Source organism: Hyphomonas sp. NPDC076881 (assembly GCF_050269995.1).
In the GTDB taxonomy this organism is placed as follows: domain Bacteria; phylum Pseudomonadota; class Alphaproteobacteria; order Caulobacterales; family Hyphomonadaceae; genus Hyphomonas.
The window spans coordinates 273,915-327,657 of sequence record NZ_JBNNJJ010000002.1 but is presented as its reverse complement, the minus strand read 5'-3'; the positions used below and the strand labels follow the sequence as shown (position 1 = coordinate 327,657).

60 protein-coding genes and 1 pseudogene (2 of these 61 only partly in view) are annotated in these 53,743 nt (G+C 64.1%); 41 read left to right on the top strand and 20 right to left on the bottom strand.

The genetic code is table 11. From position 1 onward, the window contains the following. A protein-coding gene (locus tag ACQKI2_RS03605) for a TonB-dependent receptor plug domain-containing protein (protein WP_427378356.1) crosses the window boundary here: on the bottom strand, positions 1–1,436 show its 5' portion. 997 nt of this gene lie to the left of the window's left edge; 1,436 of the gene's 2,433 nt are visible here — the first part of the coding sequence; the start codon lies at positions 1,434–1,436; the stop codon falls past the left edge of the window. Between the two features lie 225 nt (positions 1,437–1,661). Further along, positions 1,662–2,135 (bottom strand): MarR family winged helix-turn-helix transcriptional regulator, encoded by a 474-nt coding sequence (locus tag ACQKI2_RS03600; protein ID WP_427378355.1) that lies wholly within the window; start codon positions 2,133–2,135, stop codon positions 1,662–1,664. 253 nt (positions 2,136–2,388) lie between these two features. On the opposite strand from ACQKI2_RS03600, the gene ACQKI2_RS03595 reads away from it, so the two are divergent. Further along, a complete protein-coding gene (locus tag ACQKI2_RS03595; protein WP_427378354.1) occupies positions 2,389–3,219 on the top strand; it encodes an alpha/beta fold hydrolase in 831 nt (276 codons plus the stop codon). Positions 3,220–3,290: 71 nt separating this feature from the next. On the opposite strand, the gene ACQKI2_RS03590 is transcribed toward ACQKI2_RS03595, so the two are convergent. Continuing rightward, positions 3,291–3,488: a DUF1674 domain-containing protein gene (locus ACQKI2_RS03590; RefSeq protein ID WP_427378353.1), complete on the bottom strand. Its 198-nt coding sequence runs from the start codon at positions 3,486–3,488 to the stop codon at positions 3,291–3,293. Between the two features lie 103 nt (positions 3,489–3,591). Between ACQKI2_RS03590 and htpX the strand changes: the two genes are divergently transcribed. The 8 genes from htpX (at position 3,592) to ACQKI2_RS03550 (ending at position 11,992) form a co-directional block, all read left to right on the top strand. Continuing rightward, positions 3,592–4,485, top strand: a complete 894-nt coding sequence (htpX, locus tag ACQKI2_RS03585; RefSeq protein ID WP_427378352.1) for a zinc metalloprotease HtpX — start codon at positions 3,592–3,594, stop codon at positions 4,483–4,485. Positions 4,486–4,565: 80 nt separating this feature from the next. Beyond that, positions 4,566–5,837 carry an RsmB/NOP family class I SAM-dependent RNA methyltransferase gene (locus ACQKI2_RS03580; protein WP_427378351.1) on the top strand — a complete coding sequence of 424 codons (1,272 nt, stop codon included), beginning with the start codon at positions 4,566–4,568 and terminating at the stop codon, positions 5,835–5,837. A 170-nt stretch (positions 5,838–6,007) separates the two neighbouring features. Then, positions 6,008–6,457, top strand: a complete 450-nt coding sequence (locus ACQKI2_RS03575; protein ID WP_427378350.1) for a glycine zipper 2TM domain-containing protein — start codon at positions 6,008–6,010, stop codon at positions 6,455–6,457. Positions 6,458–6,602: 145 nt separating this feature from the next. Next, complete coding sequence (gene rpe / locus ACQKI2_RS03570) at positions 6,603–7,271, top strand: ribulose-phosphate 3-epimerase (RefSeq protein WP_114106868.1); 669 nt, start codon at positions 6,603–6,605, stop codon at positions 7,269–7,271. 29 nt (positions 7,272–7,300) lie between these two features. Next, positions 7,301–9,049 carry a heparinase II/III family protein gene (locus tag ACQKI2_RS03565; RefSeq protein ID WP_427378349.1) on the top strand — a complete coding sequence of 583 codons (1,749 nt, stop codon included), beginning with the start codon at positions 7,301–7,303 and terminating at the stop codon, positions 9,047–9,049. A 63-nt stretch (positions 9,050–9,112) separates the two neighbouring features. After that, the gene (gene purH / locus ACQKI2_RS03560) at positions 9,113–10,699 is read left to right on the top strand and encodes a bifunctional phosphoribosylaminoimidazolecarboxamide formyltransferase/IMP cyclohydrolase (protein WP_427378348.1); all 1,587 of its coding nucleotides are present in this window, start codon (positions 9,113–9,115) and stop codon (positions 10,697–10,699) included. Positions 10,700–10,780: 81 nt separating this feature from the next. Beyond that, positions 10,781–11,305, top strand: coding sequence for a DarT ssDNA thymidine ADP-ribosyltransferase family protein (locus ACQKI2_RS03555; RefSeq protein WP_427378347.1), 525 nt, complete (start codon positions 10,781–10,783; stop codon positions 11,303–11,305). Next, complete coding sequence (locus tag ACQKI2_RS03550; RefSeq protein ID WP_427378346.1) at positions 11,306–11,992, top strand: DarT1-associated NADAR antitoxin family protein; 687 nt, start codon at positions 11,306–11,308, stop codon at positions 11,990–11,992. It begins immediately after the preceding gene. Positions 11,993–13,056: 1,064 nt separating this feature from the next. On the opposite strand, the gene ACQKI2_RS03545 is transcribed toward ACQKI2_RS03550, so the two are convergent. The 3 genes and pseudogenes from ACQKI2_RS03545 to ACQKI2_RS03535 all read right to left on the bottom strand — a co-directional run. Next, positions 13,057–13,590: a phosphoribosyltransferase gene (locus tag ACQKI2_RS03545; protein ID WP_427378345.1), complete on the bottom strand. Its 534-nt coding sequence runs from the start codon at positions 13,588–13,590 to the stop codon at positions 13,057–13,059. Next, a complete protein-coding gene (locus ACQKI2_RS03540; RefSeq protein ID WP_427378364.1) occupies positions 13,590–14,225 on the bottom strand; it encodes an FxLYD domain-containing protein in 636 nt (211 codons plus the stop codon). Before ACQKI2_RS03540 ends, ACQKI2_RS03545 begins: the two co-directional genes overlap by 1 nt. A gap of 12 nt (positions 14,226–14,237) precedes the next feature. Then, a pseudogene (locus ACQKI2_RS03535) lies at positions 14,238–14,333 on the bottom strand (MJ0042-type zinc finger domain-containing protein); the annotation flags it as partial. 66 nt (positions 14,334–14,399) lie between these two features. On the opposite strand from ACQKI2_RS03535, the gene ftsE reads away from it, so the two are divergent. From ftsE to ACQKI2_RS03510, 5 genes are all read left to right on the top strand, one after another. Then, on the top strand, positions 14,400–15,161 hold the full coding sequence (gene ftsE / locus ACQKI2_RS03530) for a cell division ATP-binding protein FtsE (RefSeq protein WP_427378344.1): 762 nt from the start codon (positions 14,400–14,402) through the stop codon (positions 15,159–15,161). Continuing rightward, positions 15,158–16,030 carry a cell division protein FtsX gene (locus ACQKI2_RS03525; protein ID WP_427378343.1) on the top strand — a complete coding sequence of 291 codons (873 nt, stop codon included), beginning with the start codon at positions 15,158–15,160 and terminating at the stop codon, positions 16,028–16,030. The genes ftsE and ACQKI2_RS03525 overlap by 4 nt, the downstream gene beginning before the upstream one ends. 45 nt (positions 16,031–16,075) lie before the next feature. Beyond that, complete coding sequence (locus tag ACQKI2_RS03520; RefSeq protein ID WP_427378342.1) at positions 16,076–16,816, top strand: lysophospholipid acyltransferase family protein; 741 nt, start codon at positions 16,076–16,078, stop codon at positions 16,814–16,816. Beyond that, positions 16,813–17,454, top strand: a complete 642-nt coding sequence (locus ACQKI2_RS03515; RefSeq protein ID WP_427378341.1) for a DNA-3-methyladenine glycosylase family protein — start codon at positions 16,813–16,815, stop codon at positions 17,452–17,454. Before ACQKI2_RS03520 ends, ACQKI2_RS03515 begins: the two co-directional genes overlap by 4 nt. A gap of 154 nt (positions 17,455–17,608) precedes the next feature. After that, positions 17,609–18,172, top strand: a complete 564-nt coding sequence (locus ACQKI2_RS03510; RefSeq protein WP_427378340.1) for an HNH endonuclease — start codon at positions 17,609–17,611, stop codon at positions 18,170–18,172. Here ACQKI2_RS03510 and ACQKI2_RS03505 read toward each other — a convergent pair. Then, complete coding sequence (locus tag ACQKI2_RS03505; RefSeq protein ID WP_427378339.1) at positions 18,145–19,995, bottom strand: ArnT family glycosyltransferase; 1,851 nt, start codon at positions 19,993–19,995, stop codon at positions 18,145–18,147. The two genes, ACQKI2_RS03510 and ACQKI2_RS03505, sit on opposite strands and share 28 nt — an antisense overlap. Before the next feature lie 161 nt (positions 19,996–20,156). Between ACQKI2_RS03505 and ACQKI2_RS03500 the strand changes: the two genes are divergently transcribed. Then, positions 20,157–20,903: a glycosyltransferase family 2 protein gene (locus ACQKI2_RS03500; protein WP_427378338.1), complete on the top strand. Its 747-nt coding sequence runs from the start codon at positions 20,157–20,159 to the stop codon at positions 20,901–20,903. A gap of 7 nt (positions 20,904–20,910) precedes the next feature. Here the strand turns inward: ACQKI2_RS03500 and ACQKI2_RS03495 are convergent, their stop codons facing one another. Next, on the bottom strand, positions 20,911–21,537 hold the full coding sequence (locus ACQKI2_RS03495; RefSeq protein WP_427378337.1) for an SCO family protein: 627 nt from the start codon (positions 21,535–21,537) through the stop codon (positions 20,911–20,913). Positions 21,538–21,598: 61 nt separating this feature from the next. On the opposite strand from ACQKI2_RS03495, the gene ACQKI2_RS03490 reads away from it, so the two are divergent. Both ACQKI2_RS03490 and ACQKI2_RS03485 read left to right on the top strand, forming a co-directional pair. Continuing rightward, positions 21,599–22,966, top strand: coding sequence for an ActS/PrrB/RegB family redox-sensitive histidine kinase (locus ACQKI2_RS03490; protein ID WP_427378336.1), 1,368 nt, complete (start codon positions 21,599–21,601; stop codon positions 22,964–22,966). Between the two features lie 59 nt (positions 22,967–23,025). Beyond that, complete coding sequence (locus ACQKI2_RS03485; protein WP_051612705.1) at positions 23,026–23,598, top strand: ActR/PrrA/RegA family redox response regulator transcription factor; 573 nt, start codon at positions 23,026–23,028, stop codon at positions 23,596–23,598. A gap of 4 nt (positions 23,599–23,602) precedes the next feature. On the opposite strand, the gene ACQKI2_RS03480 is transcribed toward ACQKI2_RS03485, so the two are convergent. Beyond that, a complete protein-coding gene (locus tag ACQKI2_RS03480) occupies positions 23,603–24,544 on the bottom strand; it encodes a prephenate/arogenate dehydrogenase family protein (RefSeq protein ID WP_427378335.1) in 942 nt (313 codons plus the stop codon). A 123-nt stretch (positions 24,545–24,667) separates the two neighbouring features. On the opposite strand from ACQKI2_RS03480, the gene ACQKI2_RS03475 reads away from it, so the two are divergent. Together ACQKI2_RS03475 and ACQKI2_RS03470 are read left to right on the top strand one after the other, a co-directional pair. Continuing rightward, a complete protein-coding gene (locus ACQKI2_RS03475; RefSeq protein WP_427378334.1) occupies positions 24,668–25,051 on the top strand; it encodes a DUF983 domain-containing protein in 384 nt (127 codons plus the stop codon). Positions 25,052–25,271: 220 nt separating this feature from the next. Further along, positions 25,272–25,742 (top strand): hypothetical protein, encoded by a 471-nt coding sequence (locus ACQKI2_RS03470; RefSeq protein WP_427378333.1) that lies wholly within the window; start codon positions 25,272–25,274, stop codon positions 25,740–25,742. A gap of 22 nt (positions 25,743–25,764) precedes the next feature. Here ACQKI2_RS03470 and phaR read toward each other — a convergent pair whose 3' ends face one another. Beyond that, entirely contained in the window at positions 25,765–26,361 is a 597-nt protein-coding gene (gene phaR / locus ACQKI2_RS03465) for a polyhydroxyalkanoate synthesis repressor PhaR (protein WP_427378332.1), read from the bottom strand. A 157-nt stretch (positions 26,362–26,518) separates the two neighbouring features. Between phaR and phbB the strand changes: the two genes are divergently transcribed. Next, complete coding sequence (gene phbB / locus ACQKI2_RS03460; protein WP_427378331.1) at positions 26,519–27,244, top strand: acetoacetyl-CoA reductase; 726 nt, start codon at positions 26,519–26,521, stop codon at positions 27,242–27,244. Positions 27,245–27,368: 124 nt separating this feature from the next. Here the strand turns inward: phbB and ACQKI2_RS03455 are convergent, their stop codons facing one another. Together ACQKI2_RS03455 and gloB are read right to left on the bottom strand one after the other, a co-directional pair. Further along, positions 27,369–27,818 carry a cupin domain-containing protein gene (locus ACQKI2_RS03455; protein ID WP_427378330.1) on the bottom strand — a complete coding sequence of 150 codons (450 nt, stop codon included), beginning with the start codon at positions 27,816–27,818 and terminating at the stop codon, positions 27,369–27,371. After that, complete coding sequence (gloB, locus tag ACQKI2_RS03450; protein WP_427378329.1) at positions 27,818–28,588, bottom strand: hydroxyacylglutathione hydrolase; 771 nt, start codon at positions 28,586–28,588, stop codon at positions 27,818–27,820. The genes ACQKI2_RS03455 and gloB overlap by 1 nt, the downstream gene beginning before the upstream one ends. Positions 28,589–28,644: 56 nt before the next feature. Between gloB and ACQKI2_RS03445 the strand changes: the two genes are divergently transcribed. Continuing rightward, complete coding sequence (locus ACQKI2_RS03445) at positions 28,645–29,388, top strand: class I SAM-dependent methyltransferase (protein ID WP_427378328.1); 744 nt, start codon at positions 28,645–28,647, stop codon at positions 29,386–29,388. A 63-nt stretch (positions 29,389–29,451) separates the two neighbouring features. Beyond that, positions 29,452–29,796 carry a P-II family nitrogen regulator gene (locus ACQKI2_RS03440; RefSeq protein ID WP_035601180.1) on the top strand — a complete coding sequence of 115 codons (345 nt, stop codon included), beginning with the start codon at positions 29,452–29,454 and terminating at the stop codon, positions 29,794–29,796. 62 nt (positions 29,797–29,858) lie between these two features. On the opposite strand, the gene ACQKI2_RS03435 is transcribed toward ACQKI2_RS03440, so the two are convergent. From ACQKI2_RS03435 to ACQKI2_RS03420, 4 genes are read right to left on the bottom strand one after another with little or no spacing between them, the layout of a single operon-like run. Then, the gene (locus tag ACQKI2_RS03435) at positions 29,859–31,013 is read right to left on the bottom strand and encodes a M23 family metallopeptidase (protein WP_427378327.1); all 1,155 of its coding nucleotides are present in this window, start codon (positions 31,011–31,013) and stop codon (positions 29,859–29,861) included. Further along, positions 31,013–31,678, bottom strand: coding sequence for a hypothetical protein (locus tag ACQKI2_RS03430; RefSeq protein WP_427378326.1), 666 nt, complete (start codon positions 31,676–31,678; stop codon positions 31,013–31,015). The genes ACQKI2_RS03435 and ACQKI2_RS03430 overlap by 1 nt, the downstream gene beginning before the upstream one ends. After that, positions 31,675–32,340: a hypothetical protein gene (locus tag ACQKI2_RS03425; protein ID WP_427378325.1), complete on the bottom strand. Its 666-nt coding sequence runs from the start codon at positions 32,338–32,340 to the stop codon at positions 31,675–31,677. The genes ACQKI2_RS03430 and ACQKI2_RS03425 overlap by 4 nt, the downstream gene beginning before the upstream one ends. Further along, on the bottom strand, positions 32,341–34,644 hold the full coding sequence (locus ACQKI2_RS03420; protein ID WP_427378324.1) for a S8 family serine peptidase: 2,304 nt from the start codon (positions 34,642–34,644) through the stop codon (positions 32,341–32,343). Positions 34,645–34,813: 169 nt separating this feature from the next. Here ACQKI2_RS03420 and ACQKI2_RS03415 point away from each other — a divergent pair, with 169 nt between their 5' ends. From ACQKI2_RS03415 to ACQKI2_RS03380, 8 genes are all read left to right on the top strand, one after another. Next, on the top strand, positions 34,814–35,329 hold the full coding sequence (locus ACQKI2_RS03415) for a pentapeptide repeat-containing protein (protein ID WP_427378323.1): 516 nt from the start codon (positions 34,814–34,816) through the stop codon (positions 35,327–35,329). Between the two features lie 36 nt (positions 35,330–35,365). Further along, positions 35,366–38,194 (top strand): helicase-related protein, encoded by a 2,829-nt coding sequence (locus tag ACQKI2_RS03410; RefSeq protein WP_427378322.1) that lies wholly within the window; start codon positions 35,366–35,368, stop codon positions 38,192–38,194. 12 nt (positions 38,195–38,206) lie between these two features. Next, positions 38,207–38,494 (top strand): RNA-binding S4 domain-containing protein, encoded by a 288-nt coding sequence (locus ACQKI2_RS03405; protein ID WP_427378321.1) that lies wholly within the window; start codon positions 38,207–38,209, stop codon positions 38,492–38,494. Then, the gene (locus tag ACQKI2_RS03400; protein WP_427378320.1) at positions 38,491–38,937 is read left to right on the top strand and encodes a TerB family tellurite resistance protein; all 447 of its coding nucleotides are present in this window, start codon (positions 38,491–38,493) and stop codon (positions 38,935–38,937) included. The genes ACQKI2_RS03405 and ACQKI2_RS03400 overlap by 4 nt, the downstream gene beginning before the upstream one ends. A gap of 98 nt (positions 38,938–39,035) precedes the next feature. Then, positions 39,036–39,377 carry a ferredoxin FdxA gene (gene fdxA / locus ACQKI2_RS03395; RefSeq protein ID WP_035601166.1) on the top strand — a complete coding sequence of 114 codons (342 nt, stop codon included), beginning with the start codon at positions 39,036–39,038 and terminating at the stop codon, positions 39,375–39,377. Positions 39,378–39,659: 282 nt separating this feature from the next. Next, positions 39,660–40,184 carry a CarD family transcriptional regulator gene (locus ACQKI2_RS03390; protein ID WP_011648387.1) on the top strand — a complete coding sequence of 175 codons (525 nt, stop codon included), beginning with the start codon at positions 39,660–39,662 and terminating at the stop codon, positions 40,182–40,184. 104 nt (positions 40,185–40,288) lie between these two features. Continuing rightward, complete coding sequence (locus ACQKI2_RS03385; RefSeq protein ID WP_427378319.1) at positions 40,289–40,732, top strand: GFA family protein; 444 nt, start codon at positions 40,289–40,291, stop codon at positions 40,730–40,732. A gap of 220 nt (positions 40,733–40,952) precedes the next feature. Continuing rightward, positions 40,953–41,222, top strand: coding sequence for a hypothetical protein (locus ACQKI2_RS03380; protein WP_427378318.1), 270 nt, complete (start codon positions 40,953–40,955; stop codon positions 41,220–41,222). 6 nt (positions 41,223–41,228) lie between these two features. Here the strand turns inward: ACQKI2_RS03380 and ACQKI2_RS03375 are convergent, their stop codons facing one another. Together ACQKI2_RS03375 and ACQKI2_RS03370 are read right to left on the bottom strand one after the other, a co-directional pair. Further along, entirely contained in the window at positions 41,229–42,407 is a 1,179-nt protein-coding gene (locus ACQKI2_RS03375) for an alpha/beta fold hydrolase (protein ID WP_427378317.1), read from the bottom strand. Positions 42,408–42,502: 95 nt separating this feature from the next. Then, positions 42,503–42,919, bottom strand: coding sequence for a VOC family protein (locus ACQKI2_RS03370; RefSeq protein WP_427378316.1), 417 nt, complete (start codon positions 42,917–42,919; stop codon positions 42,503–42,505). Between the two features lie 81 nt (positions 42,920–43,000). Between ACQKI2_RS03370 and soxR the strand changes: the two genes are divergently transcribed. Beyond that, a complete protein-coding gene (soxR, locus tag ACQKI2_RS03365; RefSeq protein WP_427378315.1) occupies positions 43,001–43,453 on the top strand; it encodes a redox-sensitive transcriptional activator SoxR in 453 nt (150 codons plus the stop codon). A 35-nt stretch (positions 43,454–43,488) separates the two neighbouring features. Here soxR and ACQKI2_RS03360 read toward each other — a convergent pair whose 3' ends face one another. Beyond that, positions 43,489–45,057 (bottom strand): long-chain-fatty-acid--CoA ligase, encoded by a 1,569-nt coding sequence (locus ACQKI2_RS03360; protein WP_427378314.1) that lies wholly within the window; start codon positions 45,055–45,057, stop codon positions 43,489–43,491. Between the two features lie 114 nt (positions 45,058–45,171). Between ACQKI2_RS03360 and ACQKI2_RS03355 the strand changes: the two genes are divergently transcribed. The 5 genes from ACQKI2_RS03355 (at position 45,172) to ACQKI2_RS03335 (ending at position 49,824) form a co-directional block, all read left to right on the top strand. After that, on the top strand, positions 45,172–46,098 hold the full coding sequence (locus ACQKI2_RS03355; RefSeq protein WP_427378313.1) for a DUF2785 domain-containing protein: 927 nt from the start codon (positions 45,172–45,174) through the stop codon (positions 46,096–46,098). 44 nt (positions 46,099–46,142) lie between these two features. After that, positions 46,143–47,429, top strand: coding sequence for a glutamate-5-semialdehyde dehydrogenase (locus tag ACQKI2_RS03350; RefSeq protein ID WP_427378312.1), 1,287 nt, complete (start codon positions 46,143–46,145; stop codon positions 47,427–47,429). Further along, on the top strand, positions 47,426–48,013 hold the full coding sequence (locus tag ACQKI2_RS03345) for a nicotinate-nucleotide adenylyltransferase (RefSeq protein WP_427378311.1): 588 nt from the start codon (positions 47,426–47,428) through the stop codon (positions 48,011–48,013). Before ACQKI2_RS03350 ends, ACQKI2_RS03345 begins: the two co-directional genes overlap by 4 nt. Beyond that, complete coding sequence (locus ACQKI2_RS03340) at positions 48,010–48,750, top strand: HesA/MoeB/ThiF family protein (protein WP_427378310.1); 741 nt, start codon at positions 48,010–48,012, stop codon at positions 48,748–48,750. Before ACQKI2_RS03345 ends, ACQKI2_RS03340 begins: the two co-directional genes overlap by 4 nt. 75 nt (positions 48,751–48,825) lie before the next feature. After that, positions 48,826–49,824: an alpha/beta fold hydrolase gene (locus ACQKI2_RS03335; protein ID WP_427378309.1), complete on the top strand. Its 999-nt coding sequence runs from the start codon at positions 48,826–48,828 to the stop codon at positions 49,822–49,824. 19 nt (positions 49,825–49,843) lie between these two features. Here the strand turns inward: ACQKI2_RS03335 and ACQKI2_RS03330 are convergent, their stop codons facing one another. Next, on the bottom strand, positions 49,844–50,830 hold the full coding sequence (locus ACQKI2_RS03330) for a 2-hydroxyacid dehydrogenase (protein ID WP_427378308.1): 987 nt from the start codon (positions 50,828–50,830) through the stop codon (positions 49,844–49,846). A gap of 137 nt (positions 50,831–50,967) precedes the next feature. On the opposite strand from ACQKI2_RS03330, the gene ACQKI2_RS03325 reads away from it, so the two are divergent. The 5 genes from ACQKI2_RS03325 to ACQKI2_RS03305 all read left to right on the top strand — a co-directional run. Then, positions 50,968–51,486, top strand: a complete 519-nt coding sequence (locus ACQKI2_RS03325) for an SH3 domain-containing protein (protein WP_427378307.1) — start codon at positions 50,968–50,970, stop codon at positions 51,484–51,486. A gap of 56 nt (positions 51,487–51,542) precedes the next feature. After that, positions 51,543–52,097 carry a bifunctional 3-hydroxydecanoyl-ACP dehydratase/trans-2-decenoyl-ACP isomerase gene (fabA, locus tag ACQKI2_RS03320; protein WP_427378306.1) on the top strand — a complete coding sequence of 185 codons (555 nt, stop codon included), beginning with the start codon at positions 51,543–51,545 and terminating at the stop codon, positions 52,095–52,097. A gap of 69 nt (positions 52,098–52,166) precedes the next feature. Then, positions 52,167–52,985 (top strand): enoyl-ACP reductase FabI, encoded by an 819-nt coding sequence (locus ACQKI2_RS03315; protein WP_427378305.1) that lies wholly within the window; start codon positions 52,167–52,169, stop codon positions 52,983–52,985. A gap of 248 nt (positions 52,986–53,233) precedes the next feature. Continuing rightward, complete coding sequence (locus ACQKI2_RS03310) at positions 53,234–53,491, top strand: YjhX family toxin (RefSeq protein ID WP_035601130.1); 258 nt, start codon at positions 53,234–53,236, stop codon at positions 53,489–53,491. A 54-nt stretch (positions 53,492–53,545) separates the two neighbouring features. Beyond that, positions 53,546–53,743 carry the beginning of a GFA family protein gene (locus tag ACQKI2_RS03305; protein WP_427378304.1) on the top strand. Its footprint extends 252 nt past the window's final position, so only the first 198 of its 450 coding nucleotides appear in the window; the start codon lies at positions 53,546–53,548; its stop codon lies beyond the right edge, outside the window.

Below are 53,743 nucleotides of genomic sequence, written 5' to 3'. Positions count from 1 at the left end.
AGGAATGAGCGAGAATACGTGCCGCGCAGCGCGACCGAGCGATCAATCTCCCAACGCAGACCCACTTTCGGTGCCAGCGCCGAATCGAACTCTATATCCTCGTAACGGAGGGCAGCCGACATCATCAAGCTCCGGGTCAGCGGCACACCCATCTCGGGACTGACGACCGGCACGCTCAGTTCACCGAATACCGAACTTGCCCGTCTTTCCCCACCGGCCTTGTGGAAGAAGATCGCTGCGTCGGTTTCAAGCGTTTCCTCACGATATTGCGCTCCGCCGGCAATCATGAGAGGGCCTGCCGGGAGAGACATGAGCGCCGTCTGTGCGGTCACTTCGGCAACGAGCAACGTATTCTCGTGATTGTAGCTGGAGACGTAGCCGCTCCCATAGGTCAGGACACTTCCCGAATCGGTGGCGCCATAGTCGAGGTAGACATCCATTGCGGTTTCATCCTCGCCATCCCAATGCAGATTGGCGTTGACCGAATAGCCCGTCGCCAGGCTTTCATAATCACGGTTGCTATTGGGGGTATTGGGATAATCCAGGCGCGCATACCGGTCGCGCCGGAAATATGATCCGTCAACGGAAAGGTCGAATATGCCGATCTTCTGCTGGATTCCGGCATAGTAGCTGCCCAGGTCTTCCTGCGGAAGCTGGCTGATCTGAAGCGGCGTGGTCCCGGAGATCACGGGGTCGGTGACGAACTCGTCGCGGCGCTGGTAACTCGCCATACCGTACAGGCTCCCGCTTTCCCAGCTCTTGCCCGCCAGTGCGCTTGCATCCCAGCTCTTCGCGCCGGTTTCAGTCATGACACCGCCGCGCATGCGCACTTCGATTCCATCGGTGGCCTTGCGCGTCACGATGTTTACAACCCCGGCAACCGCATCAGCGCCGTAGGTCGCGGAGGCGCCATCGGAAATGATGTCGATACGATCGATCAGCGCGGAAGGGATCACCGAAATGGTCGGCGATTCGATCATGCCGACCGACGCCATCCGCCGCCCGTTCACCAGGGTCAGCGTCGCGTCGGAAGCGAGGCCACGCAAGGCAAAGGCAGCAAAAGCGTCGTACTGATTGTAGGAGGTTGCTGTGCTCAATGTAGAGCCGATACTTGTCGCCGCCGTACCGAAATCGCTTAGGTCAGATGCGAAGTTCTGCGGGATGGTGAGGATGTATTCCGACATCGCGTTTGCGCCTGATCGCACGATGTCGGTTTTTCCATGAGTGAATACGGGGCTCGCGACATACTCCCGCGGAAGACCGCGGATCAGCGACCCGGTGACAACAACCGTTTCCTGTCTCGATTCCGTCTCTGTCTCGGCGCCCTGATCAGCCGAAGCGGCCACGTCAGGCGCTTCCTGCGCCCAGGATTGGGCAAATGCCGGACACACGAAAATTCCACCGGCCAAAGCGGCCGCTACCCATAAACGGTTCATTACATCCTCTCGGTATATTATAACATTACAATTCGGATAATCTCGGATGTCAAGGCACCGGCCGCGCCCATCTCGGAACAAATTGTGCTGGTTGCCGAGAGCCGGCTGAGGAGCCGCAGCCCCCCATTTCTCACTGGCGCAGGATCAATTTCGAGGGGTGGACGGCGGCCCGCGCACCCTGTTTCACGGCTCTCCAGTGCCGCGAGGCCGGGGGTTGAGGGGTCCTCAGCCCTCCCCGGCTGTTCCCGGCGCGGTGAGATTGTCGTGCAGGGCGCGGATGCGGGCGTTGAGGTCGCGCAGGTCATCTGCGGACATTCCGGCCTTTGCCATCAGGTTTGCGCCGACACAGCCTGCCTCCAGCCGCAGGGCGCGGCCCTGATCGGTGAGGCCGATCAGCACCTGACGCTCATCCTGGGGGTTGCGCACGCGGGTGAGATGGCCGGCCGCTTCCAGGCGCTTCAGCAGCGGGGTGAGCGTGCTGGGTTCCAGTTCCAGCTGGCCGGAAAGCTCGCTGACGGATTGAGTGTCCCGGTCCCAGAGCAGGTTGAGCACTAGATATTGCGGGTAGGTGATGCCCAGCCCGTCCAGCACCACCTTGTGGACCCGCTGGATGGCGAGATTGGTGGCGTAGATCGTGCGGCAGATATGCTCGCTCAGCGGCGGGGGCAGCGGGGGATTGGGCGCGGTGAGCCTGGGCATGTGGTATTCCTTTATGGCGCGGGGGCGAAAGAGACCCTTATCGCGAAATTACCTATCGCGATAAAATAATACTTGACGCCGAAAAGGCAATCTCTTACCTGATGTTTATCGCGATAAGGGTTATCGCAAAAACCAATCGGAGCCCACCATGATCAAGTCCCTGCTTTCTGCCGTTGCCCTTTCTGCCCTGGCCGCTGGCCAGGTTTCTGCCGCCGGCCCTGCCCCCACCCCCCCTGCCCAAGGAGAAATTCAGATGTCCATGATCACCGCCAAAGATGGCACCCAGCTGTTCTACAAAGACTGGGGCCCGAAAGACGCCCAGCCCATCGTGTTCCACCATGGCTGGCCGCTGACCGCCGATGACTGGGACGCCCAGATGCTGTTCTTCCTGTCGGAAGGCTACCGCGTCGTTGCCTTTGACCGCCGCGGCCAGGGCCGCTCTACCCAGACAGATGTGGGCCATGACATGGATACGTTCGCGTCCGACACGGCCGATCTCGTTGCCGCGCTGGACCTGAAGAACGCCGTGCATATCGGCCACTCCACCGGCGGGGGCGTTGTTGCCCGCTATGTGGCGCAGGCTGAGCCGGGGCGCGTGTCCAAGGCCGTCCTGATCGGCGCGATCACGCCGGTACTCGGCCAGATCGAGAGCAACCCGGCCGGCGTGCCGCTGGAAGTGTTTGAAGGCTTCAAGGTGGCTCTGGCGAAGAACCGCGCCGAGTTCTACCGCGAAATCCCCTCGGGGCCCTTCTATGGCTTCAACCGGGAAGGCGCCGTGGTCAGCGAAGGCCTGATCCAGAACTGGTGGCGCCAGGGCATGATTGGCAGCGCCAAGGCCCAGCTCGACACGATCACCGCCTTTGCCGAAACGGACTTCACTGAGGATCTGAAGGCGATCACCCTGCCGGTGCTGGTGATGCATGGCGGGGACGACCAGATCGTTCCGGTGGACGAAACCGCCCGCCGTGCCGCCGCCCTGCTGCCGAACGGCACGCTGAAGGTCTATGACGGCCTCTCGCACGGCCTGTTTGCGACGCATCCGGACGTGATCAACGCCGACCTTCTGGCCTTCATCAAAGGCTAGAGGCGCGCGCCAGACAAAAGGCCCAGGCCGCCCGTCAAAGGTGGCCTGGGCTTTTTTCGCCGCATTAAACTTCAGAAATCGTAGGCGATGCCTTTCCGCTCCCAGTCTCCGAAGCGGGTGGGCTCAATGTTCTTCGGGCCGCCGATTTCGTCGCTGGGCAGGGCCGCCTCAGCCCGTTTGCGGGCGTCGGCCTCTTCCAGCGCGCGGCGGGCCGCTTCTGGCAAGGCGGCGCGGCGGGCGATCTCTTCTTCTGACAGTTTACCGGTCATTAAAATCTTTCCGTGTCATTCACCCTTTCCCATATAGGGCTGCAGACACGAATTGCGCAAAGCCGCGCAGGCTTCGTTCTTGTTGATGAGGAGACCCCCACCGATGGGCACGGCCAAGACCTTCATTCTACTCGCCGCCATGACGGCCATTTTCATGGCGATCGGCTTTCTGGTGGGCGGCACGGGCGGCATGATTGTCGCGTTCGTCGTGGCTGCCGGCATGAACGTGTTTGCCTGGTGGAATTCCGACAAGATGGTGCTGCGGATGCAGGGCGCCCAGGAAGTGCTGCCCGATACACGCAATCCGATGCTGCGCGCCTTTGGCGAGGACGTGGCGCGCCTAGCGGAGAATGCCGGCCTGCCCGCCCCCCGCATCTACATCATCGACACGCCTCAGCCCAACGCCTTCGCCACGGGCCGCAACCCGAAAAACGCCGCCGTGGCGGCCACAACCGGCCTCCTTAACATGCTCAACCGCGAGGAAGTGGCCGGCGTGATGGCACATGAGTTGGCCCACGTTCAGAACCGCGACACGCTGACGATGACGGTGACGGCCACGCTGGCCGGTGCCATCGGCATGCTGGCAAACTTTGCCCTCTTCTTCGGGCGCGAGCGCACCGGGCTGATCGGCGCCATCGCCATCATGATCTTTGCACCGATGGCCGCCGCGCTGGTGCAGATGGCGATCAGCCGGTCGCGCGAATATGAGGCCGACGCGCGCGGCGCAGAAATCTGCGGCAACCCGCTCTGGCTTGCCTCGGCGCTGGAAAAGATCGAGCGCGGCGCGCGGGCCCAGATCAATCCCTATGCGGAACGTAATCCCGCCATGGCGCACATGTATATCTCCAACCCCTTGAACGGGCGCGGGGCAGACAACCTTTTCTCCACCCACCCGGCGACCGCCAACCGCGTCGAAGCCCTCCGCCGCCTGGCCGGCGAAATGGGCATCTCCGCCGCCCCTGCCCCAGCGGCGCGGTCCAGCGGGCCGTGGGGGTAAGTGAAAGCAGGCAATGGCTGGCGCTGCCCGCCTCCCCCGGTTACGGGGGAGGATGACAACCTCTATTGGAGAGCCCTGATTTGAGCGGCGCGCATATCCGGCTGGCGGCGGGCCGGCTTCTCAATCTTGTGCTCGACAAGCGGCGCACGCTGGATGACGCGATGGCGGCAGACGATGCGTTCAATGCGCTTGACGGGTCTGACCGCGCCTTTGCGCGCGCCATTGCCTCCAGCGCGCTGCGGCATCTCGGCTGGATCGACCGGGGCGTCTCCCCGTTTCTCTCCCGCCCCCTGAGCGCAACCGGCGCCGAGATCCGCGCGCTGATCCGCGCCGGGGCGGCGCAGCTCTGGTTCATGGATGTGCCGCCCCATGCGGCAGTGTCCGAGACGGTTGAGGCCGCGCGGCTCTGGTCTCCGGCCCGTTCGGGCGGAGGGTTTGTCAACGCCGCCCTGCGCCGGGTCAGCGAAAGCGACAGCCCGGCCAGCAGTCTCAGCCCCCTCGCCCTCTGGCCGGACTGGCTGGCAAGCCGCCTTGGCTCTGCCTATGGCCGCCAGACGGCCGAAGCGCTCGCCCTCGCCCAGCTGGAAGAACCCGGCCTCCACCTCTCTCCCAAGGGTGACGGCGCCCGCGTGGCAGCGGCGACCGGCGGCGCGCTGCGGCCTGATGGCGCCATCGACATCATCAGCGGCGCGGTGGAAACCTTGCCGGGCTATGCCGCGGGCGACTGGTGGGTGCAGGACGCCGCCGCGCGCATTCCGGCAAGGCTGCTCTCCCCCCAACCGGGAGAGCGCATCCTCGACCTCTGCGCCGCGCCGGGCGGCAAGACGCTGCAGCTCGCTGCGGCTGGGGCAGAGGTTACCGCGCTCGACCGCTCCCGCCCCCGGCTTGAGCGGCTGAAGGAAAACCTCGCCCGCACAGGGCTTCACGCGGACGTGATCGTGGGCGATGGGGAGGCCTGGAAGGCGCCCGCCCCCTTCCCGAAAATCCTGCTGGACGCGCCCTGCTCGGCGCTGGGCACCCTGCGCCGCCATCCCGAAGGGGCCTGGATCAAGACCGAGGCCGATGTGACCCGCTTTCCCGCCGTCCAGGCCCGTCTGCTGGCCGCAGCCACCGATATGCTCGCCCCTGGCGGCACGCTGGTTTACTGCGTCTGCACGCCGGTTCCGGCCGAGGGGGTTGAGATTGTCGAGGCCGCAATTGCGCGCGGGCCGCTGAAACGCGCGCCTGTGCTGGCCAGCGAGATTCCGGGCTTTGAAGCTTCCCTCACGCCCGCCGGGGACGTGCTGACCCTGCCATCGGCGGGACGCCAGTATGACGCCTTCTACATTGCCCGCCTGACGCGCAGCGATTGAAACCGCCCGCAACCTTTCCAAACTGTAATTCGTTCCTGAACGGAAATCTGAAACACAGTTCATATCTCATTCAGCAGCAACTGCGGTATAACCAGCCCATCGCAGGTATGCAGTGCGAAAGGAATAAACACATGACTATGGCGATCACCCCTCGGGCGAAGCCCATCAAAATGGCTGCAGGCGCTCTTGCGGCTCTGACCATGGCGCTTGCCGGTTGCGCCAGCTCCTATGGCGCAGGCACGGCTTCGCCGGGTTCTGTCGGCCAGGCTTCCACGGTTTACACCGGCTATGTGCAGTCGGTCCGCGAAGTGACCATCAAATCCGAGCGCTCGCTCATCGGCGCCGCAACCGGCGCTGTCCTCGGCGGCCTGGCAGGCTCTGAGCTGGGCGGCGGCGACAAGGCCCAGACGGCCGGCGCCATCGGCGGCGCAGTGGTCGGCGGCATCGCCGGTAACGAGGCCGGCAAGGCCATCGGCACCAAGCGCGGCTATGCCTACACCGTTCGCTTCGACAATGGCGAAGTGCGCGAAATCGTGCAGGGCGCTGACATCTACATCCAGCCGGGCACCCCGGTGAACGCCATTGCCGGCGCCGATGGCTGGAAGATCGTTCCGCGCTAAGCGCCAGCGATTCTGATCCCTCTTCGAGACAGCCGGTTGCCAATGGCAGCCGGCTGTCTTCGTTTTGGGCCCCATGGCGCGACAAAACAGGGACTTTGCGCGAAAGGCCGTTTCACAAAGCCGTAATTCGCTCTAGGGAGGGGGTATGAAACCCGTCCTGATTTCCCCTTCGATCCTTTCTGCGGACTTTGCCAAGCTGGGCGAGGAGATCCGCGCCATTGATGCGGCCGGCGCCGACATGATCCATGTCGATGTCATGGATGGCCATTTCGTGCCCAATCTCACCTTCGGCCCCCCGGTCATCGAGAAGCTGCGCCCGCACACCAAGAAACTGTTCGACGTGCACCTGATGATCGCGCCGGTTGATCCCTTTATCGAGGATTTCGCCAAGGCGGGCGCTGACATTCTCACCGTCCATCCCGAGGCCGGGCCGCACCTGCACCGCACGCTCCAGTCGATCCGCGCCGCCGGCATGCGCCCCGGCGTGGCGCTGAACCCCGGCACCCCGGCCAGCGTGATCGAGCCGGTGATCGGCGATATTGATCTGGTCCTGGTCATGTCGGTGAACCCCGGCTTTGGCGGGCAGAGCTTCATTGAAAGTCAATTGAAGAAGGTCGAGCAGCTGCGCCGCATGATCGATGCGTCGGGCCGCGATATCATTCTGGAGATCGATGGCGGCCTCAACGCCGAAACCGCACCGCGCGCCATTGCTGCGGGTGTCACAGCCATTGTCGCCGGATCTGCCGTATTCAAGGGCGGGCCGGAGGCATATGCTGCAAACATCCGGGCACTGAGGCCGCAGGTAAACGCCTGATCGCATAGTCCGAGGACGGGTCTGAAGTCTTGGCCGAGAGCGATTCTGATTTTCACGCCGACCGCACGCGCACCAGCAGCGACGATGCTGCCCTCTGGCGCCGTTTCCGGGGCGTGGTAGGCGAAGACGCCAAGGTTTCCACGCTGCAGAAGCTGAAGCTGACCGGGCACGGCCCGGACGCTTTCTCGATGCACATCTCAAACCTTCTGCCCCCGGACGACCGGCGCGGCGAAGCGCTGATGGCTGGCATCTGGCGCATCGGCCAGCAGCGCATGGTGATGGCCGGCGGTGAGGCCCCCTGGAGCCTCGAAATGCCCTCGCGCCATTTTGCAGACCGGGTGCACCGGTTCGGCTGGCTGCCCGATCTTTTCGCGCGCGGCGAAGAGGGCGCCGCCCTCGCCCGGCGTCTCACCGATGACTGGATCGAGCGGTTCGGCAAGTTCAACGGCTTTGCCTGGCGCATCGAGCCGACGGCCAGCCGCGTGTGGAACTGGATGCGCTGCGGGCCGGAGCTGTTCGAAGGGGGCAGCGCCGAGGACCGCAGCCAGCGCATCGACGCCCTCTCCCGCCAGCTGCGCTACCTGGCCGAGGTGATCGAAACCGCGCATGATCCCAAATCCCGCTGGATGGCGGCCGTCAGCCTGGTGGCCCATTCCCTCTGCCTACGGAAAGGCGCAGGCCTCAGCGAAGCGCTCGCGCGGCTGGAGGGTGAGGTTACCGCGCAGATCCTGCCTGATGGCGGCCATGTCACCCGCAGCCCGGCGCACACTCTCTCTTCCCTGCTCCACCTGCAGACGGTGGAAGAAGCGCTGATCCGCGCCCAGCGCCCGGTGCCCGACTGGATCACCAAATGGACGCCCCGCATGGGCGCCATGCTCGGCTTCTTCCGCGCCGGCGATGGCGCGCTCGACACGTTCAATGATGGCGACGAAAGCCGCGCCGAAGTGGTAGAAGCTGCCCTTTCCCGTTTCGAGACGCCGCCGCGGCGCTTTCTCTTTGCGCCCAAATCCGGTTTCCAGAAGATCGAGCGCGGAGGCCTCCGCTTTGTGCTTGATTGCGGCGAGGCCCCGCCCCGTCCGTTTGCGGAACATGCCCGCGCCGGCGCGCTCGGCTTTGAATTCTCCGACGGCCCGGCCCGCATCGTCACCTCCTGCGGCTATTCCTCCGAAGTGAATGTCGACTGGCAGGCCGCCGTGCGCCGCACCAGCGCCCACTCCACGCTGATCCTCGCCGGGCGCGACAGCTCCGCCTTCGTGCTCAACGAGGAAACGCGGATGCGTGCCGTCACCGGGCCCGAAGGCATCGCCGCCAAACGCCTGGAGGAAGCCAGCGAAATCTGGCTCGACGCTCAGCATGCCGGCTACAAGGCCTCCCACGGCCTGCTCCACCGCCGCCGCATCTTCGTCTCCGGCGCGGGCGACCGGCTCACCGGGGAAGACTCCCTCGTGCGCCCCGTGGCCCAGCCGCCGACCGACGACAAGAAGGGCGTGCCCTTCGAAATCCGCTTCCACCTCCACCCCACCATCACCGCCCATATGGGCCGCGACGCCATCCGCTTGGTCAGCGAGACGGGCGCGGTCTGGCGCTTCAAGACCAGCCATGAGGGCGCGCGCCTCGAACGCACCGCCTATCTCGCCCGCGGCGTGGTGGAAACGCCCGAACAGATCGTCCTCTCCGGCTTTGCCGACCCCAATGGCGATGGCAGCCAACCACCCAACTGCATCCGCTGGGCGTTCATCCGCGAAACAGCCGCCCCGGCGCGGCCAGACTCGGCTTGACGGCTCCGCAGGGGGTGCTAGGCCGCGCGCAGCTTTCCCAACGCCTCTGAAGGAGCAGCCCATATGTCCGGCGCCCCCGTCACCCTCCGCCGCGCGCTCATCTCCGTTTCCGACAAGACCGGCCTGATCGAGCAGGCAAAGCGCCTCGCCGCGCTCGGTGTCGAGCTTGTCTCTACGGGGGGCACCTCCAAGGCGCTGAAAGAAGCCGGCCTGGCCGTCAAAGACGTGTCAGACCTCACCGGCTTCCCCGAAATGATGGACGGCCGCGTCAAGACGCTGCATCCGGCCGTGCATGGCGGCCTCCTCTACCTGCGCGACAACCCCTCCCATGTGAAGGACGCGGCAGACCACGGCATCGGCGCCATCGACCTGATCTATGTGAACCTCTACCCCTTCGAGGCCACCGTCGCCTCGGGCGCCGACTTTGAAACCTGCATCGAGAATATCGACATCGGCGGCCCCGCCATGCTGCGCGCCGCCGCCAAGAACGGCGCCTTCGTGGCCGTCTGCACCGATGGCGGAGACGTGGACGCTGTCCTCGCGCAGGCCGAGGCAACCGGCGCCGTCTCCCCCGCCCTCCTCCGCAAGCTCGCCGCGAAAACCTACGCCCGCACCGCCGCCTATGACGCGGCTATCTCCGGCTGGTACGCCAAACAGATCGGCGAGGACGCGCCCGACTGGGCCGCCATCGGGGGCCGCCTCCAGCAATCCCTCCGCTATGGCGAAAACCCCCACCAGAAAGCCGCCTTCTACGTCACCGGCGAAAAGCGCCCCGGCGTCGCCACCGCGCGCCAGCTTCAGGGCAAGGAGCTTTCCTACAACAACATCAACGACACCGACGCCGCCTATGAGCTGATCGGGGAGCTCGGCAGCGACAAGCCCGCCGTCGCCATCATCAAGCACGCAAACCCCTGCGGCGTGGCGCTGGGCGCGAGCATCATCGAAGCCTACAAGGCGGCCCTGGCCTGCGACCCGACCTCCGCCTTCGGCGGTATCGTGGCGCTCAACCGCCCGCTGGACGAGGAAACGGCGAAAGTCATCACGGAGATCTTCACCGAAGTCGTCATCGCCCCGGGCGCGGACGCGGCGGCCGAAGCGATCTTCGCCAGGAAGAAAAACCTCCGCCTCCTGATCACCGATGGCCTGCCAGATCCCGCCGCACAGGGCACCTTCGTGAAGACCGTCGCCGGCGGCTTCCTCCTGCAGGACCGCGACGCAGGCCGTATCCATAAAGAGGATCTGCAGGTCGTCACCAAGCGCGCGCCGACCGCGCAGGAGCTGGAAGACATGATTTTCGCCTGGCGCGTGGCCAAGCACGTGAAATCCAACACCATCGTCTATGCGAAAGACGGCGTCACCGCCGGCGTGGGCGCCGGCCAGATGAGCCGCATCGATAGCGCCCGCATCGCCGCCCGCAAAGCCGTCGACGCCCAGGAAACCGCCGGCTGGACAGACCCGCGCACCAAAGGCTGCGTTGCCGCCTCCGACGCCTTCTTTCCGTTCGCGGACGGTCTCCTCCAGGCCGCCAGCGCCGGCGCCACCGCCGTCATCCAACCCGGCGGCTCAATCCGCGACGACGAAGTGATCGCGGCAGCGGACGACGCGGGCCTCGCGATGGTGTTCACAGGGATGCGGCACTTCAGGCATTGAGCCGATAATTGCAGCAAGTTATTTGTTGACAAGTTGCAAAGACATCCCGCATCGATTGCATATCGATAAGGGTAAGCATGCATGTCAGCATCAGTCTTCTGCAATAAAATAAGAAATAGGCCTTCTCGGAATCTGCGTTACCTGTGGCACTTCACAGATAGACGGAATATTCCCACAATAAAAGAAAGGGGGCTACTAAGCCTACGGACGATTAAGAAAAACAAATTATGCGTTGTTCATGGCGGCAACAGTTGGAGCCACCAAGCCGACGAACGCTTTGGCTTGGACGCTTACGTTCATCTTTGTTTCTTCGATCAACATCGCATGGAGTATATCGCAAGAACGGAAGGGAGGATTGGTGAGTCCGTTTTTTTGGGCATCAGCCCTGACGTGGTCAAAAAGCCTGGATCGAAATTCTGCCCTGGAATCGCGAACAAGGTCGGCATACCCAGTTATGATATTGCCGCATTGAAATACGACGAAGCAGACTTCGAGATGCTCTTTTCCTTTGTGCCTTGGGGACTAAACCGATCACGATTGGAAGAGACAAAAAAATATCAACTCCTCATTCCCGATCAGATCGAACCAGAATATATACTATTTTAAATGGCGAACAGACCAGTCTTCCTGCCAATCGAAAAAAAGGGACCGCTATTTCGAGAGGTCTCGATAGAATTTGACTGGCACAAAGGAATGGCGCCAAGCCAAAAAAGGAAAAACGTAGTTGAACTGCACGTAGCTGCTCAAGCTGTCGGTATATCTCCAATTCTTGAGGTTTCGACGAAATCCGACCTAGAGCTAGGCCGAAGACTAAGCGCATTTCGGCTAGATGTTGAGCTCCACGGCATCAGATCAAAAATCGAATGCGTGTATCAAGCAAGCAAGGTCTTTGAAAAAGGCGGACCATTTCCAGAACTTGTTGAAGTCGAACCTATTATTGCCAAACGGTTCTTCAAAGAGAAGAGCCTAGGCCTTATTACACACTTCGAGTTTCGTGGGGTAAGGTACAAAAATCGCCCATTTCATGCTTACTATGATTGGCTGTTCGTGCGCGCACTTAGTCCGCATCAGGAGTTTTTGAAAAAAACCCTTGCTGAATTTGAAGGCTACTCTGACATCGAGTTTAACCCTTCAAAGTCTATCAATACCCAAGCCAGATCTGTAGCAATCTTTCACTCGCTTCTGTCACGAGGCGACTTGAGCAAAGCGCAGGATGACTATTTGTTTTTCCAAAGCAGCTTGGAAAAAAATGAAAAAAAACACTCTACCCAAATTCATCTAGGATTCGACTAGGCCCACCGCTAATTGCAAGCGTAGGGTGGGTTGAGGCGTAGCCGATACCCACCGGGCTGCGGCGACGCGAGACGCGAGGTGGTGGATATCGACCCGCTTTCGCGGGCCTCGACCCGCCCTGCGGTTATCACGGGTACGGAGCATAAGGCCCTCACCTCCCACGCCCTGCGGGCGCGGGCCCCTCCTCTCCCTCGGGGAGAGGAGGGGCCCATTGCGGAGCAATGGGAGGTGAGGGTCTGCAACAGCGAGGATAATACCCGCCCTATCCAACACCCCCGCACACCCAGATGCGCCGCAACACCGGGCATCACGAAAATAATCCCGCCTCCTTATCCGCCCGGGTCCCCCACGCCCCCAAATTACACGCATCCTCCCCACAGGAGCCGCGCCGGTACCGTTCGGTTTGGGGGGAGGGTCGCCCCGGAGGATGGGAGGCGGCGGGAGTAACGGCCCGCAACCTTTCTAGGGACGTTGATCCAGGCAAGCCGGAGCAAAAAGCCGGTAGAGAATCCCGACTGGCCCGCCTTCCCCGCAAGGAGAAGGTCACGAGAGTGAGGGTAAGTGGTCAAGGCCTGGCAGCGCCGAAGTCATCCCGAAAACTGCCCGAAACTCCGGGGGCAGCGCGGCGGGCGAAAGCGCCCACACCGCAAACACTTTTTTCCTTGGGCGCCGCGGCGCCCGCCGCGCAGGCTCCACTCGCGAGCCACAAGAACTGATCAGACCCCGGATGGCAACCGCCAGTCCGGATACAGACGTATGCCCTCCCCTTCGTCACCCTCGATGGCCGCAGGCCATCTGAGGGCCCATCTCCGGCGCGTCTCCGTGCAGGGTGCTGAAATAGAGAACGCTCCCGATGACACGGGAAGGCCGGGACCTGTGACGGGGCGGGAGATGGGCCCTCAGATGGCCTGCGGCCATCGAGGGTGACGAGACCAAAAGCCGGCGCCCAAGAGGCCTGACGCCTCCACGAGCAAGGCGAAGGCGGTGAGCGGGACCAGAAATCGCACTGCGATTTCCCCGCGAACGCGCTGAGCCTGCAAGGCTCAGCAATAGCCGCGAGCAATCTAATCAAGCGCCCCGATATAGGGCAGGCCGCGATAGCGCCCCTTGTCGTCCATGCCGTAGCCGACGAGGAAGCGGCCCGGCGCGTCGAAGGCGCAATAGTCCACGCCCATCTCGCCGCGCGGCGCCCAGGGCTTCTGCGTCAGCGCCACGGTGATCACCTCGCGCGCGCCCTTGGCAATCAGATGCTGCTTGGCGAAATCCAGTGTACGGCCGGTATCGAACACATCATCGATCAGCAGGATGCCGCGCCCCTCCACATTCCGCGCAATATCGGCGCGCACCACCACCCGGCCCGAGCTTTCGCGGGCATCGCGGTAGCTCTCCAGCCACATCACATCCAGCACGGGGTGAATGTCGCGGCGGGCCAGCGCCTTCATCAGATCGCTGGTGAAGGGCGTTGCCCCGATGAGGATGGACACGGCGGTCCACTCCCCGCCCGCAAGGCGCGGGGCCAGGCGCCCGGCCAGTTCGTCCACGCGGGCCATCAGCTCGGCCTCGGGCAGGATCACATCAATCCTCGGCAACTCGGTCATCAGCCCGGCGCTCCTTCCTCGATCAGGTCTTCCGTGGGCGGCAGAGGGGGCGCCGCCTCCTCGATCACCTCTTCCGGCGGGGTCTCGGCCGGTGGCTCGGTGGGCACGGCAGAGCGGTCCACAAAGCTCAGCTCGATCTCATAGCTCTCGATGGGGGTGGGCTCGACCACCACGCCGAACTGGCCGGCCGCGCCCGGCTCCAGCTCCACCGGGGTGACATAGCTGTAGCGCGTGGCAACGATCTCTCCGCCCTCGTCCTTCAGGTCCACCCGCACGCCGGGGGTCTCGATCACGGTCTTGGCCACATTCACCGCCCGGCCGGTCACGGTGACGATGGGGATGGTGTCGTTGAAGGTGCGGGTGTGGACGATGCCGTCAAACTCAAGGCCGAAGCGGTTCACCTCCAGGCCGAACAGGCGGTAGGCGGCGGCCGATTGCGGCCAGGCTTTGACCACCTCATTGCGGAAGAAGAAGAAGGCAGCCGTCAGCGCAATGAAGATCATCCCGATGATCAGCCAGGACATCAGCGCGGCCCAGCGGCTCTTCTCGCGGCGCGATTCGCGCATCTTCTCGCGGTAAAGCTCATGCGGGGCGGGGACCGCCGGGCGGTCTTCGGCCAGGTGGGCGGGCTGCACAAACCAGGAATGACCGCAGCTGGCACACTTAACAGTGCGCCCACTTTCACCGATTGTTGAGTCATCGGCGAAATAATGGGTTCCGCAGGAAGGACAGGTAAGGATCATGGCCCGAAGTCTTCCCCGCAATTCGCCCCGTTCGTTGAACCCGCAAACACCGGACGCGCCCCAGATATGACCCAGCTACGCCCGGACATTTTCGACGAAGCGGCCGTCCGCCTCGACGCGGTGACGCTTCGCTATGATGCGTCAGGTGAAATCCTTAGCGGGATTGATCTCGCACTGAAACCCGGCTCGTTCAGCTTCCTCACCGGTGCTTCGGGGGCGGGCAAGTCCAGCCTGCTGAAGCTGCTTTATCTGGCACGTCCGCCCAGCACGGGCGAAGTCTCGCTGTTTGGGCGGCCAACCAGCCGGCTGACACGGGACCAGCTCTCGGCCATGCGCCGCCGGATTGGCGTCGTGTTCCAGGAATTCCGCCTGCTGGGCCATCTCACCGCCTATGAAAACGCCGCCCTGCCCCTGCGCGTCATGGGCCGGAAAGAGGCGCAATACCGCACCGATGTGGAGGAATTGCTCGCCTGGGTGGGCCTTGGCGAGCGGATGCACAAACGGCCGGAAACCCTCTCGGGCGGGGAGCAGCAGCGCGTCGCCATCGCCCGCGCCGTGGTTACCCAGCCCGACCTGCTGATCGCCGACGAGCCGACCGGAAACGTTGACCCCGAAATGGGCGCCCGCCTGATGCGCCTCTTCATCGAGCTCAACAAGCGCCTGGGCACCACAGTGATCATCGCCAGCCATGATCTGGGGCTGATCCGGCAAGTGGACGCGCCGGTCTATCACCTGGCCAATGGCCTCTTGGCCCGAACCACGCCCGAGCCCGGCAAGACGGCCCGGCGCCGGGGGGATGGCATTGAAATCAAGGCGGAAGAAGAATGAAGCGCGGCGAAACCTCTCTCCTGCCGCTGGAAGACGCCCGCGAAGCGGCTCTGTTCTTCGTCGTCGGCGCGCTGTGCTTCCTCGCCGCGCTGGCGGCGCTGACGGCGAAATCCACTTATGGCGCAGCCCGCGCCTGGACCGCCGAAGTGGAAGGCGAATACACGGTCTCCCTATCGGATGCCGCCCCGCAGGACGCGCAGGCCGCCACCCTGCTGGTGCAGTCGATTGAGGGCGTGAGTGGCGCGCGCCTTCTCTCAGAAGCGGAGATTTCGGCCCTGCTGGAGCCGACCTTCGGCAGCCGGGGCCTGCCGGCAGACCTGCCGGTGCCCCGCCTGATCGCCGTCACCGCTGCGCCGGAGGCGGGCGATATCGGCCGCGCCCTGACCGCCGCGCTGGAGAATGCGGGCTATACGGCCGCCGTCGATTCCCATTCTGCCTGGGCGGGCGATGTGCGCCGGATGTTGGGCACGGCCCGGATGGTGGCCTTCGGCATTGTCGCTCTGCTGGCCTCCACCGCCATTGCCGTCATCGCCTTTGCCACTCATGCCGCCCTGCTCGCCCGGCGCGATATTGTCGATGTGCTGCACATTGCCGGGGCACGGGACCGGTTCATTGCGCGCCTGTTCGAGCGGCGCTTCTGGCTGCTGGGCCTGCGGGCGGGCACGGTTGGCGCGCTCGTGGCCCTGGCCTCCGTGGCCCTGCTGATCGCGATTGCCCGGTCGAGCGGAAACCGGTCTGGCCTGTTGCCCGAACTGACGCTGGACTTTCCCGACCTCGCCATTCTGGTGATCACGCCGATCATTGCGGGGCTCGCCTCCCGCATCGCGGCCGGGGTTACGGTGATGCGGGCCCTGAAATCGGTGATGTAGCGCCTGGCTAGTGACGGGCAGGCGGAACGCCGCTACAGCGCGGATATGATGGCAATTCGATCCTACCTGTTCGTGGCCTGGCTCTATGGCTGGATGGCCATCTGCGGCATCCTCTACCTGCCGACAGTGGTGATGCCGCGCGTGGTGGCGCAGCGCGCCATCCGGCTCTACGCCCAGATCATCCGGGTGGGCCTCAAGCTGATCTGCAATATCGACACCGAAATCCGCGGCCGCGAGCATATTCCGCAAGGGCCGTTCATCTACGCCGGCAAGCATCACTGCATGCTGGACATTTTCATTCCCTTCATCGTCACCTCAGACCCGGCCATCGTGCTGAAGCGGGAGCTGCTGTTCTACCCCTTCCTCGGCTGGTACGCCCTGAAAACAAAGATGATCCCGATCGACCGGGCTGGCACCTCCAAGACGCTGAAGGCCATTGTCGCCGCTGCCAGAGAGCGCGTCGAAAAAGGGCGGGCCGTGGTGATCTTCCCGGAAGGCACCCGCACCGCCCCCTATTCCGAACCAGCCTATCAACCAGCGGGCATTTCCGCCCTCAACAAGGCGCTGGACCTGCCCATCGTGCCGGTGGCGACCAATGCGGGCCTCTGCTGGCCGGCGCGCGGCACACGGCGCAAACCCGGCAAGATCATCTACGAAATCCTACCCCCCATCCCGGCGGGGCTTGACCGCAAGGCCCTGATGCCACGTCTTGAAGACGTGTTGGAGACCACCTCCAACAAGCTGCTTGAGGAAGGCGCCGCCGTGCAGAAGGAAAAGCTGGGATGACTGCGCCGAGCCGCCGCCGGCTGAAAACAGCCTGCGAGCGCCTCGCCGGGGCAGACCCCGCCCTTGCCCGCGCCTATGAGAGCCTCGGCGTTCCCGCCTGGCGCGCCAGCGAGCCCGGATACGGCATGCTCGGCCGGATGATCGCGCACCAGCAGCTCTCCACCAAGGCCGCCGCCACCATCTGGGGGCGGGTTGAGGCCTTCCTCGGCGAGGTGACGCCCGAAACCCTGCTCGCCGCAGACCCGGACGCGCTGCGCGCCTGCGGCCTCTCGCGCCCGAAAGTGGCTCATCTTACCTCGATTGCGCAGGCGATGGTGACCGGAGAGCTGAACCTCGCCCGTGTCTGCGCCGCTGACCTTGATTCGGCACGCGCCGAGCTGGTTTCGGTGCGCGGGATCGGCCCATGGACAGCAGAATTGTTCCTGCTCTACGCCGTCGGCGCGATGGACGCTTTCCCGATTGCCGATGTTGGCCTGATGGAAGCGCACAAACAGCTCGGCGGCTATGAAATCCGCATGGAATCAAAGATATTCACCCAGCATGCAGAGATCTGGCGGCCCCATCGCGGGGTTGCGGCCCACCTGCTCTGGGGGTGGCTGAATGCCGAGCGGGCACGGGACGCCGCGCCCTCAGCCTGATCCTGCGCAGCGCAGGGGCCTTGCGTTCAGCCTGCGCTGTCATAATCTTATTATGGGAATCGCCTAAACGGATGGCGAACAAAGCCGCAAGGAGCGCGCGTCTTCAGCACGATCAAACTGGATCTTGCCCATCAGGGCCACACCGGAGGGAACCATGGCTGAAATCATCACCACCCCGCCGACTGGCCGCCCCGCTCTCGTCCTGAACGCTGATTTCAGGCCGCTTTCCTATTATCCGCTGTCGCTCTGGCCCTGGCAGGAAGTGATCAAGGCGGTGTTCCTGGACCGCGTCGATATCATTGCCGAATATGACTATGTGGTGCGCAGCCCCAGCCGGGAAATGCGGCTGCCCTCAGTCATCGCCCTGCGCGATTTCGTGCGCCAGGACCGCGCGCCCGCCTTCACCCGCTTCAACGTGTTCCTGCGCGACGGCTTCAAATGCGCCTATTGCGGCGCGCATGACAACCTGACCTTCGATCACGTCATCCCCCGCTCGCGCGGCGGGCGCACGACCTGGGACAATATCGTCACCGCCTGCAGCCCCTGCAATCTTGCCAAGGGCGGCAAGCTGCTGCGCGATAGCGGGCTGGACCTTCAGCACCGCCCGTTCCGGCCGAACAATTTCCAGCTTCAGGACATCGGCCGGAAATTCCCGCCGAACTATCTGCACGAAACCTGGATGGACTATCTCTACTGGGACGTGGAACTGGAAGGCTGATCGGCCACCGGACACCCGCCCCAGTCGAACCGCCAGGCGCGGAAATGCACCGGATCGCCATTTGAATAGTTGAGCGCGTAGCGGGGTGGCCCTTCGGTGAGGCAGAGGCCCAGCGTTTCGGCCTGCGCACGCAGATGGGCGGCCTCTTCCAGGATCGGCGGCTCCGCCTTCCGGTCCTCGAAGTTCAGAAGATAGACCACCGGATAGGCCGCCTCATCCGCTGGCAGATCAAGCGGCGTCTGCGGCGGGTGCAGGTTCTGCGTGCCCAGCGAGAGCACATAGGAGGGCTCTGCATAGCCAAGCGCCAGAATGCGCGCCGGCGTCTTCACGTCGCAGCCCGCATCCTCGCCCGGAACCCCGCACACATCTTCCAGCGCCAGCCGGGCCGTCTCTGTCGGCTGCACCCAGATTTGGCTCGGCAGCATGAAGATGCGCACATGCCAACCGATAGCGACGCTTGAGAGGACGGCCATGGTGATCGCTGCGCCCATGCGCAGACGCGCTGATTCCACCAGCGCCAGCCCCGCCAGCGCAAAGCCTGCGGCCCAGAGCCAGAGCGGGAAGTCTCGATAATCCGCCCAGGAGGCGAGCACCTCTTCCTTCGAAACGGTGGTGAAATCCCCTGCCGTCTCGGCCATGAAATAGCTCGTCACACCGGGATAGGAGACCGCCAGCAGGAGGATCGCCCCCAGCGCAAAGGTCACCATGCCCAGCCCGCGCGCCAGCGGCATCTTCATCCCGTCCATCATCTGCACGGCGGCGTAACCACACAGCAGGCCAAAGGCCGGATAGGCGGGCAGAATGTAATGGCTGAGCTTGGTGGGCAGCAGCTCGAAGAAGAGCCAGGTCGGCACACCCCAGGCGAGCAGGAATTTGAGGCCCGCCGTGCCATGGCCCAGCGCGGTGAGCGTTTCGCCGCGCAAGGCCCGGCGGGTGGCCACAATCGCCGGGATCAGCAGGAGGCTCGCAGGGAAAAACCAGGCCGGAATGTGTGCCAGATGATAGCCGGGAAGGCCGCCATGGCCTTCGGAGGCGCCGACGAACTTGTCTTTCAGATCCTTGCCGACCGCGCCCTGCACATAGAGACCGTCCGTGGCCATCTGTATCCAGATCAGCCAGGGCAGAACCAGCGCAACGAAGACCACCGGGCCAGGCCACCAGAGCAGCACGCGCCACCAGTCTCCGCCCCGCCCGGTCTTCAGCCGGTCCCACAGCCACACGCCAACACCGGCATAGGCGGCTACCATCGGCGTTACCGGCCCCTTGATGAGAAAGCCTGCGCCCATCGTGACCCAGAAGAGAAGCGCCATGGCCTTCGATTGGGACTTCTCGACATAGAGGCGCACCAGCGCCCCGATTCCCAGCGTGGTGAGGAAGACGAGCATCCCGTCCGTCTTCGAAATATGCGCTTCAGACGTCAGCAGCAGGGTGGCCCCGAACAGGGCTGAGCCGAGAAAGCTCGCCCGCCGCCCGATGAGGGGGATACCCGCCCAGAAACAGGCGATTGTGCCAAAGGCCGCGCCCAGCCAGCTCGGCACCCGGTAGGTCCAGATCTCGTTGGCTTCCGGGCCGGTGAAGATCGCGGTGGAGGCTGCCTGCAGCCAGTGGATGCCCGCCGGCTTCTTGTTGCGCAGCTCGTCCTGGTACTGGATGAGGATGTAGTTATCCTCCTCCAGCATCTCCTTGGAGGCCTGCGCGAAGCGGCTCTCGTCCCGGTCGAGCGCGGGCAGCAGGAATATGCCCGGCGCAGCGGCGCCAAAGGTGATCACGAAGAGAAGAACCCAGGCTTTCCAGCCTGTCGAGAGACGGTCAAGCAGTGTCATGGGCAGGGTAATAGCGCTGGATTTCCCGTTCGTCTTGCAGAATTGGCGGCAGGCATTTTGGACACACCCCCGCGGAAATGCGGGCCAGCGGCGGCCCCCATGCCATCCGGCACTCGATTTTGGCCCCTGCCGGGGTTATGTGCGCAAATTAGCTGAATTGAATGAATGGACTGCCCGTGGCCGACTCGCTTGAATTTTCCGTTGTCGTGCCCGTTCACAATGAAGCCGGCAATGTCGGGCAGCTCGCCACCGAAATCGCCCGCGCCTTGGATGGCCGCGCCTTCGAGATGATCTTCGTGGACGACGCCTCCACTGATGAAACCCGCGCGGAGCTGGCCGCGCTCAAGAGCCGTTTCCCCATGCTGCGCGTGCTGGGCCACCGGAAGAATGCCGGGCAGAGCCGCGCCATACGTTCCGGCATTCTTGCTGCGCGCGGACCCGTGGTCGGCACGCTGGACGGCGACGGCCAGAACGACCCGGCCGACCTGCCTGACCTCTACCGCCAGCTGACCCGCGCCGACGCCCCGCATGGCCTGAAAATGGTGATGGGCCGCCGCGGCAGCCGGAAAGACACCGCCTGGAAACGCTTCGGCAGCCGGTTTGCCAACAATATCCGCAAACGGATGCTGAAGGATGACTGCGACGACAGTGGCTGCGGCATCAAGGTGATGGAGCGGGCAACCTTCCTGCAGCTTCCCTATTTCGATCACATGCACCGCTACATGCCTGCGCTGATGCGTTCAGATGGCCATCTGGTGGAATTCCGGGAAGTAAACCACCGCCCGCGCGGCACAGGCCGGTCGAACTACACCAATTTCGGCCGCCTGAAGGACGCCCTGTCAGACCTGCGCGGCGTGATGTGGCTGATCCGCCGCCGCCGCAATCCGGGCGGCGCGGACGAAATCTGATCCAGCCCTAAAACAACTCCGCCAGACAGGCCGAGATCGTTTCGGGCGTGTCTTCGTGGGTGAAGAAGGTCTTCAGCTTCCAGTCCTCGTCCATCACATAGATGAGGTTGGTGTGGTCCATCGTGTATTCGGCGAGGCTCTCGGGCTGGTCGATGCGGGCATAGTCCGCCTTGAAATGATCGGCCGCCGCGCGGATTTCCGCCGCTGAGCCAGTCAGGCCGACAAGGCCCGGCGGAAAGGCCGGCGTGGTCACATAGGTGGCGAGGGCCTGAGGCGTGTCGCGGTCCGGATCGACCGTGATCAAGAGGGTCTGCGGCGCAGTCTCCCCTTCCGGCAGACGGCGATAGGCGGCGCCCAGCGTGGACAGGGCAGCCGGGCAGACATCCGGGCAATAGGTGAAGCCGAAATACACCACCGTCGGCTTGCCCTTGTAAGTCTCCTCGGTCACCCGCGCGCCGGTATGGTCGATCAGCGAGATCGGCCCCCCGATTTCGCTATAGGCGCGGCTGGCGCAGCCCGATTTCATGCCGCCGGATCTGGCAATACCGTCGCCCCCGGACGCAGGCGCGTCCGATGCGCCGCAGGCTACGAGCAGGAACAGGGCCGGAAGGGCAAAGGCAAATGAGGTACGCATTCGGCGATAGGCCCCCATTCGGGCGCTTGGCGCAAGAGACAGGCTGCCGCATAAGATCGGCATGGATGATTTCTCCCGAGATTCGAGACTGGGCTTCGAAGACGCGATCTTCACGCTGGCACCTGAAGGGCTCGGCTCGGCGCAGTCAGCCCTCGGACGGACGCGGCTGCGCACCTTCATCACGCTGCGCTGGCTGGCGGTGGCGGGCCAGACCGCCGCTGTTCTGTTCGTGGCCTTCATCCTCGGTTTCGATGTTCCGCTGGCGCTGTGCCTGGCCATCATTGCGGCGTCTGCCTGGCTCAACGTGTTCCTCTCCTTCGCCTTCCAGTCCCAGCGCCTGACCCATAGCTGGGAAGCGGTGCTGCAGCTTGGCTTCGACACGGTGCAGCTGGCGGCGCTGATCGCAGCGACCGGCGGGCTCTCCAACCCCTTCCTGCTGCTGATGCTGGCACCGGTTACCGTTGCCGCGCTCAGCCTCGGGCGCCTGCGGGCAAGCGCGATTGCGCTTCTGGCGCTGGGCCTCGCCGCGCTGATGCCCTTCCTCAGCCTGCCCCTTCCCTGGGAAGTCAGCGGCGGCACGCATCTGCCGATCCTCTTCCAATGGGGCCAGTTCACGGCGCTCGCCGTGGGCGTAGTGTTCTTCACCCTGTCGGCCGCGCGGGTCAGCCAGGACGAGGCGCGTCTTGTGCGCGCGCTCGATGCGGCCAGCGTTGTGATGGCGCGGGAGCAGAAACTTTCGGCGCTGGGCGCCATGTCGGCCATGACGGCGCATGAACTGGGCACACCGCTCGCCACCATCCACCTGGTCGCCAAGGAACTGGTGCAGCAGGCGAGCCCGGATGATCCGCACGCCGAAGATTTCCGCCTGATCGCCGAACAGGCCGACCGCTGCCGCTCGATCCTCTCGGCCATCCGCGAGGCGCGCGACGCAACCGATATTGTTCACGCCCGGATGCCGCTGGACGCGCTGGTGGAAGAGGCCGCCGCGCCGATGAAGGGCCTCGGCGTGGCGCTTGTAGTCCGCGCGGTGCCGGGCGAAGGCGGCGCGGAAAAGCCGCCGATCCTCGCCCGCAGCCCGGAAATTCTCCATGCGCTGGGCGCCTTCATCGAGAACGCGGTCAGCTTTGCCGCCAGCCGAGTCGATGCCACGGCGAGCTGGACGGCCGATCAGGTGGTGATCACCATCACCGATGACGGCCCCGGATTCTCGCCCGAAGTGCTGCCGAAACTGGGGGAGCCGTATATTTCCGAACGATCCGAAGCCCGCCTCGGCGGGGGGGACATGGGCCTTGGCTTTTTCATCGCAAAGACCCTGATCGAGCGTACTGGCGGGCGAATTGCGTCCCGAAACAGGACACCGCCGGCCACTGGCGCCATCGTTCAGGCCGTCTGGCCGCTGAATGCGCTGCTGCCGCGTGGATTGGAATAGTTGACTTTTCCGCCATATATTCGCTTACCCGCGGCAAGACCGCCTGAAGGAGAGAGCGCATGGAACGCCCCGCTGTCGTGAACCTGCATCCGAGCCTGGAAGGCGTGGAGGATAAATCCTGCCTTGTGATGGACGATGACGGCCCGTTTGTGCAGCGCCTTGCCCGCGCGCTGGCCCAGCGCGGCTTTGTCGTTTCCGCCGTCACCAACGTGTCGGAAGGCAAGGACATTGCCCGCCTGAACCCGCCTGCCTTTGCAGTTCTGGACCTGCGCCTGGAAGATGGCAGCGGCCTGGAAGTGGTGGAAGTGCTGCAGAAGCACCGCCCGGAAGCGCGCGCCGTGATCCTCACCGGCTATGGCGCCATCGCTACCGCCGTGGCCGCCGTGAAGGCCGGCGCGGTCGATTACCTGTCCAAACCCGCCGATGTGGAAGACATCATCCGCTCGCTGACCGCGACGCAGGACGAGCGCCCGGCGCCGCCCGAGAACCCGATGTCGGCAGACCGCGTGCGCTGGGAGCATATCCAGCGGGTCTATGAGCTGTGTAACCACAACGTTTCGGAAACCGCGCGCCGCCTCAACATGCACCGCCGCACGCTGCAGCGCATCCTGGCCAAGCGCGCGCCGAAATAGGCGCCTAAGCCTGTTCTTCGGGCTCCGGCGTATTCCGCCCGAAGTTCACCGCGCTGGAATCCTGGCCCGCGTCGATGATCGCCTTGCGGATAGAGCGCGCGCGCGTGAATTCGCGGATCAGCGTATCCCCATCGCCCCAGCGGATGGCCCGCTGCAGCGCGGCCAGATCCTCGGAAAAGCGCCCGAGGCATTCGAGCACGGCTTCCTTATTGTTGAGGAACACATCGCGCCACATCACCGGGTCTGACGCGGCAATCCGGGTAAAGTCCCGGAAGCCGCCGGCCGAATACTTCACCACCTCGCCCTGTTCGACCGATTCAAGGTCAAAGGCGGTGGTGACGATGTTGAAGGCGATCAGGTGAGGCAGGTGGGAGGTAATCGCCAGAACGCGGTCATGCCGGCCAGCATCCATCGCCTCCACCTTTGCGCCAAGCCGGGTCCAGAAGGCGGCCAGCTGATCGGTGGCCGTCTGGTAGGCTTCATCCTGGCCCGAGAGCGGGGTCAGGATATGCCAGGCCCCGCGAAACAGCGTCGGGAAACCGGCTTCCGGGCCGGATTGCTCAGTGCCGGCAATCGGGTGGCCGGGAATGACATGGATGCGGCCGTCGCCAGCCCCGTGCAGCGCGCGCGCCGCCTCACTCTTGACCGATCCGACATCGGTGAGAATGGCGCCATACTTCATGCAGGGCACCGCTCCGGCGGCCACAGCGCCAATGGCGCCGACGGGAACGCAGACGATCACGCAATCAGCGTCCGATACGGCCGCCTCCAGCGTCGGCGCCACGGTGCCGAGGCCAAGCGCGCCGGCGCGGGCGCGGACGTCCGGGCTCGCATCATAGAGGACCACCTCCCCCGCCGCGCGATATTCAGCCGCTGCCCGCGCAATCGAGGAGCCGATGAGGCCCACACCGATGATGGCGATGCGGTTGAAGACAGTGTCTGACATGAAGGAAGCTCCCGGAGGGCGTTGAAACCGGCGCACTCGTGGGCAATGCGCCTGCCCGCGTCAAGAGGAGGCGCGGGCGTTTGTCACGGGGCTTTCGCAAGATCGCATGCCTAAATACCGGGCATGGAACACAAACAGACCCCCATTCTCTCCGGAATTCGCCAACGCTGCGGCGCCTGCGGCAAGGGCAAGCTGTTCAAGGGCTATCTGAAGCTCAATGACGCCTGCCCGCATTGCGGAAGAGACATGACCGCTGCAGACACGGCGGACGGGCCGGCCTTCTTCGTCGGCTTCGGGGTGCTGATCCTGATGGCGCCGTTCCTGTTCCTGGTACCGATGAGCCCGTTGCCGGTGGGCCTCAAGATCCTGGCGATGATCGGCGTCGGCGTTGCGGTGACCCTGCTCTGCCTCTGGCTGCTTCCGGTAGCGAAAGGCGTGCTGCTCAATCTGCAGCTGCACCACAAGGCCCAGGAAGCGAGTTTCGACAAACCGCCCCAAAATCCCTGAAGCGGCCGCTGGAAAGACAGCCTCTCAAAGCCCCTCGCCACCCCCGCTGCGATACGGTAGACAGGGTTTGGTAAACGCAATCGTCATTGCGAGGGTGGACGTGGCAGGCAAGGCCTCTAAGGACACGAGAATCGCACTTGCGGGCGCGGCCGTTGCCAAGATGGAGCGTGACCAGAAACGTCGCGCGGGTAATGGCGCAACTCAAAAACAGGGGTCATTCATGCGACTAATCTTCGGCATCTTTCCGCTGCTGGTCATTCCCGTCGTGCTCTACAATCTCATGGCCATGGCTTTCGGTGGCCCGGTTCAGGCGGTCGATGCCAGCGGCCAGCTGCTTCAGGCGCAGGCCGCGCCGATGGCAAACCTGCTGAACGAGCGCTTCCTTGGCCTGCCGATGATTTCCGGCGTGGAATGGGTGCTGACCAAAGGGGACGCGATTGTCCTTCTGGCGGTGATCTTCCTGTTCCTGGAAATCCTGAAATCCACCAGCACCGGCACCGCCACGATCGTCAATCACGGCATCTCGCTGCTGCTGTTCATCCTCTGCCTGGTGCAGTTCCTGCTGATGCCGAACTTCGCCACCTCAACCTTCTTCATCCTGACGGCGATGACGCTGCTGGATGTTCTGGCAGGCGTGATCGTCACCATCGTCTCGGCACGCCGGGACTTCGGCGTGGCGGGCGACGTCTGAGGCGCGCTTTGGCGGGCCGGCCTTATTCCTTGCGGGACAGGTCGGCCAACTGCTTCTGGATAGCTTCCATCTGCTCCTGCATCGCCGCAAGGGCTTCGGCCTGATATTCCATGAACGGATTGGACGGGGTCTGCGGGGAAGACGGGCGCGGCTCTGCGGCGCTGGCTGGGCTGCCGGGCGCGACGCCGGGCATGAACATCTTCATCGCCTGCTCGAACATCGCCATGTTGCGGCGCGTCTGGGCCTCGAACAGGCTCATGGGGTTGGCCGCCTTGCGCCATTCCTTCTGGGCCTGGGCAAAGCTGTTCATCGACATTTCGAGGAAAGACGGCAGGTAGGCCTGCGCCCCGCCGCCGTAAAAGCCGATCAGCTGGCGCAGGAAATTCAGCGGCAAGGCGCCCTGCCCCTTGGTTTCATGCTCGAAAATGATCTGTGTCAGCACCTGGCGGGTCAGGTCTTCGCCAGTCTTGGCGTCGCGCACTTCAAATTCCTGCCCTTCCCGGACAAGATCTGAAAGGTGTTCCAAAGTGACATAGGAAGATGTCGACGTGTCGTAGAGACGCCGGTTGGCATACTTCTTTATGATGATCGGCCCGCCTGAGCCTGGTTGTCTGGCCATGTCCTCACCTCGCGCGATGCCCTGCAATGGAGCAAGCAATTATTGTGCTAGTGCAAAATATTTACACAGAACCCTCGCAAGACCAATGCGCTATTGATGTGAGACCCCCTTCTAGGCGAGTGTAATCTGAACGAGACAATCGGGAGGAGACAAGACCATGGCGAAAACGGCTCTGGTGACCGGCGGGACGCGCGGCATCGGCAGGGCAATCAGCGAAATGCTGAAGGCCAAGGGATATACGGTGGCCGCAAATTATGGCGGCAATGACGCGGCGGCGGCCGAATTTTCGCGCGAAGCGGGGATCAAGGTCTACAAATTCGACGTGGCCGACTATGACGCCGTGGGCGCCGGGCTGAAGGCGATCGAGGCGGACCTGGGGCCGATTGACGTGCTGGTCAACAATGCCGGGATCACGCGGGACGCGCCGTTCCATAAGATGACGCTGGCCCAGTGGCAGGAAGTGATCAATGTGGACCTGACCTCTGCCTTCAACGTGACCCGGCAGGTGTGGGACGGGATGCGCGAGCGCAATTGGGGCCGGGTGATCAACATCTCCTCGATCAACGGCCAGAAGGGCCAGTTCACGCAGGCCAACTATTCCGCTGCCAAGGCCGGCCTGATCGGCTTTACCAAGGCGCTGGCCTATGAAGGCGCCAAAAAAGGCATTACGGCCAATGTGGTAGCGCCTGGCTATATCGATACCGAGATGCTGCAGGCGGTGAAGCCCGAAGTGCTGCAAGGGATCATCGCGACCATCCCCGTGGGCCGGCTCGGCAAGGCCGAAGAGATCGCCTCGATGTGCGCCTATCTTGCCTCCGACGAAGCCGCTTTCATCAATGGGGCGACCATGACGGTGAACGGCGCGCAATATATCGCCGGCTGACAGGTCGGGGCTTATCCCGTGGATAAGCCCCCCGGAAAACTCCAACGAAGCTCCAATAAAACTCCAACGAGGGGCCAGAAAACTCCAACGCCGTTGGAGTTTTCTGGTGTCTGGAGGCCCGCCTTCAGACGTCTGGCCGCCAGCCCGGCGGCGCCAGGGTGAAGCCCGAAAACTCAAAGCCCGGCGCGACGAGGCAAGACACCAGCGTCCAGGCACCCAGCGTCTCGGCCGTCTGCCAGTGCCCGGCCGGAACAATGGCCTGAGGGCGCTGGCCCGCGCGCAGGTCCGGCCCGAGGGTGACGCTGGCGGCGCCCTTCCCGTCTGGCGGAGAGAGGGTGAGGGCGAGCGGGCCGCCGGCATGCCAGAGCCAGGCCTCATCTGCGTCCACCCGGTGCCAGGCGGAAATCTCGTCGGCCTGGAGAAGATAGTAGATGGCCGTCAAATTAGTTCGGGCGCCAGCCTCGGCCGGGGCGCGATAGGTTTCGCCATAATGGCCCCCTTCCGGATGAGGCCGAAGGCCGAGCATCCGGATGATTTCATTCGGGCCAAGATCGCCGGAGATGGCAGGCCGCATCAGAACCGGTCCTTGCGTGCGCGGATTTCACCGAAAGTGGCCGCCGCATTGCCGGCATGGCCCATGGCAAGCTGCATTTCGGGAAGATCGGCCCGCAGGAAGGGGTTTGTCTCCAGCTCCCGCTCCAGCAGCGCGGGCACAGTCGGCTTTCCCTCGGCGCGGCGCTTCTCGATCCAGGCGACATATTCCTTCAGCGCCTTGTTTTCCGGCTCGATCGTGACAGCGAATTTCGCGTTCGAGGCCGTGTATTCATGGGCGCAGTAGAGCCGCGTCTTTTTCGGCAGTTTCTTGATGCGCTTCAGGCTTTCCCACATCATCTCCATCGTGCCTTCAAACACCCGGCCGCAGCCAAGGGCGAAGACGGCATCACCCACAAAGGCCACCTCCTGATCGGGGAAGTGGAAGGCGATATGGCCCAGCGTGTGGCCCGGCACATCGATGACGGTAGCCGTTGCATCCCCCAGTTCCACGCGGTCGCCGCCCTTCAGGCGCTTGTCGATGCCCGGTATCTTGTCAGCTTCGCCCGCCGGGCCGATGATGCGGCAGCCGGTGACTTCCTTGATCTTGAGGTTGCCGCCGGCATGATCGGGATGCCAGTGGGTGTTCCAGATCTCGCTGATCTGCCAGCCCATCTTTTCGGCTTCGGCGAGGTATACTTCCGCATCGGGTGTATCAATCGCGATGGTGGCGCCTGAGCCGGGTTCATGCACCAGATAACCGTAATTATCGTTCAGGCAGGGAAACTGGTGTATTTCGATCAGAACACTCATGGGTCTACCTCCGCAAACAGGCCCGCGATTACAGGAACGCGCTGCAAGCCATAACGATGCGACAGGATGCCGTCACCCTTGAACGCTTTTACGCCTCCGACCTGGGCAAGGCGGCCGCGCGCATTCTGGCGGGCAAGCTGACCGATCTGTGGGGGGACGCCAAGGGCCTGTCTGTTCTGGGGCTTGGCTACGCGCTGCCGGTGCTGGACGCCTTCACCCACGGGCCGCGCCGGATGATTGCCGCCGTCCCGCTGGAACATGGCCCTGTCAGCTGGGATTGTTCGGGCCGGGGGAATGCCACCGTGGCGGTGGGCGATCCGCGCCTGCCCTTCCCCGATGGGCTGTTTGACCGGGTAATCATCCTGCATGGCCTGGAAGAAACCGGCGATCCGCGCGCCTATCTGCGCGAGATCTGGCGTGTGACCGCGCCGGAAGGCCGCATCGTGCTGACGGCGGCCAATCGCTCCGGCCTCTGGTCGCGCGCCACGCGGACACCCTTTGGCCATGGCCGGCCCTGGACGCGCAGCCAGCTTTCCAATCTGCTTTCAACCGGCCTGTTTCAGGTGACGGCTTCTTCCGGGGCCCTCTACATGCCGCCGACCGATCTTGGCCTTGTGACCTCCGCCGCCGAGGGCTGGGAAGCGATGGGCCGGTTGATCGCGCCGGGCATGGGCGGGGTGGTTCTGATCGAGGCGGTCAAGCGCCTCTATGCCCCGCCGCGCAGCGGTACCGCCGCGCCGGTGACCGATCAGGTGAGAATTGCGCGCCCTGCCCGTGCGGCAAGGCGTGAAGAACATTGACGAGACCGTCATGTTGATTACCTTCGCATGTGCAGCATCCGCCCGTCAGACAGGAATACCGCCATGAAACAGATCACTGCAGTCTTCAAACCGAGCCGTCTGGACGCGGTTATCGAGGCGATTTCCGAAGCCGGGGCCACCGGCCTGACCGTGACCGAAGTGCGCGGCTATGGCCGCCAGCAGGGCAAGACGGAAGTTTATCGCGGCGCCGAATATGAAGTGCGCCTTCTGCCGAAGGTGAAGGTGGAGCTGGCCTGCGCCGACGCCGATGTGGAACGCTTCATCGAGGCGATCACGCAAGCGGCCAATACCGGCACCATCGGCGACGGCAAGATCTTCGTCCACGACCTGGAAGCCATCCTGCGCATCCGCACCGGCGAGCGCGACGAGCAGGCGATTTCGGGCTGAGGCCCACCGCCAACAGATGGCAGATTTGAAAAGGGCGGCCTCGTCAGCCGCCCTTCTTCGTTCTATTCGATGATCTCATAGCCTTCGGGGATGACCCATTCGGGCGCCGAGGCGACGCCGATTTCCGGCTCAAGCTGCTCACCGGGGCCATTCTCGCGGCGTTCATAGGCCTTCACCAGCGAGAGATAGGGCGGCACATGCACCCAGCCATTGCCGGCGGTGTTCTGGGTGATCTCGAAATGCAGGTGAATGGTGGTGGGCGTGCCGCCAAAGTCGTTTGACACATAGCCGATCAGATCGCCTGCCTTGACGAACTGGCCCGCGGTGACAGCTAGCCGGCTCATATTGAGGTGCATGTAGTTATAGATGCTGCCCTCGCTGCGAAGTTTGACCGTGTACGTACCGATGGAGGAAATGACGCCGTCCTCGACAGCGACCACCTCGTGAATGCCGCGCGCCGCTGCGCTCTGGCGGCGCAGGGTGTTGCAGTCGGCCGCCGTGCCGACGCGAATGTCCTGACCCTGATGGATCTTGTTCACCGGGCAGAAGGGCGAGCCGCGATCGGCCGAGCGGGTTTCGCAGAAATTGTCCCGCCAGGGATAGGCGTAGTTGCGCGCATCGCACTGGTCTCCGCCCGCAACGCCGCCGCCATACATGAAGACCTGTGACTGGAGATAGGCCGGGGCCGACTTGATCGGGAACACCATGTTCGGCGCATGGACAACCTGTTCGGGGAAGCCCCCGCCAGACCCGGCGAGCAGCGCGCCGGGAGGATGAAAGCTGAACACCGGCTGGACCACGGGCTGAGGCTCAGGCTCAGGTTCCGGCTGGGGTTGGGGCTCGGGCTCAGGCTCGGGCGCTTCAGGCTCGGCGGGATCGGGCGTCGGTGTGTCACCCGGCGGAGTCTCTTCGGGAGAAGGCTCCTCACCGGGTGTTCCGTCTACGGGCATTTCCGGATTGGGCTCTTCCTCCTCCGGCGCCGTGCCGTCGGCCGGCTCAGGCTCTGGGGTGGTGTCTTCCTCAAGAGGGGGAAGCTCCCATGGGTCTTCGCCAGGCTCGGGCGGCGGAGGACCAGGCGCGCCCGGCGGAATGGCCGGTCCAGGCTCAGGCGTTTGCGGCGGCGGGCCGCCATCCCCGGGGAAGCGGACAAAATCGCACGCCCCCAGCAGCAACAAGAGCGCCGATAATCCGACGGCAGATAAACGTGCTTTCAGCATCAGCGGGTCCCCGAAATCACCAGATCCGTTGCAAAGGCCAGCGCCTCGTCCTGCGTGATGCAGGTGGGCAGGCCATTCGTCAGTTCCTTGCATTCAAACTCTACCAGATAGTCTGCGCCATACCGCGAGAAGGAGACCTGCGCCCCGGTGGTGGTTGGCTGGAAATTCAGCGCGTCCCCGCGCGGGGTAACTTCCTCACCCGGAGCGGCGACCACCTTGTTGGTGCCATTGACGATGGTGTCGTATTTGTCGCCGGGGAAGAAGGCATAATACCCATCGCTCATCGGCTGGAAGCGGACATCGGCTTCCCCGCTCTGTACCGAGACCGGCGCCGATGGCAGGAAAACCGGCACGGGCGGGGCAGCCTCCCCGGAAGCAACCTGGAAGGCCCCTTCCCGCGTTTCAATCGGGCGGGCGGCGAGATCCCGGCGGGCCGCCTCCCAGTCAATGGCGCTGTCGGCAGCGGTTGATTCCGGACGGACGGGAAATTCGACCTCACTAGGCCCCTGATCTTCTTCCGTTCCCGGAGGGAGAATTTCTTCACCGGCCTTGGGCTCTGCGTCGGTATTGCCGCTGGCGCCCGGAAGACGGATCTGGTCGCAGCCGGCAAGCACAGCGCTGGCAGCCAGCATGAGGGAAACGATCTGGAGACGGAGGAGGCTCATGGTTTGTCCTTCTGGCCGGGGTGGGCGACATAATCTGGATCGGCATAGGCCACGCCCTCAATGGCGAGGAGGCGTTCCTGCACCTGCTTGATGGCCTCGGGCGTCGCCTCGGCCAGGCGCCGCGAGAGGCGGAGTTCGCCGGAATAGCTGGCGCCGGAAAGCTCAAACTCCGCCAGCACCGGGATGCGGGTGGTCAGTTCCAGCCAGGCGGCCTGGGCGGCGGCAGGATCCCGCTTGAAATTGCGGGTGATAGTATCGGCCTCCGGCACGCCCTTGAGGCGGACGATGAAGACGACCTCCGCCGTGCCTGCGCGGGCGGGGAGAACGCCGCCGCCACTACCCTGCTGCTGGATGGTGACCTGCGGAATGAGCGGGACAGCCTCTTCCTCCGGTTCGTCCGGCGGCAGGGGCGCAGGTTCCGGATCTATGATCAAGGCGGGGCGTCCCGGCGGCGGATCCAGAGCCGGGGGCAGCGGGCTGGGCGGGCGATCGTCTGACAGGGCCTGCCCGTCAACGGCAGCAGGCCCGGCGGCGCCCGCCCCATTGCCAGTTTCCTCTCCCGTGCGCACGCTGACAATGGCGAGGCCGGCCGCTCCGGCCAGAAGGCCGATGCCGAGCACGCCGAGCGGACCGCGCACATCCAGAGGAATTGACCACGCCATCTAGCGGCCACCCCCACCTGTCGCCTTGACCGGAACATTGGCCATGTTCAGCAGCCCCTGCCCGCAGGGTCGCGCGCACATGTCCGGGCTGCCTTCAATCGGCGTGGCGCCCGGATACTGGCTGCAGAGGCCCGCACATTGCAGGCTTTCGCGCGGGTCCAGCGCCGCTCTCAGCGTGCTGATGATATCCTCCCGGCTGGCAGCAGGATCACGCGCCTTGAGAAGCGCCAGAGCGGCCGAGACATGCGGCGCCGCCATGCTGGTGCCCTGCTCATAGGCGTAGAAGCAGTTCTCGACGCCCTGGCCGGTCACCGGATCGTAGCAGTTGGTGGCCGCCTTGGTGGAGAGCACGCCGTCGGGCTTGCCGTCGCCATTATCGTCCCGCGTCAGGTCACCGCCCGGGGCGAGCACCATCACTTCAGGCCCGAAGTTCGAATAGGGCGCGATCTGGCCCCGCGCATCGCTGGCTGCAACCGTCACGACATTCCGGCAGCCGGCCGGCGCATAAAGGCTGGTGGCCATCCGCGCATTGCCGGCCGCAGAAACAACGATCACACCAGCTTCGGTGACGGAGTCGATCGCATCCTGCAGCGAGGCCGGGCAGGTGCCCAGAAGGCCGATCGACAGGTTGATGATGTCTGCCGGGTTTTCGTTCCAAACTTCGGTCCAGACATTGTTTTCGTCAGAGACTTCGGCCGGGACCAGGCCTGCGGCCCAGCGGATGGCGTCGTTGATATCCGACAGGCGGCCGCCGCATTTACCCAGCGCGCGCACCGGCACGATGCGAACGTCCCACGCGCCGCCCGCGACGCCGGCTCCGTTATTGGTTGCTGCCGCGCCGATGGTGCCGGCGACATGCGTGCCATGGAAGCTGTCAGCAGCGCCGGGCTTGGTGGGGTCGCAAAGGTCGCCCGGATCATTGGGATCGGTATCGCGTCCATCCCCGTCATTGCCCATGCGCGGATCGGAGACCATGTCATAACCCGGCATGATATTGGGCGAACCGGCAATATCGGGATGGCTCATCTGCAGGCCGGTATCCACGACCGCGACAACAATGCCATCCGACCCGGTGATGCCCTGACGTTTCCAGAAGCTCTCGAAGCCGGCGCCACCGGCGGTGCGGCCCTCTGCCGTTCCCTTGTCGCGGAAATGCCATTGCAGGGCCCAGAGCGGATCATTCGGATCGGAGACCGCCGGTTTTGCCGGTGTTGCGGTGGAACCGTTTGAACCCGTCTTGGTTTCCCCTGGCGTTCCGGCGGGCATGTCCTTCGGTTTGCGGGCAAACTGGTTCTGGAAGATGAAGTCGGGCTCGACATATTCGAACTGGCCCGAGGCGCGCAGGTCGCGCACCACGCAGGCGGTGGCCACGGCGAGGTCTTCGCGGATAACCGCCGCATCCGGATTGTCGGGACATTCAGCGCTTTCGGCGCGGGCCAGGAAATCGGCCGGGCCGTTGCGGCCACGGAACTGGGTCGGACTGGCGCCATCAGCCCCGATCTGGATGACCATCTGCCCCTGCCGCGACAGCGCCACCTCGCCGCCGACGCCATATCTGGTCATCGTATCGAGCATGACCGCGTTGGCATCGAGCTGTTTCTGGACAACTTCACGGGCGACCGGCGCGCGGCGGGCAATCTTGCGCACTTCCACGCGCTCCTCCGGCGCCATGGCCTTGAGATCGTCCTGCGACAGGCGGCGCATCTGCAGGCGCTGGGTGTCGTCCTTGAGGGCAAACTGTTCGATGTTGCGGCCGGCTTCGGCGATTTCCTGACGGCTCTCCTGCGCCGCGCGCGGATCCAGCTTGATCCGGGGCATCACCTGGGCAGGCTCGGCGAGAATTTCGCGTGTGACGGGCGCTTCGGCAGCCGGCGGAGCGGGCGCGGCGGCAGGCGCCTCCTCGGCTTCCAGCATCGCCTCCCCTTCCGGGCTGTCGAAATATTCGAGTTCTTCTTCGATCATGGCGGCGTCGTCGGGGATCTCGACGGGCGCGGAGGCCGGAATATCGAGCGGCTTGGCAATGATCGAGCCGATGGCAAACATCGGGCGTTCTTCATCGTCTACGGCAAATTGCGCCATCACCGTGCCCGCAAGGGCCCGGTCTGCCGGGGCCGCGCGCTCAAGATTGCGATAGGTGGGGTCGATGACGGTTTCGCCATTGATCTGGTCCACCGAAGCGTCCGCAATCTCCCGTGCCCGCTCAATGCGGGTATCGATCTGGTCGCACGCCGCCAGCAGCGCCGCGCCGCCGAGAGCCATCGCGATTGCAGCGCGCGCAGTCCTCGCTGTGTAGTGTTTCAACATACCGGATATCCCCATGCGATTGCCAATGAACGCCCCAGCTCCATAGGTTAACGCTGTGTTGAGATTATGACGCCTGGAGCGGGCTGTCCAACCCTCTTCCTGCAACTGGGCAGGATAGACGAAACGCATGTCAATTGCGGGTCTTTCAATGCCCCGCGAATAGCCTCAAATGGACAAACTGGGACAAAACGGGTCACTGATGGACATTCTGGCGACAGGACGAGACGCGCGGGCAACCGTGGCCGGAGCGGGCCTTCTGATCGAAGGGCGCGACTTTCATGGCGCCGATCTGCGCGGGCAGGATTTTTCCGGGACGCGGTTTCACAATTGCGAGCTGCGGGGCGCCCGGCTCGACTGGGCCAACCTTGCCGGGGCCTGCCTCAACCATGCAAGGCTGCTGAACGCCTCGATGACCCATGCACATCTGCGGGGCGCCCTGCTGAAAGGCGCCAACCTGCGATCGGCACGGCTGGCACATGCCAATCTTGTAGACGCGGACATGACCGGGGCCAATCTCTGGCAGGCCGACCTTTCCGGCGCCAATCTGTGTGGGGCCATCTGCCTGTGGGGCGATATCAGCAAGGCAGGCTTTGCTGGCGCGCTCTATGATGAGGCCACCCGCCTGCCGCCCGGATTCCGCCCCGAGGCGGAAGGCATGATCCGCTTTGACATGCCGCGTGCTTGACACGGGCGCGCCCCCGCCCCCATCCCTTCCCCGCACATGACAACACTCAAGGCCATCCTCGGCCCCACCAATACCGGCAAGACGCATTACGCCATTGAGCGGATGCTGGGCTATGGGACCGGCATGATCGGCCTGCCGCTGCGCCTGCTGGCGCGCGAGGTGTATGACCGGGTGGTGGCCGCCAAGGGATACCCCCATGCCGCGCTGATCACCGGGGAGGAGCGCATCTGCCCTCCCACGGCGCGCTATTTCATCTGCACCGTGGAATCGATGCCGGTGGATATCCGCCCGGATTTCCTGGCCATCGACGAAATCCAGCTGGCCGAGGACGAAGACCGGGGACATGTGTTCACCGACCGCATCCTCAACATGCGCGGCAATCACGAGACGCTGCTGCTGGGTGCCGACACGATGCGCGGCCTGTTGCGCGAACTGAAGCTGGGCGTGGAGACCGAGCCGCGCGAGCGCTTCTCGGAGCTGCGCTATACCGGCCATACCAAGATCACCAAACTGCCCAAGCGCACCGCCATTGTCGGCTTCAGCGCCGAGGAAGTGTACGCGATTGCCGAGCTGCTGCGGCGGCAGAAAGGCGGGGCGGCGGTGGTGATGGGCGCGCTCAGCCCCCGCACCCGCAATGCGCAGGTGGCGCTCTACCAGTCGGGAGAGGTGGACTATATCGTTGCTACCGACGCTATCGGCATGGGGCTGAACCTGAATGTCGACCGGGTGGTGTTTGCTTCACGTTCCAAATTCGACGGGCGGCGCCACCGGGCGCTGACACTGGCCGAGTGCGGCCAGATTGCCGGGCGCGCCGGGCGTTTCCGCACCGATGGCGAATTTGGCGAGACCGGCAGCTGCCCGCCTTTCACCGAGGAAGAATGGAAAGCGATAGAGGCCCACCGGTTTGACCCTGTGGACGCCATCCAGTGGCGCAGCTCCGCCCTCGATTTCTCAAGTCTCAAAGGTCTGATCCGCAGCCTGGAGAAGCCTTCGGGCAATCCGCGCCTCATCCACAATCCCCACGCCCTGGACGAATGGGTGCTGCGCCGGATGAGCGAGGATGGCGGCATCGGGCCGAATGTGACGGGCGACCGCAAGGTGCGCCGGTTGTGGGATCTGGCGCGGCTGCCGGACTTCCGCAAGGCCGGCCCGGAGGGGCATGGGCGCCTCGTTCTGGGCCTGGCCGATACGCTGGCCGACCCGGACGCGCGCCTTTCCGATGCAGGTCTCGAGCGCCGGATGGAGGATCTGGCCTCCACGAATGGCGACATTGCCAGGCTGCAACAGCGCCTTGCCGCCATCCGCACCTGGACTTATGCCGCCCACCGCCCTGACTGGCTGGAAAATCCAGCCTATTGGCAGCAGAAAACGAGGGAGATTGAAGACTCCCTCTCCGACGCGCTACACGAAGCGCTGACAGCCCGCTTTGTCGACCGGCGCACCACCGCGCTGCTCGCAAGCCTCAAGAAGGAAGATGCCCTCGTGACCAATCTGACGCCCGACGGCGACGTGACCGTTGAAGGCCATCTGGTCGGCCGCCTGAAGGGCCTGACCTTCGAGCCGGTTCTGGATGCCCGGACGCTGGAAGGAAAGGCCGTGCGCGGCGCCGCCCTGGCCGCGATCCGACCGATGCTGAGCCAGCGCCTTGCCGAGATCACCGGCGCGCCCTCGGACGCCTTCAAACTGACCGAAGGGGCGGAGATTGAATTCAAGGGCGCCCCGATTGCCCGCCTCGCCAGGGGTGCCAGCTGGATTGCCCCACGCGCCGAACTGATCGGCGCGGTTGAGGTGGAGGCGAGTGAGCGCGCCCCCGCGCTTGCCCGTGTTGAGGAATGGCTGAAGGGCGAGATTGCCCGTGTCCTTCCAACCCATGCGAAGCTTGCCAGCGGGGAAGCCGGCGCTGGCCTGGAAGGCATGGCGCGCGGCCTGGCCTTCCGCATTCTGGAAAGCGGCGCAGCGGTTGATCTTCGCACGGATGATCCGCCAGCGCGCATCACGCCCGAACAACGCGAAGCCCTGAAGGCGGCCGGCATCCGCGCGGGGCGCGTGGCCGTACACGCCCCTGACGCGCAGAAGCCAGCCGCCCAGCGCGTGATCGCCATTCTGAAGGCTGTTGCTTCGGGCACGGAATATCCGCTAGCCCCGGAAGGCGCAGGATCGTTCGCGCTGGACGGCACCTGGCCGGAAGAAGCCCTCGCCGCAAATGGTTATCTGCGCTTTGGGCGCCGCGCGGTCCGCGCCGATCTTGCCGAGCGCCTCGGCTGGGAAATTGCCAAGCGGCGCAAGGACGCCGGCAAGAATGCCTTCCCGATTGCGATTGACCTTGCCTCGATGGTGTCCTGCCCGGCTGATGACTGGCCAGGCGTGCTGAAAGGCTTTGGCCTTGCGCCCGCCGAAAAGGACAAGGAAACCGGCGCGGTAACGCTGTGGCGTTATGGTGCCCGCACGCGGCCGGAAGAAGGCCAGAGCGCCCGCCCACCCCGCGCCGAACGCCCGCAGGGGGACCGCCCGAAGCGCGACGGCGTGCCGGCAGATCGTCCGCAATCGGATCGCCCCCAGGGCAAAGGCCCGCGCGGGGAAGGCCGCGGCCGTGGCCGGGATGACCGCCGGCCGCCGCGCGGAAACGACAATCGCGGCGATGGCCGGAATGACCGGCGCCCGGATAACCGTTCGGCCCCGCCCCAGCGCAAGGTGGCCGATCCTGACAGCCCGTTTGCCGCGCTCGCCGCGCTGCTGCCCCCACCCAAGCCGCCAAAGCCTCCCCGGCCGCAGAAACAGAAGCCGCCGCGCAGGCCGGGCGCCGATGGTGGCAAGCCTGCCGAAGCTGCGGGCGAAGGCGGCTTTGTCTACAAACCTTTCCAATAGCGTGCGCGCCGCATGACCGAAGAAGTCTCGCTGCGCCTCGATATCTGGCTGTGGCGGGCCCGCTTCTTCAAGACACGCGCCCTTTCCACCGCGCACATCAAGGGCCATGGCGTGCGCCTGTCGCATCGGGGCCAGATCAGAAAGACCGACAAGCCTGGCGCCGCCCTCACCGTTGGCGATGTGGTGACATTCGGGAAAGCCGGGCGTATCTACTGCATTGAAGTGCTGGACCTCGGGGATCGCCGCGGCCCCGCCGAGGAAGCACGGGCGCTCTACCGCCCTCTGGAGGCCGAGCCATGATGGACCGCATCAAGCGCCTGCTGACGCCGAAAACGCCCGCCGAGCAGTCGATGCCGCCCTATGTGGCGGTGACTGCCCTGCTGGTCGAAGCGGCGCTGGTGGACGGGGTATATGTGAATATCGAAAGCGACATGATCGCCGAGATCCTGGTCGAGGCGTTCGAATTCGAGGCCGACAAGGCCGATGCCCTGCTCTCCGAAGCCGAAGCGCTGGCCGAGGAGGCTGTCGGCAGCCATCAATTCACCAAACATGCGAAGAAACTTCCAATGGCAGAGCGCGTGAAGGTGATCGAGGCGATCTACCGGGTGATCTATGCCGATGGCGAGCGGTCGGACCTTGAAGATGCCTATGTGCGGCATGTGGCCGGGCTGCTGCATGTTGACGATGTGCAGCGCGCCGAGGCCCGCCGCCGCGCGGAGGCGCGCACTTCCGGCGCAGTTTGAGCCTTTCTGCCCGCGCTGTGTAGTACGCCTCATTGACAGGGGCGCTTTGCCTCGCCAATTGCGAGGCTCAATTCCCGCCAGAAGACCCCGGACCTCCCATGACCTATATTGTCGTCGACGCCTGCATCCGCTGCAAATACATGGATTGCGTCGAGGTTTGCCCTGTCGACTGTTTCTATGAAGGCGAGAACATGCTCGTCATTCACCCCGATGAATGCATCGATTGCGGCGTCTGCGAGCCTGAATGCCCCGCTGAGGCGATTAAGCCGGACACCGAGGACGATCCCGATGGCAAATGGCTGAAGCTGAACTCCGAATATGCCAAGGTCTGGCCCAATATCACCCGGATGAAGGAACCCCCTGCGGACCGGGATGAATGGGCCAGCGTGACCGGCAAGCTGGAAAAATACTTCAGCCCAAATCCCGGGACCGGCGATTAACAGCACCCTTAGGGAGAAATATTTTCTCCCCATTTTCATGCCCCGCTGTAATTGCGGGGAATTTGAAGGATCAGGGCGCGTTAACGATTTGTCCGATTTCGCGTCTTTCCCGCTCTGGCGCTGCCTGCGCCAGACTGTTGTATTTCCTGTAAGAATGTGCTACACGGAATATCTGAACAACAATCAAGAAGAGCGGGAATTCCTAACTCAGAGCCTTAATCAGGAACTGGGCCGGGTGAACTCGACTCTCTTAATGTGTGTGTAGAAAAGGGTCTTACCTATATGGCGAAGAAGGCAGAAGCTCGGACTCATGCGTTCGAGGTCGGTCAGAGTGTTGTCTACCCGGCGCACGGCGTGGGCAAAATCACCGGTATCGAAAGTCAGACGGTCGCGGGTATGCAGCTGGAAGTCTATGTCGTGGCATTTGACCAGGACAAGATGATCCTGCGTGTGCCGACGAACCGCGCTGAAGCTTCCGGCATGCGCGCCCTGGCTGGCTCGAAACTGGTCGATGATGCGCTCAAGACGCTCGGCGGCAAGGCCCGGATCAAGCGGACCATGTGGTCGCGCCGCGCCCAGGAATACGAAGCGAAGATCAATTCCGGCGACCTGATCTCGATCGCGGAGGTCGTTCGCGACCTGCACCGCGGCGACGACCAGCCCGAGCAGTCCTATTCCGAGCGCCAGCTCTATGAGAGCGCGCTGGACCGGATGGCCCGCGAACTGGCCGCCGTCGAAAACATCGACAAAGGCAAGGCGATGGAAAAACTCGCCAAGTCGCTGGCCAAGAAAAAAGTGGCCGCCTGATTTCAGGCCGCGCCGTTGCACTGAAGAAAGCCCCGCAGTTTCCGCGGGGCTTTTTCTTTGCCGCCTCCTCCCTCCCACATCCCGTTTGACCCGGCGGGTTGATCATGCAAAAAGAACATTTCAGGAACAATGCGGAGGCGGCCATGGCCATTGCGGGCGGATGTCAGTGCGGGAAAGTGCGTTTTGAGTTCGGCGGCCCGCCCGAACGGATCTCGATCTGCCATTGCCGGGATTGCCAGAAAAGCGCCGGCGCGCCGCTGGTGGCTTGGGCCATGGTCCCGAAGGATGATTTCCGCGTGACGGCCGGAGAGGCCCGCGCGTTCAACTCTTCCGGCGACAGTTTCCGCTATTTCTGCGGCCAGTGTGGCACCGGCCTCTACTATATCAACGAGACCTATCTGCCGGGCATTGTGGACGTGCAGCTGATGACCCTGGACGCGCCCGATGCCTTCACGCCGGGCGCGCAGGTGCAGACCGCCGAGCAGGCCCCCTGGATGGCGCACCTTGCCGATATTCCGGCCTTCAAACGTTATCCGGGGATGGAGTGACCGGAGGCTCGCAAAGCGCAAATACGCCCGCAAAAGCCGCTTTGCTAACACGGCCGACCGATACGTTTACGAAGCCGTGTCATGGCAAATGCAATTTTAACCATGTTCCAACGCTCTCAGGGCACCCTTCATCCGTCGCCGGATAATCCGGTGCGTGATGGATTACCGGTGACAGCACGGGAAAACCCGGCGGCCGGTTCAGGAGTGAAAGAGAAGAAACATGGCCTATTCAGATACACATGTGGAACCCGCCAGCCTGCTTGGTGCGCATTCCCATGCCGAAGACCTTTACCGCGCAGGCCTTGCCTATGCGACCGGCACCGGCACCGAGATCAACCTGATCGAAGCGCACAAATGGTTCAACCTCGCCGCCGTGCGCGGTCATGAGGATGCCAAGGTGCAGCGTCAGGAAATGGCGGAAATGCTGTCCTCGGCCGAAGTGAAAATGGCGCTGCAGGCGGCCCGCGACTGGATGCGTCTGGCTCACTGACGGCGCCTACCCCTCCTGAACGCAGGCAGCAGCGCTTTGGCGCGCGGCGGCGATGTCCGGCTCCATTGAATAGGGCCGGATGCAGGTGACCAGCGTCATCAGCACCTTGCCCGGCTCCTCCATGAAGGCGAGGTGGGCAGAGTGGTCAAACCAGTAGTTGGCCTTGGCGGGCGCCTTGAGCGCCTCCATCCAGGCAAGACTGGCAGCAGGCGGCGTCGTGAAGTCATGGCGCCCATGCAGCAGGAAAACCGGCACCGGGCTTTCGGTGACCGTGTCCATATTCACCCTGCCCAGCTCCGGTATCAGCGCCGTGATGCTGGCAAGGCTTCCCGTGTCATAGTTTTTCAGCACGGCCTCATCATAGTCCGGTGACAGCCGCATCGCGCCGAACCAGGCAGACGCATTCTCGCGATAGGCTGCGAGCCCTCCATAATGATTGGACCAGGTGCGTTCATCGCCGATGCGCGCCACCGTCAGTTCGCCGGGATAGGGCGCCAGCGCTTCCAGCGCCGCCACGGCTTCTGCGTTTCCGTCTGTTTGGGCAGCGGCCAGAGTCAGCCGGAAGCCTTCTTCCTCATTGCGCTGCATGTTGATCACCTGGCCATGGGCCACATAAGCCGCCACCAGATCCGGCCGCGCCATCGCCGCCTTGAGGCCGATGATCGTACCCCAGGAATGGCCGAGCAAGATCAACTTCTCCTTGCCGAGCTTCTGGCGGACATGCTCCATCATCTCAACCACATCCTGGGTCATCCGGTCGACCGTCAGTGTCGGGATAACCGTCTCCGGATCATTCAGGGACCAGGTCTTGCCTGCCCCGCGCTGGTCCCATTGCACGACGGTGAAATAATCCTCCCAGCCGCGCTGGAAGGTCCAGCCGATGGCAAGCTCTGCCGAACCGGGGCCGCCATGCACCAGCAGGATCACCGGATTATTCCGGTCCTTGCCGCGCACACTGATCCATTGATCTATGCCGCCGATGCGCACGGCATAGGACTCCTCAATGCCATCCGGTGTGTTGATGGCGCCAATATCGGCAACAATCGCGCGCCCGTCGGCGGGGGTTGGCACGGCAGTTTCAGCCGCGGTTTCGGCTGCCTCTTCCGGCGCGGCGGGCGCCGCAGGCGAGCAGGCCGCCATCAGGAAAGCGGCAAAGATGGCGGCGGGCACGGCGCAGAATTTCATGACATATCTCCCTTTTCAGATACGCGATGCAGCGGGAAGCGCATTTGGATGCACTTCCCGCCGGGCCGGCCATCACGGGGAGAGAGCGCATCCGCTCAGCCGGCATACTCCAATACGGGGGCATAAGAGACCACCTCAAACTCGATATTGCTCTCGTCGAAGAAATAGAACCGGCGCCCCGGCTCATAATCATCATGGCCGAAAGGCGCATAGCCTGCCCGGCGCACCAGCGTTTCGATGGCGACAATATCGTCCACCTCAATTCCGATATGGTTGAGCGGCAGGCCCTTCTCGAACCGCTCCGGGCACCGTTTCCCCGCAGGCGGAGAATAGAGAGCCAGATAATGGTTTTCCGAGCCGACATGCACGGTATGCCCGCCGCTCATCGCCTTTCCGCGCCAGCGGACATGCCAGCCGAAGATCTGCTCGAAGATGCGGGCGGCATGTTCCGAATCCGGAACAGTGATGTTGACGTGTTCTATGCGGGCGGGGCGAGGGAGTGCCTGTGTCATGGCAGGGCCTTTCCGTGTCTGGTTCTTGCCTGACCCTTCTGATACAATCTCAAGTGCACTTTAGATCAAGCGAAGAATTGCATGACCCTGAAACATTCTGACATCCTGACCATTGGCGAACTTGCCGCGCGCACAGGCGTCGCTGTTTCCGCGCTGCGCTATTATGAAGAACGCGGGCTTGTCCGCTCGCTGCGCTCGGCGGGGCGCCACCGGCGGTTCCTGCGGTCAGACATCCGCCGGGTATCTTTCATCCGGATTGCCCAATCCCTTGGCCTGACGATCGAGGATGTCGCGCGCGCCTTCGCCTCCCTGCCGGAGGGGCGCACCCCCACAGCGGCAGACTGGCGCCAGATCAGCCATGAAATCCGCAGCGTGCTTGACCGGAAAATTGCGCAGCTCGAACAGATGCGCGAGACGCTGGACGGCTGCATCGGCTGCGGCTGCCTCTCGCTGAAACGCTGCGCGCTCTATAATCCGGGCGATCAGGCGGGCAAGACGGGCTCCGGACCGCGCTTTGCGCTGCCAGACACCTGAAGCGGCAACACTCTTCCGTTTACAGAGGAAGTCCTTCAACCCACGCGGCGGGTCATGCCTTTCCAATAAGGCTCGCGCAGATCCTTGCGCAGGATCTTGCCGGAGGGGTTGCGCGGCAGGGCCTCGATGAAGTCAACTGATTTGGGCGCCTTGTACGACGCAATGCGCTCCTTCGCCCAGGCGATGATGCTTTCCGGAGACGGATCTTCGCCGGGCTTCTTCACCACGATGGCCTTCACCGCCTCGCCCCACTTTTCATCGGGCACACCAATGACGGCAACATCCGCTACGCCCGGCGCGCCGAAGATCGCGTTCTCCACTTCGGCGGGGTAAACATTCTCCCCGCCCGACACGATCATGTCCTTCACCCGGTCATGGATGTAGAGAAAGCCGTCCTCGTCGAAATAGCCCGCGTCGCCAGTATGGAAGAAGCCCTCGCGCACCGCGTCCTGCGTCGCGTCCGGGCGGTTCCAGTAGCCCTTCATCACGAAACCTGACTTGATGACGATCTCGCCGACTTCGCCAGTGGGCACAGGCTTGCCCTCCCCATCGACCACGCGCACCACAGCGCCCGGCCAGGGCACACCGCAGGAGCGCAGCTTGCCCCAGCTTGGATCATGCGCTTCGGGTGGCAGGAAGGTCCCGGCACCGACGGTTTCGGTCAGGCCATAAAGCTGGGTAAAGCGCGCGCCCATGATCTCCACTGCCGTGCGCAGCAGGGCTTCGGAAATCGGTGAGGCGCCATAGAAAACCTGTTTCAGGCTGGAGAAATCCGTCTCGCGGATGTTCGGCTGCTGGGTCAGTATCAGGATCACGGCCGGCACCCAGAAGGCATGGGCGATCTTGTGTTCGGGAATGAGGCGCAGGATCAGCTGCGGATCGATCTCGCGCAGGATCACCGTCTTGGCGCCCTGAAGGCTCGCGAGCACGCCGACATTCACGCCCGCCACATGGAATTGCGGCATGGCATTCATGATCGCCTCGCCCGCATCATAGCTTGACCATTCCAGCATACCCGCCTGGGTGAAGAAGGCACGGTAGTTGTCGTTCGTGAGCTGAACACCTTTGGGCCGGCCGGTCGTGCCGGAGGTGTAGAGCTGGATCACATCATCATCCCCCTCCACGGTCAGCCCTGGCGCGGTGGCCGGTTTGGAATCGCGCCAGGAGGGGAAATAGTCCCAGTCTTCCCGGTCTCCATCCAGCGTGATGATGCGCGTCAGGTCCGGCAGGTCGTCCTTGATCTGGTCGATCAGGGCGTAGAAGTCCTTGCCGACGAACAAGACCTTTGCCTTGGCGTCCGACAGGATGAACTTCACCTCCGGCGGGGCAAGGCGCGTGTTCACGCCGGTCATCACCGCGCGCGCCTTGGCGCAGCCGAAGAGGATCTCGTAATAGGCGTCGGTATTCTTCGCCAGATAGCCCACCCGGTCGCCCGGCTGGATGCCGAGGCGGATGAGACCATTGGCGATCTGGCTGGAGCGGGTATCAAGCTCGGCAAAGCTGGTGGCGCGCCCCTCGAACCAGATTGCCGTTTCCTGCGGGCGCAGGCGGGCCTGCACGGGCGGAATATCCGCAATATAGGGCATCGCTTCGATGTCGATCATGGGTTTCCTCCGGCGGGGATGGTTTCTTGTGGGGAACCTTACCGCCTTCCGCTGGCTTGTCAGCCCGGTTTGGAGCGCGCAACGGTGGCAAATGCGCGCCCGGAGGCCCTTGATATGCTGCGGACCCTGATTGCCCCTCTCCTGCTGGCAGCCTGCGCCAGCGCTTCCCAGCCCGCAGGGCTTGCGGCGCCCGCCGGATCATACACCCCTTGCGAGCCTGCCGCCGCCCTTGCCGCAATCGGCGATGAACGCGCCCGCGCCGAGGTAGTGCTGGATATGGCCCCGGCAGAACGCGAATATCTGGCGCTGGCCCTCCTGCCCTGCCTGAGCGACCCTGATCCAGACCTGCGGGATGGCGCGGCCTATGCAGCCCTCTCCCAGATGATGCGCAGCCAGTTGATCGGGCGGGAGACGGTCATGGCCGTGATGCAGGAAACCCTGCGCATGGCCGGCGCCCCGGAAGACGCCGCGGGCTTTGCCCGCCCCTTCGCCATGCTCACCCTGGCAGAAGTGGCGCGCACCGACCAGATCACGCCCTGGATGGAGCCAGAAGCGCGTGACGGACTGATCGCAGCGGCCGATGCCTATCTGGCCGGCCTCACCGATTATCGCGGTTTCAGCGACACCGAAGGCTGGCGCCATGGCGTGGCCCATACAGCCGACCTGCTGATGCAGTTGTCGCTGAACCCGCAGCTGACCAAGCCGCAGGCCAAAGCGATCCTCGCCGCCGTGGCGCTGAAAGCAGGCCCCACCGATCATTCTTACATCTTCGGCGAAAACGAGCGGCTGGCTGCGCCGGTGATGTATCTCGCCCAGCGGGAGTTCTTCACCGAGGAAGAATGGACGCTGTGGTTTGAAAGCCTCTGGCCGGGCGGCGATCCCTTGCGGGAAAACGCCTATGGCTCCGAAGCCGCGCTTGCCAAGCTGCATAATCTGCGGGCCTTCGCCGAGGCCGTCTATGTCAGCGCCAAGGCCAGCAGTGAGGCAACCTATGAGCCTGTAGCGCGCGGCGCGTTCGCGCTCCTGAATTCCCTGCCCTGAGCCAAACCTTGCAGCAGAGGCCCATTTGCGGCACTTGGGTGCGCATGACCGTTCAGACCCCTCCGCCCAGCGCCGCGCTTGCCGAAACGATGCTCGATATGGGGCGCCGCGCCCGCGCCGCTTCGCACGAACTTGGCTTGTTGACCGCGCAGGACCGCACCCGCGCGCTGAAGGCCATCGCCGCCGCCATCCGCGCGGCCGCCTCGGAAATCCTGCGCGCGAACGAGGAAGACATGGCAGCTGCGCGCGCCAAGGGGCTCGCCCCGTCGATGCTGGACCGGCTCGCCCTCGATGAGAAGCGCCTGGAAGGTATTGCCGCCGGCGTTGAAACCGTGGCCGATCTGCCCGATCCGCTGGGCCGCGAGCTTGCCCGCTGGACCCGCCCCAACGGGCTCGACATTGCGCGCATCAGCGTGCCCCTCGGCGTCATCGGCATCATCTATGAAAGCCGCCCGAATGTGACAGTCGATGCCGGCGTGCTCTGCCTGCGCTCGGGCAATGCTGCGATCCTGCGCGGCGGCTCGGAAAGCGCGAAGACATCCCATGCCCTGGCCGACGCGATGCGCGGCGCGCTGAAATCGGAGGAAATGCCGGTTGACGCGATCCAACTGGTTGCCACGACGGACCGCGAAGCCGTAGGCCATATGCTGGGCGGCCTCAACGGCGCGCTGGACGTGATCGTGCCGCGCGGGGGACGCAGCCTGGTGGAGCGTGTGCAGGCCGAGGCCCGCGTGCCGGTGATCGGCCATCTGGAAGGGCTCTGCCACACCTTTGTTCACGCCGCCGCCGATCCGAAAAAAGCTGTCGACATCGTGCTCAACGCCAAGATGCGCCGTACCGGCGTGTGCGGTTCTACCGAAACGCTGCTGATCGATGTGGCCGCCGCCCCCACCCTGCTGCCGCAAATTGCCAAAGCGCTGACCGACGCAGGCTGCGAGCTGCGCGGCGATGGCCGCACTCGCGCCATCCTGGGCGACATCACCCCGGCCACGGAAGAAGACTGGGCCACCGAATATCTTGACGCGATCCTTTCCATCGCCGTGGTCGATGGCCTGCCCGGCGCGCTTGCCCATCTCGCCCGCTGGTCGTCGGGCCATACGGACGCGATCATCACCGAAGACGCCGCCGCCGCAGAAGCTTTCATTGCCAATGTCGATTCGGCTATCGTGGTGCATAACGCCTCCACCCAGTTTGCCGATGGCGGCGAGTTTGGCTTCGGCGCCGAAATCGGCATCGCCACGGGCCGCATCCATGCGCGCGGGCCGGTGGGGGCGGAGCAACTCACCACCTACAAATACGCCGTGCGCGGAACAGGACAGGTTCGCCCTTGATACGCCCCCGCCTGCCCGGTCCCGCCAAGGGTCTTGCCATCGGGCTCTTTGGCGGCAGCTTCAATCCCGCCCATGCGGGCCATCTGCTGGTTGCCGAAACCGCGCGCAAGCGGCTGAAGCTCGATCAGGTCTGGTGGATCGTGGCGCGGGGCAATCCGCTGAAATCCGATCACGGAGAGTATGCCGCGCGCCTCGCCTCCGCCCGCGCCATCGCCCGCAGCCCCGGCATGCGCGTCACCGATCTTGAAGCTCAGCTGGGCCTCACCTATTCCATCGACACGCTGCGCGCGTTGCAAAAAGCGGCGCCAGAGACGCGCTTTGTCTGGCTGATGGGGGCGGACAATCTGGCCGGCTTCCAGCTCTGGAAGGATTGGGAAGAAATCGCCCGCCGCGTGCCCATCGCCGTTATCGGGCGGCCGGGCGCGCGGATTACCCGCCCCGCCGGCTTCGCACGCAAATTTGCCCGCCACCGCCTGCCCGAGACAAGCGCTGCGGCGCTCTCCAGGGCGAGCCCGCCTGCCTGGGTTTACATCCGTGTACGGGAAAATCCGCTTTCCTCAACAGCGCTGAGGGCGCGCCCATGAGCCTCTCACCTGAAGACCTTGACCGGCACCGCCGGCATATCCTGCTGAAGGAAATCGGCGGGCCCGGCGTTGCAAAATTGCGCGCAGCCTCAGTGTCGATCATCGGGGCGGGCGCCCTTGGCGGCCCCGCCGCACTCTATCTGGCGGCCGCAGGCGTCGGCCAGATTGAGCTTTGGGATGACGACCGGGTGGAGCGATCAAACCTGCAGCGGCAGATACAGTTCACGGAAAGTGATACCGGCGCGGAAAAAGCCGTCCAGCTTGCCCGCCGCATCACCGCGCTCGATCCGGCCATCCATGTCGATATAAAAAACGAGCGTTTCGCCGATGGCGCCGCCCCTTCCGGAAATATACTTATAGACGCCACTGACAACTTTCAGACCCGCTTCCTGCTCAACCAGTTCGCGCATGCAAACGGGCGCTACCTGGTCTCCGGCGCGGCCAGCGGCTGGAGTGGACAGGTCAGCGTGTTTGCCTCGGGCCTCGTGGCGGAGGCGCCCTGCTACGCCTGCTGGATTCCGGAAATGCCCCCTGCCGCCGAAGCCTGCGATGAGGTGGGCGTTGTCGGCGCGATCACCGGCATGACGGGTTCAGCGATGGCGCTGGAAGCGGTGAAGCTGATCACCGGCGCGGGCGAGCCGCTCATTGGGCGCATCCTGCTCATCGACGGGTTGCGCAGCCAGATTAGAACGGTCGGTCTGCGGAGAGATTCTCAGTGTCCGGTCTGTTCGATCTGAACAGAAGGTTTGACATGCAGGCCGCTGCGCGCGTTACTCGCGAAGCAGTTTTCTTGATCGGATTCTTCGCACCAGATGTTTTCCCGTTTTCTCGCAGTCGTCATAACGCTCGGCGTCATCCTGTTTGCAGGCTGGTGGTCTCTGAAGCGAGACGACATTCCGTATGACCAGCTGGAAACGATCTATGCGAGTTCTGACAGCCGCTATCTCGCCCTGGACGAGGAAATGCGGATTCATTTCAGGGATGTCGGCCCACGCGATGCGCCGGTGATCGTTCTGGTTCACGGCTTCTCAGCATCGCTGCACACCTGGGAGCCCTGGGCGGCGGACCTGAAGCGCGACTACCGTGTGATCAGCCTCGACCTGCCCGGCCACGGCCTTTCCCGCTGCATCGACAATGATACCATCGGCACAGACCAGTTCGTCGATGTGATCGACCGGGTGACGCAGGCGGTGAAGGCAGACCGTTTCACGCTGGCAGGCAATTCGATGGGCGGCGGCGCGGCCTGGAATTATGCCCTCGCCCATCCGGAAAAGCTTGAGGGCCTGGTGCTTGTGGACGCCGCCGGCTGGCCGCGCAGCGAAGCGGAAAGCGATGACCGGCCCTTTATCTTCCGCCTGCTGGAAATCGGCCTGGCACGGAAACTGGTGAAAGATCTCGACATGTCGTCGCTGATCCGGCCGGGCCTTGAGGACAGTTTCGCCGACCCTTCTTTCGTGACGGACGCGATGGTCGACCGGTATGCCTCGCTCGCCCGCGCGCCCTGCCACCGAGAAGCGCTGCTCGCCCTGTCCGCTGGCCGCGGCACCCGCGCCGAGGCTACGCCCGAGCGTCTCTCCGCCATCACCGTGCCCACCCTGGTGATGCATGGCGAGCAGGATAACCTCATCCCGGCGTCGCATGGCGAGCAGTTTGCCGCCGCCATTCCCGGCGCCGAGCTGAAACTTTATCCGGATACCGGCCATCTGCCACAGGAAGAAATTGCCGCCCAGTCGATTGCCGATCTGCGCGCCTTCCTGACAACCCGCGTGCAGGGCCTGCCCACAGAGAATGCCCGCCTGCCGACCAATTAGCTGATTTCAGCGCGAAACTTCAGAGAATGGCGGGGATCACGCGGTCCGGCGGGCGGTGGCCGTCGGCGAAGGTCTTGATGTTGATGATCACCTTCTCGCCCATCTCGGTGCGGCCTTCGATGGTGGCCGAGCCCATATGCGGCAGCAGCAGCACATTGGGCAGGCCGATCAGTTCCGGGTTTACTGCCGGTTCGCGCTCGAACACATCCAGCCCTGCCCCGGCAATCTTGCCGCCGCGGATGGCGCGGGCGAGCGCGGCCTCATCGATCACTTCGCCGCGGGCGGTGTTGATGATGTAGGCTTCCGGCTTCATTAGACCCAGGCGCCGGGAGTTGATCAGGTGGAAAGTCGCCGGCGTATGCGGGCAATTGATGGAGACGATGTCCATTCGTGCCAGCATCTGGTCGAGCGAGTCCCAATAGGTCGCTTCCAGGCTTTCCTCGATGCGGGCGCTGACCGGCTTGCGGTTATGATAGTGGATCTGCATGCCGAAGGCGCGCGCGCGGCGGGCCACGGCCTGGCCGATGCGGCCCATGCCGATGATGCCGAGGCGCTTGCCCGACAGGCGACGGCCCATCATCCAGGTTGGCGTCCAGCCATCAAACTTGCCCGCCTCCATGATCTGCACGCCTTCGTGCAGGCGGCGCGGCACCGCCAGGATCAGCGCCATCGCCACGTCAGCCGTGTCATCGGTCAGCACGCCGGGCGTATTCGTCACGGTGATGCCGCGCTGAACGGCGCTGGCCACGTCGATATTGTCCACCCCTGCCCCGAACTGGGCGATCAGGCGCAGCTGCTCGCCCGCGCGGGCCAGAAGGCGGCCATCGATCCGGTCGGTCACCGTGGGCACCAGCACATCAGCGGTTTGCATCGCCTCGGCAAGTTCCTCGGCGGAAAACGGCCGGTCACTTTCGTTCAGCCGGGCGTCGAACAGCTCCTTCATCCGAAGCTCAACAGGCGCCGGAAGCTTGCGGGTGACGACAACTTTAAGTTTGCTGGCCGGCATGGGACTCCCATCGGTGCTTTTATTATTTATCGGGGGCTTAGCAGAGCCAATCCGTCCCGCCAATCTCTCTCAGCTTTACTGTGGATTCATGCGTAGGTGCGAGAATGCGCCTTCCCCTCCTGATGGAAGCTTTGCACATGAAACGGGCACCCCTCGTTCTGGCCATTCTCCTTGCCCTCTCGGCGGGCGCTGGCGCAGACCCGGCCGCTGAGCCGCGCGTCAGCCGTTTCTCCGGCAAGCCTGTGCCCCGCTTCGAGACGCTGCGCTGGGCCGAAGTGAACGGCCGCACCGGGCCCAGCCTCTCCTCGCCCATCGCCTGGCAGTATAACCGCAAGGGCCTGCCGGTGATGGTCGTCAAGGAAAGCGGCGAATGGTACCGCGTACGCGATCCGGCCGGCGATGAGGTCTGGGTGCATATGCGGATGCTGGCAGAAGGCTCCACCGCCATCGTCACCCGCACCACCGTTCTGGGGGCAAGCCCCGCGCGGGACGCAGAGGGTGTCGCCGAGATCGGCAAGGGCGTTCTGGTACAGGTCAGCAGTTGTGACGGGGCCGCCTGCGAAGTCGAAACGGCCGGTTATCGCGGCTGGATGCCCCGTGCCAATCTCTGGGGCGTAAGCAGCGCGCCCCCCGCCCCATCCGGCACTAAAGGTTGACAAGGGGGAAGGCGTCGGCTGGAAGGCGTGATCCCAACTGATTGAGGAACCCAGACATGCAGGGTCCGCACGACTTTCACACCCCCAAATCGTCTTACACCAAGGAAGACCTGATCGAATCCGGCAAAGGCGGCTATTTCGGGCCGGGCAACGCCCAATTGCCTGCCCCGCCCATGCTGATGATGGACCGCATTACGCAGATCAGTCTGGATGGTGGCGCCTTCGGCAAAGGCCATGTTATCGCCGAACTCGACATCACCCCTGACCTCTGGTTCTTCCAGTGCCACTTTCCTGGCGATCCCGTCATGCCCGGCTGCCTGGGGCTTGATGCGATGTGGCAGATCGTTGGCTATTGGCTCGGCTGGTCGGGCAGCCCCGGCAAGGGCCGCGCGCTGGGTGTGGGTGAGGTGAAATTCACCGGAGAAATCACCCCGGACAAGAAGCTCGTACGCTACGAAATCGACATCAAGCGCGTGCGCCGTGGCAAGCTCAATCTCGGGATCGCTGACGGCCGGGTCTATGTGGACGGTGAACATGTCTACACCGCCATCGACATGAAAGTCGGTCTCAAGAATGTGCTGGACGGCCAGGGCGACTTGCCCGCTGCTTGACGCGGGCTTGCCGCGCGCCTAGCCCGGTTGCCGAAAACAGACATAGCCACCATCAGGGAGTGAGTGATCATGGCCGACGACTGGAACATGCCGAAAGGCGACCTGATGAAGGGCAAGCGCGGCGTCGTGATGGGCGTTGCCAACCAGAACTCGATCGCCTGGGGCATCGCCACCCAGCTCGCCGCTCAGGGCGCCGAGATTGCCTTCACCTATCAGGGCGAAAGCCTGGAGCGCCGGGTGCGCCCGCTGGTCGAATCCATCGGCATGGACACGATGATCCCGGCAGACGTGACCAATGACGAGTCCATGGATGCCGCCTTTGCCGCCATCAAGCAGAAATGGGGCAAGATCGATTTCCTCGTTCACTCCATCGCCTTTGCCGGCAAGGATGAGCTGCAGGGCTCGATGGTTGCCAATACCACCCGCGAAGGCTTCCGCCGCGCGATGGACATCTCCGTATACAGCTTTATCGACTGCGCCCGCCGCGCCTCGGAAATTATGCCCGATGGCGGCGCGATCATCTGCATGACGTATCTGGGCGCTGAGCGCACCGTTCCGTCCTACAACGTCATGGGCGTGGCCAAGGCCGCGCTGGAAGCCTCCACCCGCTATGCCGCGCGCGACCTTGGCCCACAGGGCATCCGCGTCAACGCCATCTCCGCCGGCGCCATGCGCACCCTCTCCCTCGCCGGCATCCGCGGCGGCAAAAGCCTGATGGGCACGGGCCGCAACTGGTCGCTTCTGAAGGAAGACACCAGCATGGAAGGTGTCGCAGGCTGCGCGCTTTACCTCCTCTCCCCGCTCGGCCGCTCCATCGCCGGCGAAGTCATCCACGTCGATGCCGGCTTCCATGTCGTCGGCGTGCCGGATGCGGGCGAGGAAGAGTAAGCTTCTTTCTCTTCCAATATTGACTTCGGGGCGGGGCACTCCAAAATGCGTGCCTCGCCCTTTGAGGTTTTTATGTTCCGTACCCTGTCTGAGTCCCGCTGAAGGGCCTGCCGTTCCCGCACTGAGATCAGTGCAAGGCAGGCCGGCGAAAGCGTAGAGCCCAGCGCCCTTCCATCTGGAAGCCGCGCCGGAGACGTTTTCATGCGCCCCTGATGTACTCCGGGGCGCGGGACCAGAGACCGACACACATGGATATTTCCCGCGCTGAACAGCGCATCCTCCACCTGCTCGCCCAGGGCGGGCGGATCGACCTTGTCCGCAACGAGGCAGGCAAACCTGAAGAAGTCCATTGCTTCTCCCGCGATGGCTGGCGCTATGCCGGCCTCGACATGGACCTTTTCCGCAAGCTGAAGCGGCGACGGACCATCGCCTCCCATGGTGGCCAGCCTTACCGCATCACGCGGCGCGGCCTGCAACTCGTCCGCTCACAGCCGGACAATTGCTAGCCGCGTCCGGCCCCTTCGGTTATCCTCATCAGGGAAAACCGAAGGGGCCACCCGATGCGTGAACGCACTGCCACCTGCCGCTGCGGCCAGCTTTCCGCCACCTGCCGGGGAGAGCCTGCGCGCATCTCCGTCTGCCATTGCCTTGACTGTCAGAAACGCACCGGCAGCGCCTTTGCTGCCCAGGCCCGCTGGGCAAACGAAAATGTCACCCTCACGGGCACGGCAAAGGAATGGACCCGCACAGCCGACAGT

Excerpts from the sequence above, each read along its gene's own strand:
- ACQKI2_RS03520 (WP_427378342.1), top strand. The coding sequence starts at position 16,076 with ATGATGGCAATTCGATCCTACCTGTTCGTGGCCTGGCTCTATGGCTGG.
- ACQKI2_RS03350 (WP_427378312.1), top strand. The coding sequence starts at position 46,143 with ATGACCGTTCAGACCCCTCCGCCCAGCGCCGCGCTTGCCGAAACGATG.
- ACQKI2_RS03325 (WP_427378307.1), top strand. The coding sequence starts at position 50,968 with ATGAAACGGGCACCCCTCGTTCTGGCCATTCTCCTTGCCCTCTCGGCG.
- ACQKI2_RS03510 (WP_427378340.1), top strand. The coding sequence starts at position 17,609 with ATGGCTGAAATCATCACCACCCCGCCGACTGGCCGCCCCGCTCTCGTC.
- ACQKI2_RS03500 (WP_427378338.1), top strand. The coding sequence starts at position 20,157 with ATGAATGGACTGCCCGTGGCCGACTCGCTTGAATTTTCCGTTGTCGTG.
- ACQKI2_RS03400 (WP_427378320.1), top strand. The coding sequence starts at position 38,491 with ATGATGGACCGCATCAAGCGCCTGCTGACGCCGAAAACGCCCGCCGAG.
- ACQKI2_RS03340 (WP_427378310.1), top strand. The coding sequence starts at position 48,010 with ATGAGCCTCTCACCTGAAGACCTTGACCGGCACCGCCGGCATATCCTG.
- ACQKI2_RS03470 (WP_427378333.1), top strand. The coding sequence starts at position 25,272 with ATGCGACTAATCTTCGGCATCTTTCCGCTGCTGGTCATTCCCGTCGTG.
- ACQKI2_RS03330 (WP_427378308.1), bottom strand. The coding sequence starts at position 50,830 with ATGCCGGCCAGCAAACTTAAAGTTGTCGTCACCCGCAAGCTTCCGGCG.
- fabA (WP_427378306.1), top strand. The coding sequence starts at position 51,543 with ATGCAGGGTCCGCACGACTTTCACACCCCCAAATCGTCTTACACCAAG.
- ACQKI2_RS03445 (WP_427378328.1), top strand. The coding sequence starts at position 28,645 with ATGCGACAGGATGCCGTCACCCTTGAACGCTTTTACGCCTCCGACCTG.
- ACQKI2_RS03415 (WP_427378323.1), top strand. The coding sequence starts at position 34,814 with ATGGACAAACTGGGACAAAACGGGTCACTGATGGACATTCTGGCGACA.
- ACQKI2_RS03515 (WP_427378341.1), top strand. The coding sequence starts at position 16,813 with ATGACTGCGCCGAGCCGCCGCCGGCTGAAAACAGCCTGCGAGCGCCTC.
- ACQKI2_RS03455 (WP_427378330.1), bottom strand. The coding sequence starts at position 27,818 with ATGCGGCCTGCCATCTCCGGCGATCTTGGCCCGAATGAAATCATCCGG.
- ACQKI2_RS03555 (WP_427378347.1), top strand. The coding sequence starts at position 10,781 with ATGTCAGCATCAGTCTTCTGCAATAAAATAAGAAATAGGCCTTCTCGG.
- ACQKI2_RS03430 (WP_427378326.1), bottom strand. The coding sequence starts at position 31,678 with ATGAGCCTCCTCCGTCTCCAGATCGTTTCCCTCATGCTGGCTGCCAGC.
- ACQKI2_RS03475 (WP_427378334.1), top strand. The coding sequence starts at position 24,668 with ATGGAACACAAACAGACCCCCATTCTCTCCGGAATTCGCCAACGCTGC.
- soxR (WP_427378315.1), top strand. The coding sequence starts at position 43,001 with ATGACCCTGAAACATTCTGACATCCTGACCATTGGCGAACTTGCCGCG.
- ACQKI2_RS03425 (WP_427378325.1), bottom strand. The coding sequence starts at position 32,340 with ATGGCGTGGTCAATTCCTCTGGATGTGCGCGGTCCGCTCGGCGTGCTC.
- ACQKI2_RS03435 (WP_427378327.1), bottom strand. The coding sequence starts at position 31,013 with ATGCTGAAAGCACGTTTATCTGCCGTCGGATTATCGGCGCTCTTGTTG.
- ACQKI2_RS03485 (WP_051612705.1), top strand. The coding sequence starts at position 23,026 with ATGGAACGCCCCGCTGTCGTGAACCTGCATCCGAGCCTGGAAGGCGTG.
- ACQKI2_RS03390 (WP_011648387.1), top strand. The coding sequence starts at position 39,660 with ATGGCGAAGAAGGCAGAAGCTCGGACTCATGCGTTCGAGGTCGGTCAG.
- ACQKI2_RS03575 (WP_427378350.1), top strand. The coding sequence starts at position 6,008 with ATGGCTGCAGGCGCTCTTGCGGCTCTGACCATGGCGCTTGCCGGTTGC.
- ACQKI2_RS03375 (WP_427378317.1), bottom strand. The coding sequence starts at position 42,407 with ATGAAATTCTGCGCCGTGCCCGCCGCCATCTTTGCCGCTTTCCTGATG.
- ACQKI2_RS03355 (WP_427378313.1), top strand. The coding sequence starts at position 45,172 with ATGCTGCGGACCCTGATTGCCCCTCTCCTGCTGGCAGCCTGCGCCAGC.
- fdxA (WP_035601166.1), top strand. The coding sequence starts at position 39,036 with ATGACCTATATTGTCGTCGACGCCTGCATCCGCTGCAAATACATGGAT.
- ACQKI2_RS03360 (WP_427378314.1), bottom strand. The coding sequence starts at position 45,057 with ATGATCGACATCGAAGCGATGCCCTATATTGCGGATATTCCGCCCGTG.
- ACQKI2_RS03410 (WP_427378322.1), top strand. The coding sequence starts at position 35,366 with ATGACAACACTCAAGGCCATCCTCGGCCCCACCAATACCGGCAAGACG.
- purH (WP_427378348.1), top strand. The coding sequence starts at position 9,113 with ATGTCCGGCGCCCCCGTCACCCTCCGCCGCGCGCTCATCTCCGTTTCC.
- ACQKI2_RS03315 (WP_427378305.1), top strand. The coding sequence starts at position 52,167 with ATGGCCGACGACTGGAACATGCCGAAAGGCGACCTGATGAAGGGCAAG.
- rpe (WP_114106868.1), top strand. The coding sequence starts at position 6,603 with ATGAAACCCGTCCTGATTTCCCCTTCGATCCTTTCTGCGGACTTTGCC.
- ACQKI2_RS03550 (WP_427378346.1), top strand. The coding sequence starts at position 11,306 with ATGGCGAACAGACCAGTCTTCCTGCCAATCGAAAAAAAGGGACCGCTA.
- ACQKI2_RS03405 (WP_427378321.1), top strand. The coding sequence starts at position 38,207 with ATGACCGAAGAAGTCTCGCTGCGCCTCGATATCTGGCTGTGGCGGGCC.
- ACQKI2_RS03600 (WP_427378355.1), bottom strand. The coding sequence starts at position 2,135 with ATGCCCAGGCTCACCGCGCCCAATCCCCCGCTGCCCCCGCCGCTGAGC.
- ACQKI2_RS03495 (WP_427378337.1), bottom strand. The coding sequence starts at position 21,537 with ATGCGTACCTCATTTGCCTTTGCCCTTCCGGCCCTGTTCCTGCTCGTA.
- ACQKI2_RS03545 (WP_427378345.1), bottom strand. The coding sequence starts at position 13,590 with ATGACCGAGTTGCCGAGGATTGATGTGATCCTGCCCGAGGCCGAGCTG.
- ACQKI2_RS03370 (WP_427378316.1), bottom strand. The coding sequence starts at position 42,919 with ATGACACAGGCACTCCCTCGCCCCGCCCGCATAGAACACGTCAACATC.
- ACQKI2_RS03525 (WP_427378343.1), top strand. The coding sequence starts at position 15,158 with ATGAAGCGCGGCGAAACCTCTCTCCTGCCGCTGGAAGACGCCCGCGAA.
- ftsE (WP_427378344.1), top strand. The coding sequence starts at position 14,400 with ATGACCCAGCTACGCCCGGACATTTTCGACGAAGCGGCCGTCCGCCTC.
- gloB (WP_427378329.1), bottom strand. The coding sequence starts at position 28,588 with ATGAGTGTTCTGATCGAAATACACCAGTTTCCCTGCCTGAACGATAAT.
- ACQKI2_RS03505 (WP_427378339.1), bottom strand. The coding sequence starts at position 19,995 with ATGACACTGCTTGACCGTCTCTCGACAGGCTGGAAAGCCTGGGTTCTT.
- ACQKI2_RS03335 (WP_427378309.1), top strand. The coding sequence starts at position 48,826 with ATGTTTTCCCGTTTTCTCGCAGTCGTCATAACGCTCGGCGTCATCCTG.
- ACQKI2_RS03380 (WP_427378318.1), top strand. The coding sequence starts at position 40,953 with ATGGCCTATTCAGATACACATGTGGAACCCGCCAGCCTGCTTGGTGCG.
- phaR (WP_427378332.1), bottom strand. The coding sequence starts at position 26,361 with ATGGCCAGACAACCAGGCTCAGGCGGGCCGATCATCATAAAGAAGTAT.
- ACQKI2_RS03480 (WP_427378335.1), bottom strand. The coding sequence starts at position 24,544 with ATGTCAGACACTGTCTTCAACCGCATCGCCATCATCGGTGTGGGCCTC.
- ACQKI2_RS03440 (WP_035601180.1), top strand. The coding sequence starts at position 29,452 with ATGAAACAGATCACTGCAGTCTTCAAACCGAGCCGTCTGGACGCGGTT.
- ACQKI2_RS03595 (WP_427378354.1), top strand. The coding sequence starts at position 2,389 with ATGTCCATGATCACCGCCAAAGATGGCACCCAGCTGTTCTACAAAGAC.
- ACQKI2_RS03590 (WP_427378353.1), bottom strand. The coding sequence starts at position 3,488 with ATGACCGGTAAACTGTCAGAAGAAGAGATCGCCCGCCGCGCCGCCTTG.
- ACQKI2_RS03310 (WP_035601130.1), top strand. The coding sequence starts at position 53,234 with ATGGATATTTCCCGCGCTGAACAGCGCATCCTCCACCTGCTCGCCCAG.
- ACQKI2_RS03490 (WP_427378336.1), top strand. The coding sequence starts at position 21,599 with ATGGATGATTTCTCCCGAGATTCGAGACTGGGCTTCGAAGACGCGATC.
- ACQKI2_RS03385 (WP_427378319.1), top strand. The coding sequence starts at position 40,289 with ATGCAAAAAGAACATTTCAGGAACAATGCGGAGGCGGCCATGGCCATT.
- phbB (WP_427378331.1), top strand. The coding sequence starts at position 26,519 with ATGGCGAAAACGGCTCTGGTGACCGGCGGGACGCGCGGCATCGGCAGG.
- htpX (WP_427378352.1), top strand. The coding sequence starts at position 3,592 with ATGGGCACGGCCAAGACCTTCATTCTACTCGCCGCCATGACGGCCATT.
- ACQKI2_RS03420 (WP_427378324.1), bottom strand. The coding sequence starts at position 34,644 with ATGTTGAAACACTACACAGCGAGGACTGCGCGCGCTGCAATCGCGATG.